Genomic DNA, 56,144 nt, shown 5'->3' with positions numbered 1-56,144 from the left:
TGCTGTTCGCGTTCTTGGCCGTCCAGATGCGCCGGCTCGTCATCGCGCGCCGCCCCGCCCTGGGCCGGGCCGCCAAAGCCGCCGCCTCGATCGCCGCCGCGGCCGCCGTCTTCGGCGTGGCCTGCTTCCTCTGGGTGATCACCGGCGACCTGTTCGACGCCTTCCGCGAGCGCGCGCCCCTGCCCGACCCGCTGGAGACCGCCGGCCCCGCCTTCTTCGGTCTCGGCATCGTCACCCTGCTGGCCCTGCTCGCCGCCGCGCGCCGCCTCCCGTGGTGGAGCCCCGCGCTGTTCCTGGCCGGCTTCCTGGCCATCCCCGTCGACCTCGACCTGCTTCCCTTCGCCGCCGCCGCGATTCTCATCGCCTTCGCGCCGCTCGCCCGCCTCGGCGGCACCCGGCCGCCTGAGAGCCAGCCCGAGCCCAGCCGGGCCGCACGCCGATAGGGCACGGCCGCGGGAGCGCCGGCCGGGGTGACGGCACGCCGAGTCACGGCGTGGGTGCGGAGACCTGTCGAGACTCGCCCAGCTCGAACCCAGCACGAGCCGTCGGCCAGGGCGGAGTGGAGATCGTTCACCCACCCGTCATGCCGGCCGAGGGTGAGATCGTTAACACGAGATCAAGGGCGTCGCCGCGGCGGAAGCGGAAACGACATCGATACACGTAGGACACGATCATCTACGACCGCCGAGGCTGTCAAGCATTGGTTTTTCCATGTCATGACCCATGGGAAACAATGTCACGAACGTGTAACGTCGGCGTAGCGGCCCCTTGACAGAGGGTGCGCGGACCGCGCATGTTTGCGTTCACATTTCGTCCGCCCTGGATGGTCGCGCCCTTCGCGACCCGGGCGCATCCTCACCCGTGCAAGGACGGTCCGGCATGAACGCACATCACAGTCGTCATCGGACGGCGTCGTGGTGAGACCGCGGGCCCTCCCCGGCCGTCGAGCGCTGACTGGCCGCCCCACCCGCCGGGCCGGCGCGTGAACCGCCGGCCCGTCATGTCCGATGTGGCCGCCCGTGCCGGCGTGTCGCACCAGACGGTGTCGCGTGTGCTCAACGGCCATCCGCACGTCTCGCCCACGACCCGCACCCGGGTGCTGGCCGCCATCGCGGAGCTGGGCTATCGCCGCAACCTGTCGGCGCGGGTGCTCGCCACCGGCCGGTCCAACGTGGTCGGGGTGGTCGCGCAGAACACGACGCTGTACGGGCCGTCGAGCATGGTGCAGGCTATAGGCGAGGCAGCGCTCGGCGCGGACCTTTCCCTCACCGTCGGGCACATCGCCGGCTACGACGCCACCGCGGCGTCGCGGCGGATCGTGGAGCGACTGGTGCAGCAGGGTGCGGCTGGTCTGGTCTTCATCGCCCCGGTGGACGCGGCCGCCGAGGCGATGCGGCTCGTCCCGCCCGGGATACCCATCGTGACCGTCGACGGCCTGCCCGAGTGGCAGGTCACGAACGTCTCGGTCGACCAGCACGCGGGCGGCTTGCTCGCCACCCGTCATCTGCTCGCCCACGGGCACCGCACGGTCTGGCACGTCGCCGGCCCGGAGCAGTGGCACGGCAGCCGCGCCCGCGAGGCCGGGTGGCGCGCCGCCCTGGCCGAGGCGGGGGTGCAGGCACCGCCGATGTTGCGGGCCGGATGGTCGGCGGCGTCGGGCTACCAGTGCGGGCGGATGCTGGCCCGGATCCCGGACTGCACCGCCATCTTCGCCGCCAACGACCACGTGGCGCTCGGCCTGATGCGGGCGCTCGCCGAGCACGGCCGCCGCGTGCCCGACGACGTGAGCCTGGTCGGCTTCGACGACGTGCCCGAGGCCGCGTACTTCCACCCGGCGCTGACCACGATCCGCCAGGAGTTCGCCGATGTGGGCCGGCAGGCGCTGCGGCTGCTGCTGGACCAGCTCGTCGCGGGCACCCGCACGGCCGCGTCGGCGCTGGTGGAGCCGATCCTCGTCGACCGCGACACGGTGGCGGCGCCGCGGCGCCACCAAGACGCGCCACAGCGACAGGAAGCGCCACAGCCCCGAGAAGCGCCACAGCCACAAGAAGCGCCACAGCGACAAAAAGTGCCACAGCCACAAGAAGCGCTGCCACGAGACAGGAGTTCCTGATGGCACCACCGTCCGAGATGGCCCGCCCGTCCGAGGCTCTGGTGATCGGCGTCGACTTCGGCACCCTGTCCGGCCGCGCCGTCGTGGTGCGGGTCAGCGACGGCGCCGAGCTCGGGTCGGCTGTCCACCCGTACACCCATGGGGTGGTCGACCGGCATCTGCCGGGCCGAAGCGACCGGTCGCTGCCCCCGGACTGGGCCTTGCAGGTGCCCGGCGACTACGTCGACGTGCTGAAGACCGCCGTGCCCGCGGCGCTGCGGGCCGCCGGTGCCGATCCGGCGAACGTCATCGGGCTGGCCACCGACTTCACCGCGTGCACCGTGCTGCCCACGACCGAGGACGGCACGCCGCTGAGCGAGTTGCCCGAGTTCGCCGGCCGCCCGCACGCGTACGTCAAGCTCTGGAAGCACCACGCCGCTCAGCCGCAGGCCGACCGCGTCACCGAGCTGGCCTCGAAACGGGGCGAGCCGTGGCTGCGCCGCTTCGGCGGGCTGATCAGCTCGGAGTGGGAGTTCGCGAAGGCGCTCCAGGTGCTGGAGGAGGACCCCGAGATCTGGGCGGCCACGCGCCACTGGGTGGAGGCCGCCGACTGGATCGTGTGGCGGATGACCGGGCGCTATGTGCGCAACGCCTGCACGGCCGGCTACAAGGGCCAGTTCGTCGACGGCTCGTATCCGTCCGAGGCGTACTTCCGCGAGCTCAACCCCGAGTTCGCCGACTTCACCACCACCCGCCTGGACGCGCCGATCGGCCAGCTCGGCGACGCGGTCGGGACGCTCACCGAGGAGGCGGCGGCCTGGACCGGGCTGCACACCGGCGTCGTCGTGGCGGTCGGCAACGTGGACGCCCACGTCTCGGCGCCCGCCGCTCAGGCGGTCGCGCCCGGTCAGCTCGTCGCGATCATGGGGACGTCGACGTGCCACGTGATGAGCTCGGACGAGCTGCGCGAGGTGCCCGGCATGTGCGGGGTCGTCGACGGCGGCATCGTGCCCGGCCTCTGGGGTTACGAGGCGGGCCAGTCGGGTGTCGGTGACATCTTCGGCTGGTATGTCGAGAACTGCGTCCCGGCGTCCTACAAGGAACGCGGCGAGGACCTGCACCAGGTGCTCAGCGAGCTCTGCGCGGACCAGCCGGTCGGGGCGCACGGCCTGATCGCGCTCGACTGGCACTCGGGCAACCGGTCGCCGCTGGTCGATCACGAACTGTCCGGAGTGATCATCGGCCAGACCCTGGCCACCCGCCCGGAGGACGGCTACCGCGCGCTGATGGAGGCCACCGCCTTCGGCACCCGGCTGATCATCGAGACGTTCCGCGACTCCGGCGTGCCGGTCGAGGAGCTGATCGTCACCGGCGGTCTCCAGAAGAACCCCGTTCTCATGCAGATCTACGCCGACGTCACCCGGATGCCGCTCGCGGTGCTCGACTCCGAGCAGGGCCCGGCGCTCGGCTCGGCACTGCACGCCGCGGTGGCCGCCGGGGCGTACCCGGACATCCGCGCCGCCGCCGCGTCGATGGGCCGCGTGGTGCGCGGCGCCTGGACGCCGAACGAGGCGAACGCCGACCGCTACGACGCGCTCTACGCCGAATATCTGACGCTGGTCGACTATTTCGGCCGGCACGGCAACGACGTCATGCGCCGCCTGCGCAAGATCCGGCGGGAGGCCCTGCGATGAGCCTGGCCCATGACGTCCTGGAGGCCAACCGGCGCATACCCGAGGCCGGCCTGGCGACGCTGACGTGGGGCAACGTGAGCGGGGTCGACCGCGCGGCGGGCGTCTACGTGATCAAGCCGTCCGGCGTGCCGTACCCGGACCTGACCGAGGAGTCGATGGTCACCGTCTCGCTCGAGACGGGTGAGGTGGTCGGCGGCCGCCTGAAGCCCTCGGTGGACAGCGAGACGCACCGCCTGCTCTATCAAGCGTTCCCGTCGATCGGCGGCATCACGCACACCCATTCGGCGGACGCGGTCGCCTTCGCCCAGGCGCGCCGGGTCATCCCGGTGCTGGGCACCACGCACGCCGACACGTTCAACGGCCCGGTGCCCGTGACGCGCGATCTCTCCCCTGCCGAGTGCGAGCGCGACTACGAGCGCAACACCGGCAGAGCGATCGTCGAGGCGATCGGCGACGACCCGGAGGCGGTGCCGGCCGCGCTCGCGGCGAGCCACGGCCCGTTCACGTGGGGCGCCACCGCGATGGCGTCGCTCGAGACAGCGATCATCTGCGAGGCGGTCGCCGGCATCGCGCTGCGCACGCTCGGGCTCAACCCGGCCGCGGCCCCGCCCGAGCACCTGGTCCGCCGCCACTACAGCCGCAAGCACGGCCCGGACGCCTACTACGGCAACTTCTCGGAGATGAGATGAGCATGAACCCATTCGAGGGCCGCGAGATCTGGTTCCTCACCGGCAGCCAGGGTCTCTACGGCGAGGACACCCTCGCCCAGGTGGCGTCCCAGTCGCAGCAGGTGGTCGCCCAGCTCGACGACTCGGCCGCGGTGCCGCTGCCGATCGTGTGGCGACCCGTGCTCACCGACTCCGCCGGGATCAAGGCGACGATGGTCGCCGCGAACGCCGACGACAAGTGCGCCGGTGTCATCGCCTGGATGCACACCTTCTCGCCGGCCAAGATGTGGATCAGCGGGCTGGACACGCTGCGCAAGCCGCTGCTGCACCTGCACACCCAGGCCCACCTGTCGCTGCCGTGGGCCACCATCGACATGGACTTCATGAACCTGAACCAGGCCGCGCACGGCGACCGCGAGTTCGGCTATGTGCAGACCCGGCTCGGCGTGCCGCGGACGACCGTGGCCGGCCACGCCTCCGACCCGCGCACCGGGCAGCGGATCGGCTCGTGGGCGCGGGCGGCGATCGGCGTCGCCACCATGCGCTCGCTGCGGCTGGCCCGCTTCGGCGACAACATGCGGGACGTGGCGGTGACCGAGGGCGACAAGGTCGAGGCCGAGCGGCACTTCGGGGCCTCGGTCAACACGTACGGGGTGAACGACCTGGTCGCCGTCGTCGACGCGGTCCCGGAGTCCGCCGTCGACGCGCTCGTCGCGGAGTACGCCGACCTGTACGACGTCGCCCCCGAGCTGGCGAAGGACGGCGAGCGGCACGACTCCCTGCGGTACGCGGCCCGGATCGAGGCCGGCCTGCGGCAGTTCCTCACCAGCGGCGGCTTCGGGGCGTTCACGACCAACTTCGAGGATCTCGGCGGGCTGCGCCAGCTCCCCGGCCTCGCGGTCCAGCGGCTCATGGCCGACGGCTACGGCTTCGGCGGCGAGGGCGACTGGAAGACGTCACTGCTGCTCGCCACCTTGAAGGCGGCCGGGCACGGTCTTCCCGGCGGCACGTCCTTCATGGAGGACTACACGTATCACCTCGGCCCCGGCCCGCAGCGCATCCTCGGCGCCCACATGCTCGAGGTCTGCCCGTCGATCGCCGCGGGCCGCCCGCGCGCCGAGATCCACCCGCTGGGCATCGGCAACCGCGAGGACCCCGTACGCCTGAAGTTCTCCGCCGCCCCGGGTCCCGGCATCGTCACCGGCATCTGTGATCTCGGTGACCGCTTCCGTCTGGTCGCCAACACGATCACGGTGGTGCCGCCGGACGAGGACCTGGCGGCGCTGCCGGTCGCGAGCGCCGTCTGGGAGCCGCACCCCGACCTGCCCACGTCGGCCGAGTGCTGGCTGACGGCGGGCGGGCCGCACCACACGGTGCTCAGCACGGCGCTCGACGCCGCCACGGTCGACCAGTTCGCCGAATTGACCCGCACGGAATTGGTGCTTATCGACGAAACCGCCACGGCCGCGCACATTCGCAAGGAGCTCCGCTGGAATGCCGCATATCAGCTGCTCGCAGGCGGGCTGAGGTAAGACGATATCCTGCCCCGGGTGAGCGTGAAGCGCGGACGGCCGCCCGGGATGATGGACGTGGCTCGGCTGGCGGGGGTGTCCCATCAGACGGTCTCACGGGTGCTCAACGAGCACAAGAACGTGAGCGAACAGACCCGCCTCAAGGTGCAGGCCGCGATAGCCGAGCTCGGCTACCGGCCCGACCGGGCCGCGCGTGCCCTGGTCACCGGCACCTCCAAGGTGATCGGCGTGGTCACGCAGAACACGGCGCTCTACGGCCCCGCGATGATGCTCACCGCGTTCGAGGAGGCCGCCCTGGCGACCGGCTTCGCGGTCAACGTCAGCAGCGTGCGCAACCTCGACGAGCGCTCGATCGCCGACGCCGTCGAGCGCCACCTCGACCAGCGGGTCGCCGGGCTGGTGGTGATCGCCCCCGTGGCGAGCGCCGGCCCGGCCCTCGCCCAGCTCCCCGAGCATGTGCCGCTGGTCACCATCGACGGCGACCCGGAACGCACCAGCACCCTCGTCACGGTCGACCAGGTGGCCGGCGCGCGGGCGGCGACCGAGCATCTGCTCGCCGCCGGGCACGAGACGGTCTGGCACATCTCGGGCCCGTCCGACTGGTTCGACGCCGCCGGCCGGGTGAGCGGCTGGGAGTCGGCGCTGCGCGACGCCGGCAAGGAGATCCCGCCGCTGCTGACCGGCGACTGGAGCGCCGAGTCCGGCTACCGCAACGGGCAGCTGCTGGCCCGGCTGCCGGAGGCGACCGCGATCTTCACGGCGAACGATCACATCGCCCTGGGCCTGCTGCGCGCGCTCAGCGAGCACGGCCGCCGGGTGCCGGACGACGTGAGCATCGTCGGCTTCGACGACGTGCCCGAGGCCGCCTTCTACACCCCGCCCCTGACCACCGTGCGGCCCGACTTCGACGCCGCCGCCCGGGCGAGCCTCGAACTGCTGCTCGCCCAGATCGAGGAGCGCGGCGCCGACGTCGCCGCCCGGCGGACCATCGCGCCGTCGCTGGTGGCCCGGGAGAGCGTCGCTCCCCCGGGAGGCCGGGTCCGCGTACCCTCTTGAGGGTGCCGCTGCTGTTGGTCCTCGACGGGAACAGTCTCCTGCACCGGGCCTACCACGCCGGCGCCGGTGACGGCTGGGTGGACGCCGACGGGCGCCCCATCTGGGCCCTGCGCGGCTTCTTCGGCTATCTCGCCCGGGCCGCGGCCCACTTGCGGCCCGACGCGCTCGTCGTGGGCTTCGACTGCCCCTCGTCCTCGGCGCGCCGGGTCACCTACCCGGCGTACAAGGCGCACCGCCCCGACAAGGCGCCCGACCTGACCGCGCAGCTGCTGGAGGCGCCCTCCCTGCTGCGGGACGCCGGCGTCTGCACCGTCGTCCACGAGTCCTGGGAGGCCGACGACGTGCTGGCCAGCGCCGCGGCCGCGGCGCGCGACTCCGGCTGGCGCTCCGTGCTGATGACCAGCGACCGCGACGCCTTCGCCCTGCTCGACGAGCACACGTCGGTGCTGCGGGTCCGCAACGGCGGCTTCGACGAGGCCGTCCTGGTCGAGGCGGCCGGCCTGGCGGACCTCTACGGCGTGCACCCGTGGCAATACCGGGACTTCGCCGCGCTGCGCGGTGATCCTTCCGACAATCTCCATGGCGTACGCCGCTTCGGCGCCACCACCGCGGCCAAGCTGCTGTCCGCGTTCGGCACCATCGAGGCCGCTTGGGAAGCGGGCGCCGCCCTGATCCGCGACGCCGTCGGCGCCCACGCCGCGCAGCACTTCACCGACCCCTCCGCCCGCGAGATCGTCGAGCGCAACCGGGCCCTGATGAGCATGCGCCACGACCTGCCGATCCCGCCGCTGACCTCGGCACGCCTGCCGCTGAGCATGGCCGTGATGCGCAAGGCCCTGCGCGCCCGGGGCATCAACCTCGGCCCCTCCCTGTGGGCTCTGACCGGCGGCGCCCCGCCCGTGGTCGAGGCCGGCGCCGACCCCATTCCCGAGGTGCGCCCGTGGGTCTTCCGGGGCGGCCTCTCGGCACGGCGCGACCCCACGCCCGGCCAGCTCGCCCTCTTCTGAGCGGCCGCTCATACACCCGGCTCTTAACTTGATCTTCAGTGTGACGTCTTGTTGCCAACTCTTTGCAACAGCATCCTCGCGCCAATATGCTTCCGTCGCTGGGAACAATCTGAGAGGAGGCCCGTCATGGACACGACGGCGATGCACATCGCCAACGGCATCGTGAACGGACCGGTGTCGGCGATCTTCGCGGTCTTCGCGGTGGTGGCGCTGGCCTTCTGCGTCCGGCAGGCACGGGCCGATCTCGACGACCGGCTGGCCCCGATGGCCGGCCTGGTCGCCGCGTTCATCTTCGCCGTGCAGATGCTGAACTTCCAGGTGCTGCCGGGTGTCTCGGGTCACCTGCTCGGCGGCACCCTGGCCGTCATCCTGGTCGGGCCGTGGGTCGGCGCGCTCTGCGTCTCGACGGTGCTGATCGTGCAGTGCCTGCTCTTCGCCGACGGCGGCCTCACCGCCCTCGGCCTCAACATCACGAACATGGCCCTGCTCGGCACGGCCGCGGGCTACGTGCTCGTCGTCGCCCTGCTGCGCTTGCTGCCGAAGACCCCGGCCGGCCTCGGCACCACGGCCCTGATCGCCTCGATCATCTCCGTCGTCGTGGCCTCGCAGGGCTTCGTTCTCGAATACGCGCTCGGCGGCACCACCGAGCTGTCGCTGCCGTGGATCTCCGGCACCATGGCCGGCGTCCACGTGCTGATCGGCATCGGTGAGGGCGTCATCGCGGCGACGACGGTCGCGACCGTGGCCCGGGTCCGGCCCGATCTGGTGTACGCGCTGCGGCGCTTCCGCAAGCCGGTGAACGTCGAGGTGGGAGCGGCGGCATGAGCAAGCGACTCGGATGGTTCCTCGCCGGCGGCCTGCTCGTCGCCCTGCTGCTCGCCGGCGTGGTCAGCAGCTTCGCCTCCGGCAGCCCCGACGGCCTCGACTACACCGCCCGCGAGGGCTGCACGTTCAACGCCGACGGCGAGATCACCGGCGGTACGTGCATGGCTCAGCAGGAGGGCGACCACCAGCTCGCCGACAGCCCGCTGGCCGACTACGGCATCAAGGGCATCGACAACGAATACCTGTCCACGGGCCTCTCCGGCGTCCTCGGCGTGCTGATCACCTTTGCCATCGGGGGCGGGGTCTTCTGGCTGGTGCGCCGCCGTGGCCAGTCCGCGGCCACCGCGACCGACACCGATCAGGGCCGCTGATGGGCGCCGGCCACGCCCACCCGCTGCACCTTCAGCGGGAGAGCCCCGTCCACCGCCTGGCCCCCGAGGTCAAGATCGTCGCGGTGCTGCTCTTCACGATCATCGTGGTGATCACCCCGCGGACGGAGTTCTGGGCGTTCGGCGGCTACCTCGTGCTGCTCGCCGCCGTGGCGATCGCGGCCCGCGTGCCCGCGACGTGGCTCGCGAAGCGGGCCACCATCGAGCTGCCGTTCGTGCTGCTCGCCGTGACCCTGCCCTTCTTCGGCCACGGCGAGCGGGTCACCTGGCTGGGCCTGTCGCTGTCGGTCGACGGCCTGCACGGCGCCTGGAACATCTTCGCCAAGGGCACCCTAGGCGTCCTGGCCTCCCTGCTGCTGGCCGCGACCACCACCATGCGCGACCTGATCCTCGGCCTCGACCGGCTGCGCTGCCCCACGGTTTTCACCCAGATCGCCACCTTCATGCTGCGCTACCTCGACGTGCTCGCCGACGACGCCCGCCGCATGCGCGTCGCCCGCCTGGCCCGCGGCTACGACCCGCGCTTCCTCTGGCAGGTCAAGGCCTTCGCGGTCAGCGTCGGCGCGCTCTTCCTCCGGGCCTACGAGCGGGGCGAGCGCGTCTACCTGGCGATGGTCGCCCGCGGCTACCAGGGCCGCCTCCCCCGCCGCGCCGACGACCGTGCTCCCACCGCGCAGTGGGTCGCCGCGGCCTCCCTGCCGGTCGCCACCGCCGGAATAGCCCTCGCCGCCGCTCTGGGATGATCACCATGATGGAAACGACAGAGACGGCCCTGCGCGTGGCGGGCGTGCACTTCGCCTACCCGGACGGCCACGTCGCCCTGCGCGGCGTCGACCTCACGATCCCGGCCGGCGAGCGGGTGGCGCTGCTAGGCCCGAACGGCGCCGGCAAGACCACCCTGGTCCTGCACCTCAACGGCATCCTGCACGGCGGCGCCGGCACCATCGAGGTCGCCGGCGCCCGCGTCGACCCCGCCGACCGCGCCGGCCTCGCCGAGATCCGCCGCCGCGTCGGCATCGTCTTCCAGGACCCGGACGACCAGCTCTTCATGCCCACGGTCGCCGAGGACGTGGCCTTCGGTCCGCAGAACCTGGGCGTACGCGGCGCCGAGCTGGACGCCCGCGTCGACGAGGCCCTCGCCGCCGTCGGCATGTCGGAGCACCGCGACCAGGTGCCCCATCACCTCTCCTTCGGCCAGCGCCGCCGCGTCGCCGTCGCCACCGTGCTGGCCATGCGCCCGGAGATCCTGGTCCTCGACGAGCCCTCCTCCAACCTCGACCCGGCAAGCCGCCGCGAGCTGGCCGAGATCCTGGAGCCGCTGCCCGTCACGGTGCTCATGGTCACCCACGATCTGCCGTACGCCCTCCAGCTCTGCCCCCGCTCGGTGATCCTGGACGCCGGCCGCATCGTCGCCGACGCCCCCACGCGCGACCTCCTCGCCGACGAGGACCTGCTGCGCGCCCACCGCCTCGAACTGCCCTTCGGCTTCGACCCCGTGGCGGCCGCCGCGCGCATGGGGGCCTGAGCGGCGGTCAGCCCGCCGAGCCGGCGCCCTCGTACAGGGCGAGGTAGGTGGTCTCGAGCTCGGCGGCGTGGCTCCCGAGTCCGGCCGGGTCGGCGGTGTCGTGCCCGACGCCCCACGAGGCCGGGATCTCGTAGCGCCCCAGCTGGAGGTTGTTGGCCGAGGCGATGCCCTGGGTGATCTCGGCCGCCCTGCCGCGGTCGATGAAGGTGTCGTTCGCCGAGGTGACCACGGCGACGCTGCGCAGCTTGGGGTTCGCCGGGTCGTCGCGGTAGTTGCGCGCGATCCGCAGGTATTGCGACAGAGCCGCGTACGAGAAGCCCTGGCCGTTGAAGTGATCGGGCAGCAGCCGGTTGCCGTAGAGCACCATCAGCGGCTTCACCTGCCACGCCGGCGCCTGCTCGGCGGCGGGCTGGTAGAACGGCGACAGCGCGAGCAGATGCGCCACCGCGTCGGGGCGGTACTCGGCGAGCCAGGTGGCCAGCACGCCCCCGCCCGAGACGCCGACCACGCCGACGTCGGTACCCAGGCCCGACGTCACGGTCAGCGCCTGCTCGGCGTAGTCGGCCAGCTCGTCGGCGTGCAGTCCGGCGTGGGCCTTCGTGTCGCTGACGCCGTGCCGGGGCGCGCGCGGCACGTACACGTTGTAGCCCTTGTCGTAGTAGAACTGCGCCAGCGCGTCGAACTGCGCCGGGCAGTCGGTGTATCCGTGCAGCATCAGAACGGCCTTCGCCGTGCGCTCAGGGTGCAGCAGGGCCTTGGTCCGGCAGCGGGCCGTGACGTCGGTGTCCGCCGTGTCGGCACTGACGGCTGCCTTGGCGCTCGCCTGTGCCTGGGCGAAGGGCAGCGTGGCCTCCGTGGCGTGTGTCAGGCGCGAGCTGTGCAGCGGCCACAGGTAGATCGTCGCGATCGCGGCGACGAGCAGGATCAGAACAGCGCCGAGCAGCCGCCGGGCGATCTTCATGGAGTTGTCCTGGAGGGGTCGGGAACGTTTCGCACCCCTAGGACGTGGGCCGCGCTCCAGAGTTCAGATCTTCACTGTGCTGTTGTCAAACCGGTGGTCCGAACGCTCACCGAAGCCTCGGCCACCGACACGTGCGCCCTCGACCATAGACCCGGCGCCGCCCCGTCCCGGAGTTATCCACAATGCGGCAACGCCCGGAGTTATCCACAGGGGAGGCGGTTGGCACACCGGCCGGGTCCGGCGCGGCCTATGTTCTGCGCCATCCGATCGACAGGAGGCCGTCCATGACCGACAAGAGGCGACGCCCGGCATTAAGCGGAAAGAGCCCCGTCCGCGCCCAGCGCGAGGATCACGAGGCCGCCGCGGTGGTCCGTGGCGGTGAGACGCTGATCGTCCAGGCGCTGCAACGAGGCGACCCCGGCGCCGAACTCGCCCGCCAGGCGCGGGCCGACCGGCGGGCCCGACCAGTCGACCGTCCACGCGAAGAGCCGGAAGTCGTACGAGGCGGCGACCACCACCGTGGCCTCCGGCGAGCCGAGCAGCGCCACCGTCCGCACCGGCTCCGGGGCGCGGAGGGTGACGCCGAGCTCGACCTCGTAGGCCGCCGGGCCGACACGGATCAGGCGGATGGCCTGGTGGGCCGCGGTGACCACGATCCGGTCGCCGAGCGCGTCGACCGCGCGCACCGGCAGCTCGTGCTCGACGATCACGGTGCGGTCGCCGAGCGGCCCGGCCGTGACCGTGCGGCCGTCCGCGATGACCATGCCGTCGCGGAAGGCGACCGCCGGGGACGACGGGTCTCCCGCCTCCTGCCGCGACTGGCCACCGGAGAAGAGGTCCAGCAGGTACGGCCGGTCGCCGAACGACGACGTGGCGATCGCGGGGCCGCCCACCGCCAGCGAGCGCGGCCGGATCGCCGGGTCGGCGTGCCGCCAGAGGGTGCGGTCGGAGGTGTCGACGGCGGCGAGGGTGCCGTCGTAGCTGCCGGCGATCACGTATCGGCCGTCCGGCGACCAGGTGATCGCCCGCAACGGCGCCGTGCCCGGGCGAAGCGTGCGGATGGGGTCGAGCTGCGCGGTCCGCAACTCGATCGCGCCGTCGCGCCGCGCCAGGGCGAGCGTGGCCCCGTCGGGCGCCCAGGCGCAGGCCTCGACCGCGGGCGCCTGCCGCGCGGCAAGCGGGTTCGGGTCGCCGGCCAGATCACGCACGGAGACCATGCCGCTGGCGCCGACCGAGGCCACCAGGCTCGCGGGGCTCACATCAAGATGCAGGCAGTCATCTACCTCGCCGAGGTACGTCTCGCCGAACGCCTGCCAGACCGCGGCCCGGCCGTCGCCGAGCCGGCAGAGCAGATGTTGCCCGTCGGGCATCCAGTGCACGGCGACGACGGGCGCGGGATGACCGCTGAGGACCTTCATGAGCGCCGGCGGGCGATCGTCGACCACCCGCCAGACCGCGGCGGTGCCGTCGGCGGAGCCGGTGGCGAGCAGGTCGGCCGCCGCCGGGTTGAAGGCGATGCCGAGCACGGCGGACCGATGGGCAAATTCGGTCAACCTCGTCGGTCTGGCCGGGTCGCTCGTGTCCTGGACGAGGACGCTGCCACCGTGCGTGCCGCTGGCGAGCCGCCGACCGTCGGCGCGGAACGCGACACAGCTGACCGGCGCGGCCTGTGCCGCGGCGCTCCCTGTTGTCACCCGACCCATGCTGGACACGAAGCAGCAGCGAGTCAATACGGCAATCGGTCAGGAGACGGGCTGAAGCCGCACCAAATCCACTCTTCGGTACGACTGGCCGGAGGCCGCCGGAAGCGCACCCACCGCCTCCTCGATCGCGGCGCGCAGCCGGGCCTCCTCACCCCGCCGGTCGCGGTGCCAGGCGGTTCCCCAGATCCGGTACAGCCGCCAGCCGAGCCCGGCGAGGATCTCGGCGCTGAGCCGGTCGCGGTCGCGCGCCGCCGGCACCGCCGCGTACCGCGGGCCGTCGCACTGGATGCCGAGCGCGTAGACCTCACCGTCGTGCGCCGGGTGCCGCACGCCGACGTCGACGCGGTAGCCGTCGGCGCCCACCGACGCCCGCGCACGGTAGCCCCAGGACCGCACGGTCTCCACGATCGCGGTGACCATCGGGTCGACCGTGGACGTGCGCGGCGCCGGCGCCAGGCCGCGCTCCGCGTACTCCAGATAGGCGGCCAGATGGCGTACGCCCTCGTTGGCCGACGCCGGGATGTCCCGCGCCCGGATCGACGAGACGATCTCCACGCGCCGCCGCGCCCGGGTGATCGCCACGTTCAGCCGCCGCCAGCCGTTGCGCTGGTTGAGCGCGCCGAAGTTGGTGCTGATCTTCCCGTCCTCGTCGTGGGCATAGCCGATGGAAAAGATCATGACGTCGCGTTCGTCGCCCTGCACCGACTCGAGGCTCTTGACGAAGAGGCCGTTGAGGCGGTCGCCGTCGAGGAAGCGCTCCAGGCCGGGATGCTTGGCGACGGCGCGTTCGAGGGCGGCCTCGATCGCCTCGGCCTGGGCGACCGAGAAGGTGACCACGCCGAGCGACTCGTCCGGCCGGGTGGTGAGGCTGTGCACGATCCGCTCGGCGACCCGCTCGGCCTCGACCGGGTTGTCCCGGGTGGTGCCGCGGCGATAGACGCCGCCCGCCGGGATCAGCTCGACGCCGGCGTCCGGGTCGGACTCGTTCGCGCCGGGAAAGGTGATCAACCGGCCCTGGTAGAAGGTGTGGTTCGCGAAGGCGATCAGCGCCTCGTGCCGGCTGCGGTAGTGCCACGCGAGCCCGAGCGTGCGGAAGGCGCCGCAGGCCTTGGCGAGCTCGAGCACCGACTGGAAGTCGTTGACGTCGGTCGTGGTGTCGTCCGCCGGTTCCTCGTCACGGTCGGGCTCCGCCGAGACGGAGAAGAACGACGTCGGCGGCAGCTGCTTGTCGTCGCCCGCCGCGATCATCGCCGACGCGCGGTAGACGCAGTTCACCGCGTCGCCGGGCGTGATCTGGGAGGCCTCGTCGAAGATGACCACGTCGAAGCTCAGGTCGGACGGGAGAAACTGGCTGACGGCGAGCGGCGACATGAGGAAGCAAGGCTTCACGGCGAGCACGGTGTCCCGCGCGCGCCCGATCAGCTCCCGCACGGCGAGGTGCCGGGTCTCCTTCATGCCCTCGCGGCGCAGCAGCGCCACGTCGTCCGGCCTGCGGGCGGCGGCCTTCCGCTCCCGCAGGGAGCCGGCGATCGTCGCGGGCGCGCCGCCGGCGAGCGCCGCGTCCATCCGGCGGAACTCCTCGACCAGGCGGTCACGCTCGGCCGAGCCACCGGGGTGCAGCCGGCGGTCGGAACGGATCACCGCGTCGGCCCACGCGGACAGCAGCGCCCGGTCGAGGAGCGCGCGGATCTCACCGGGTGGCACGCCCTGTTCGGCGCAGTGGTCCACGGCGGCGCCGAGCCCGTGCGAGGCGAGCACGCGACGGGCGGCGAGGTGCCCGAACCACTCCTGCTGACCGGTCCGGTCCTGGATCAAATCGTCGAGGAACGTGCTCGTGTACGCGTCGAGCGCGGCACCGATCTCCTCGTGGCGCTCGGGGGCGAACGCGGCGATGATCGCGTCCCGCGCGTGCTCCCAGGCGCCGGCCCGCTCGGCCAGATCACCCGCGGGCGCACAGTCGCCCAGGGCCGCCGCCTGCTCGGCGGTCAACGGCCGGTCGGCGCCCGTGGCGAGCCGGCGCGCTGCCGACGCCCAGCCGATCGCCTCGTCCAGTGCCTCGCCCAGGCCGGTGAGCGCCGGGTCCTCGTCCGCGCGGGCGGCGAGCTGGTCCTCGGTCTCGACGACGGCCCGGCGCAGCCGCGACAGCCGGAGCGCCTCGGCGAGGTCGACGTCCCGGCCGCAGGCCCGGCTGTAGGCGCGCAGGGCCGACGCCACGGCCTTCAGCGGCTCCACGCGGGCCCGCAGCGCGGCGATCTCCTCGCGGATCGTCTCAGCCTCCTGACCGCGTCCTCGGCGGCCGTGCCCGGCGATGCGGGCCAGCCCGGGAGACGGCTTGCACACCTGGTCGGCGATCTGCTGGACGGCTTCCGGGGGCGAGAGCCGCAGCACCTCCCCCGCGACCTGCAACGCCTCGTGGATGGCGTTGAAGTCGGTGGCCTGCCGGCGCCAGTAGCGGCCCAGCAGCGGCGCGTACTGCCGCTCGGCCGCGGCCTGCTCGCGCAGGGCGACCTTCCACGCCACGGCCGTGCCCAGGTGGGCGACCGCCTCGGCGGGCGCCATCGACGGCTGCGCAAAGGCGGCCACCGCCTCCCAGTCCCGGCGGTACGCCTTGAACAGCTTGCGAAGGCCGCGATGCACGTTCGTGAGCCGGTCGGCGAGTTGCTCCACGGGCTGGTCGATGATCGATTCGTGGAAGTAGCGCCGGGCCTGCGCCTCCGCGGCGGCCACCGCCTCGGCGGCCCGGCGCAGCGCGGTCGAGGCCGCGGACACGGTGGCGAGCACCCCGGCGCCGAACCAGAACGGCTCGGGCCGGTGGGGCCGGGCGGCCAGCTCGGCGATCGAGGCGAGCCGGGACAGGTCGGCGAAGGTGGTCACCGGGGGCAGGCCGAGCCGCGACGCGACCGGGCCGGCTTCGTGCAGCGCCTCGTCGAGAAGGTTCGCCTCCTCGGTGTGGCGGTGGGCCGCCTCCTCGGCGGCGTCCGCGGTGAGGGTTCGCGGCTCGAGCCCGGGCGGCACGACGTCGGGCAGCTCGTGCCACTCCACGCCGGCGGCTGAGCGGACGGCGGTGCGGGCCTGCCGCACAGCGGCGAGGTCGCGGCTCCGGCGCTCGGCGGCCCGGCCGACGGGCTCCAGGGTGGTGGCGGAGAGCCATTCGCCCGGCACGCCGGCGGGGCGGTGCGCGGCGTGGGTGACCACGGCCGCGAGCTTCCCCGCCTGCGAGGGCTTCGTGACGCCGAAGGCCTCGGCCACGGCCTGGTTGCGGGCGGCGACGTCGGCCAGGGCACGCAGCGCCGTGCGGGCGCGGCGGAGGCGGTCGTCGAGGGGTTCCTGCTCGGTCACGTCCCGCCAGAGGAAGCCATCGGCGGTGGGGCGCCAGCAGCGGGCGAGCTCGTCGGCCGCCTCGCCCGCGCGTTCGAGCGACTCGGGCGTCAGCGAGTTGACCGAGATGTCGGGCAGCGGCACCTCCACGGTGTCCAGGGTGCCGAGCACGTCGTAGAGGCTGCGGCCGAGCGGCCGGCGGATCTCGTTCATGGCGGTCGCGTAGCCGGTCAGGCGTTCCCGCCGCTCGCGCAGCTGGTCGCGGTCGACGGCACGGCCGGCGTCCGGCACGGGCAGGTCGTCGAGCGCCGCGGCGAGGTCCCGGGCCACCTCCTTGCGGGTCGCCTTGTGGCTGTGCAGTTCGAGCAGGTAGCCGCCCAGGCCGGCGCCGGCGAGCCGGTTGCGGACCACTTCGAGCGCGGCGGCCTTCTCCGAGACGAAGAGGACCTTCTTCCCCGCGTACAGCAGGCATCCGATCATGTTGGCGATCGTCTGGGACTTGCCGGTGCCGGGCGGGCCGTCGAGGACGAAGCTGCGGCCCTCGACCGCCGCGGCGACGCAGGCGCGCTGGGAGGCGTCCGCGTCGAGCACGAGCGGCATGTCCTCGGGTGGCGCCACGCGGTCGATGTCGGCGGGCGCGATCGGCTCGAACCCGGTCCCCGCGTCGCGGCCGACGAGCGCGCGGACGAGCGGGTGGGCCGCGACGCGCTCCTCGTTGTCCAGCAGGTCGCGGTACATCGCCTCCTTGTGGAAGGAGCAGGTGGTGAGCACAACCGTCTCGTCGGCGTGCCAGTCGCGCCCGGCCACGGTCTCGCGCAGGCGGGTGAGGTACGCGGCGACGTCCAGCTCCGCGATGTCCGCGACGGCCGGCAGCTCCACGCCGAGCCGCCGCAGGCGTACCGACAGAGCGGGGTTGACCACGGGGTCGTCGCCGGTGACCCGGAGCTTCGGCACGTCGCCGGGGCCGAGCGACGTCAGCTCGACCGGGAGCAGCAGGATCGGGCTGGTGAACGGGGTGTCCTCCTCGTCACGCCAGCGCAGCATGCCGGCGGCGAGATGCAGCACCGGCACGCCGCGGTCGAGGAAGTCCTGGCGCGACTTGCGCAGCAGGCGGCGGAGCTGGCCGCCGAGCGCCGACGCGGTGAGCTCGGTGCGGAACAGGCCGCCGGCCTCGGGCTTCGCGCCGAAGGCCAGGAAGCCGTACTCGCGGCCGTCCCGGATGGCACGGACGATGTCGTCGGCGGGCGGCCCTTGGACGTCCACCATGCCGGTCTCGGACCGCTTGAAGTTGAGCAGCCGGTTTCCGGCGTCGAGGTTGACCAGACCGTCACGCCAGGCGCGCAGTGCCGCCCGCTCCGCAGACAACTCGGACATGCATCACATTTCACCAACTGGCGCTCACGTTCGCCGGAGAATCACCAGTACTGGTCCTCATCCGTCTTCCGGTAGTCGTTGATCTCGGCGAGCCGGCCCTCGTCGGCCAGGCGCACCCACGCCGGGTTGCCCAGCAGGACCCGGCCCAGGGCGATCAGGTCGTACTCGCCGCGGCGGCGCCGCTCGATCAGCTCGGTCATGCGGCCCGAGCCGACGAAATCGCGGGTCAGGCCGACGGAGCCGACGGTGATCGAGGGCAGGCCGGTGAGCCGCTTGGCCCAGCCGGCCAGGTTGAGCGGGCTGCCCTCGAACGCCGGCTCCCAGAAGCGGCGCTGCGAGGCGTGCAGCACGTCGGCGCCGGCGCTCGCGAAGGAGGTGAGAATCTCGCCCAGCTCGTCCGGCGTCTCGGCGATCCGGGCCGCGTAGTCGCGCTCCTTGAACTGGGAGAACCGGACGATCAGCGGCATCGAGGAGGGAATCTCCGCACGGACCGCCCGGATCACCTCGGCCGGGAACGCCGCCCGGTCGGTGCCGTAGCGATCGGTCCGGCGGTTCGTGAACGGCCACAGGAACTCGTCGAGCAGATAACCGTGGGCCGCGTGGATCTCGACCGCGTCGAAACCCGCGCTCACCGCGGCGCGGGCGGCTCGGGCGTACGCGTCGAGAAGCACCGGGAAATCGCGGCCGGCCATGGCATGGGTCGCGGGGCGGCCCGGCTCGGGCACCGCCGACGGCGTCCAGGCGAGCACGCCGTCGACGGGCTCGCGTTGGCTGCCGAGATGCCAGAGCTGCGCCGCGATCTTGCCGCCGGCCGCGTGCACCTCGTCCGTGACGCGCCGCCAGCCGGCCTCGTGCATGCGCGGCACGTCCGTCTCGTGCCCCGCCGACGGGTGATCGATCAGCACACCCTCGGTGATGATCAACCCGACGCCGTTCTCGGCGCGCCGCCGGTAGTAGGCGGCGGTCCGCTCGGTGGGCTGTCCGCAGGGCGACTGCGCGCGCGTCATCGGCGCCATCACGAACTGACTGGTCAACGGTAGGCCGGCCAGCGAGACCGGCTCGATCAGAGCGCTTGTGGTCATCATGCAGCCACGGTAAAACTTGACACCCATGTGAGGGTCAAGAGGAGATTTCGAGATGCGTATCGGCGACCTCTCCGCGGCGACCGGCGCCAGTCCGCGCTCCCTGCGCTACTACGAGGACCAGGGGCTGCTGACCAGCTCACGAAGCGGCGGCGGCCAGCGGCACTACCCCGAGACGGCGGTCGAGCGGGTCCGGCTGATCCAGTCGCTGCTCTCGGCCGGGCTCAACAGCGCCACCATCCAGGACGTGCTGCCGTGCATCAACAACGAGGCCATCCGTACGCCGTGGCTGGCGGAACGCCTCACCGCCGAGCTCGAACGGGTCGAGGCCCAGATCGAGGACCTGCACCGGACCCGCGCCATCCTCGCCGGGCTCGTGGAGCAGTACCGCGTCGGTTAGGGATCCGGCGTGGTGACGCTCGCGCGGCCGGGGCTCGCGCGGGCTGGGGCTCGCGCGGCGTGACGGTCACGCGACCCGACGGTCGAGGGCCCGACGGTCACCCGGCTGGCGGGCGCGCGGCGGTCACGCGGCGGGCGCGCGGCGGTCACGCGGCGGGCGCGCGGCGGTCACGCGGCGGGCGCGCGGCGGAAGATGTCGTACCCCCGTGCCATGCTCGGGGCGTGCAGGTGGACTTCGAGAGTGAGCTGTGGATCTGGGACGCGCGCAAGGACGAGAGCTGGACGTTCGTCACCCTGCCGGTTGACGCGTCCGACGAGATCCGCGATCTGACCGAGGGCATACGGCGGGGGTTCGGATCGCTGCGGGTGCGTGCCTCCGTGGGCAGCAGCACGTGGACGACCTCGATCTTTCCGGACAGTCAGAAGGGAGCCTTTGTCCTGCCGATCAAGCGGGCGATCCGCAAGGCGCAGAAGCTGGAGCCGGGCGACACGGCCGCGGTCACGGTCGAGCTGCTGGACCTCTGACACGCGCGACGCACGATCCCGGCGCATCGGTGGGCGCCGGGATCGGTGAGTGGGTTGCCGGGGTGCGCCGCGCCAGGCTACCGGCCACGACCCGGGCTGGGGTGTCGGTCAGAAGCGTCGGTCAGAACCAGCGGCGACGGCGGTAGTGGCCGTGGTGGCGGTAGTGGCCGTGATGACGGTAGTGGCCGTGGTAGCCGTAGGGGCCGGCCTGGCGGTAGTGGCCGTGGTGACCGTAGCCGCCGGGGTAGACGCCCGGGTGGCCATACGCGCCCGGCTGGCCGTATGCGCCCGGCTGGCCGTATGCGCCCGGGTGACCGTATGCGCCCGGGTGACCGTATGCGCCCGGGTGACCGTATGCGCCGGGGTGGCCGTGGTGGCCCTGGCTGCGGGCGATTCGGTGGTTCACCTCGCGCAGCATGCCGTCGACGACCGCGTTGTGGCCGCCTCCGTGGGCGCGCTTCTGGAGTTTCGACGCGACCATCGAAAGGACGAACCGTTTGAATCCACCGCTCATGAGTGTCAAGCCTCCCTGCCTGGTGACCATCAACGGTACGTGGCGCTGTCGAGCACCAACTGTGACTTCGCTGTCGGTTTCCTGAGACAGGGCGGTGCCCTCGGCGCGATTCGAACGCGCACTACCGACGTTCTCGACGTCGTGCCTCTGCCGTTGGGCTACGAGGGCGGATTGGTGGAGGCGGAGGGGTGGGGGCGATCCCGAAAAAGAGGGCGGCTGGTAGGCGGGCGTGGGAGGGACGGCCGGCGGGTGTGGTGTGGTGTGGTGGCCCGCCGGCCGTCCGTTACAGCGCGGCGAAGGCTGCCCACGTCGGGGGTCTGGGGCTCACCCGGAGGGGCATGTGGGCCTCCGCGGGGGTGCGGTCACCCTTGCGCTGGTTGCAGCCGCCGCAGGCGGCGACCGTGTTGGTCCAGGAGTTGGCGCCGCCGCGCGAGCGGGGCAGGACGTGGTCGATGGTGGAAGCGGCTCGGCCGCAGTAGGCGCAGCGGCGGCCGTCGCGGGTCAGGACGCCGGCGCGGGACCAGGCCGGGCCGCGGCTGTGCCGCCAGCGGGTGACGACGTACGACACCAGGCGCACAACGGTGGGCACGGGCCAGACGCCGATCACCGCGTCGGGTCGGGACTCGTGGACCTCGGCCACCTGCCGCACCAGCATGCGGACGGCGTGCCGCAGGCTGACCCGGTGCAGCGGGCCCAGATCCGCGTTTATCACCAGCACGTCGTTCACGTCGATTCTCCGAATCTGCCAAAGGGAACCGTCGCCCGTCCGGGGGTTGAACCCGGTCTTCCGGATCGAGAGTCCGGCGGTCTCCCTGCCTCAGCCTCACGGGCGCCACTATGTAATTGTCCGGAGCCCCCGAGTCGAACGGGGTGTCTCACGCTCCCAAGGCGCGCGGGTTGCCGTCTCCCCCGCTCCGGAAAAACAAAAGAAAGCCCTGCCCCGAACGGGTAGGAATCAGACCTGCACCGCTGGGGTGATCCCTACATTAGGGACCACCCGCACCGCTCTCAATCGAATAACCAGCCGCGCCGGACCAAGGGGCCCGGCGCGGCGCGGCAAACGACGAAGGCGGAGACGGAGAAGGAAGGCAGACGGCAAGGCGGGCAGACGGCAAGGCGGGCAGACGGCAAGGCGGGTGGGCGGAGAAGGAAGACGGACGGCAAGGCGGGGGCGGAGAAGGAAGGCAGACGGCAAGGCGGGGGCGAAAAGGGAGGCAAGCGGCAAGGCGGGGCGGAGGGGGGACGGGAATGGCACGGAGGAGAGAAACGGAGGGGGAAAGAGCCTCAGCCTTTCACGGCGCCGGCGGTCATGCCGGCGACTATGCGCTTGTTGAAGAACAGGAACATGATGAGGGGTGGGATGGTGATCAGGAGGATGTCCATGAACAGCAGGTTGTACTGGGTCGAATAGGCCGACGAGAAGTTGTAGAGGGTGAGCTGCACGGTGGCGTTCTGGTCGCCCGGCAGGAAGTACAGCGGGTTCACGAAGTCGTTGAAAATGGTCACCGACTGCACGACCACCACCGTGATGATGACCGAGCGCAACAGCGGCAGGATCACCCGGAAGAACAGCCTGAGCGGGCCCGCGCCGTCGATGACCGCGGCCTCGTCGAGCTCGCGGGGGATCGTGGCGATGAAGGCGCGGAAGAGCAGCACGCAGAACGACAGCCCGAACGCCACCTCCACCAGGATCAGGCCGGGCATCGTGCGGAAGAGCCCGAACTTCTCCAGCACCCAGATCGTCGGCACGACGGCCGGCGGGATGATCAGGCCGGAGAGGACCAGGAAGTTGATCAGGCCGGTCCAGCGGGTGCGGCGGCGCTGGAGGACGAACGCCACCATCGCCGACAGCACCACCAGGATCGAGACGCTGGCGACCGTCAGGATCGTGCTGTTGATGAAGGCGATGATCAGCATGTAGTCGCGGGCCTGCACCACGTCCAGGAAGTTCTGCACGAACTGGAACTGGGTCGGCCACGAGAAGTCCAGCCGCGACGCCTGCTGCCGGGACTTCACCGCGGTCAGCAGGATGAACGCGAACGGCACCAGGAACACCACGACCGACAGCAGGATCGCGACGACGCTCAGCACCAGGTTCTTCCGCGGGCGGCGCGACACGGGGCTGGGAGTGGAGGAGGCCACCGCGGTCACAGGTCCACCTCCTTCTTGTTCAGGTACCGCGACAGCGGGAAGATGATCGCCGTGACCAGCAGGAACAGCACCACGTTGCCGGCCGTCGACAGTCCGTAGAAGCCCGCCTGGTACTGCTTGTAGATCACCGACGCGATCACGTCCGAGGTGAAGCCGGGACCGCCGCGGGTCATCGCCCAGATCAGGTCGAACGAGCGCAGGCCGCCGATCAGCGACAGCAGGATCACCGTGAACGTCGCCGGCCGGGCCAGCGGCAGGATGATCCGCCAGAAGTTCTGCCACGACGAGGCGCCGTCGACGCGGGCCGCCTCGAAGTACTCCTGCGGGATCGACACGATGCCGGCGATGTAGATCAGGGTCGCCAGCCCGACGCCTTTCCAGACGTCGACCAGGGCCACCGACAGCAGCGCGTACGACGGGTCGGTCAGCCAGCCTGGGCCGTCGATGCCGATCAGCGCCAGCGACTCGTTGATCAGGCCCTGTTCCGGGTCCATCAGGATCGTGAACGTCAGGCCCACGCCGATCGTGCTGACCAGCACCGGGAAGAACACCACCGAGCGCAGGTAGCCGCGCCCGATGATCTGGGACGTCAGCAGGATGGCCAGCAGCAGGCCGAGCACCACTTTCAGCCCGGACGTCACCACCGCGTAGACGATCGTGTGGGTGAGGCCGGAGACGAGCGCCGGCTCCTGGAAGAACGTGACGTAGTTGTCGAACCCGATGAACTTCGAGTCGAACAGCGTCCAGCGGGTCATGCTGAAGTAGAACGACGTCACCGTCGGCACGATGAACAGGACGGCGTAGACCACCGCCGCCGGCAGGTAGAACCAGTGCGGGTACGGGCTCTTGGCGCGCTTGCCGGCCGGCCCGGCCGCGCGGCTGCGCGACCGGGCGGACGACTTCTCGATGAGCGTGGTCAACGGGACCTACCAGCCCTCGAGACCGAGCTGCTGCGCCTGCTTCTTGACGTCCTCGTCGTAGAGCTTGGCGCCGGCGTCGGCCTTGCGGATGCCCGAGCCGACCTCGACGCAGATCTGCTCGAGCGCCGGGCCCTTCACCGGCGACAGGAACTCGAGCGCCAGGCTGGACCCGCCCTGCTGGTCGATGTATGCCTGCATGTCCTTGACCGCCTGCGGCACGGTGTCCGGGACCTTGCAGCCCTTGACCGCGAACGGCCCGGTCGGCTGCGACGCCGCGGCCTGCGAGGCGCAGCCGTCGGCGCTGGCGACGAAGTCGAGGAACTTCTTCGCCGCCTCGGCCTTGTCACCGGTGGTGCTCGACGGCATGTAGACCGCCGACGGGCTCCACACCGTCAGGCCGTTCTTGGCCGCGTCGGAGCCGGGGATGGCGAACAGGCCGATCTTGTTCTCGGTGCCGGGGTTGTCGGCGATGAGCTGGCTCAGCATGGCCGACAGGATCGGGTACTGCGCGCCCTCGCCCTTGGCCAGCTTGTTCAGGCCGTCGGTCAGCTTCGCCGAGGCGAAGTCCTTGTTGATGTAGCCCTCGTCGTGCACCTGCTGAAGGTGCTGGAAGCCGGCCAGGGCGGCCGGCGACGTCGCGTACTTGGCCTGGTTCTTCGTGTACTTGTCGGCCCAGCCCGGCTCGGCCGCCTCGACGTTGTGGTAGTCGCCGAGGATGAACAGCTGCGAGGTCCACGTCTCGCCGTACGTCTGGATCACCGGATCGACCCCGGACGCCTTGATCTTGGCGTTGTTCGCCATGAAGTCGTCCCAGGTCTTCGGCACCTGGAGGCCGAGCTTGGCGTAGACGTCCTTGTTGTAGAGGATCGCGCCGGCCATGAAGTTGCCGAACGGCGCCCCGTACACCTTGCTGTCGGCCGTGACCGTCTTGGCGAAGTTCTCGTCGAGCCGGTCGGTGAAGCCGTCCACCGCGGTCAGGTTCTTCGCCGGGGCGAGCGCCTGGAAGAGCGAACCGGTGTTGTATTGGAACACGTCGGTCATGTCGCCCGTGGAGAGCCGGGTCTTGACGATGTTGTCGCCCTCGGTGCCCTGCGGCCGGGTCTCCACCTTGATCGTGATGTCCGGGTTCTTCGCGGTGAAGTCCTTCGCCAGCCCCTCCGCGATCTTGACCGTCTCGGGCTGGTTGTCGGTCAGGAACGACAGGGTGACCTTGCCGCCACCCTCGTCGTCGCTGCTGCCGAGGCTTCCCGCGCTGCACGCGCCGAGCGCCATCGCCGTCGCGGCGAGCACGGAGATCGCTATCGTGCGTCGTTTCATAGACGTGACTCCTTCAGGATGCGGTGGTGAGGAGGGTGTTCAGGCGGGCGGCGAGCTCGGACCCGCCGGGGATGAAGCCGTGCGCGGTCGCGGCGTCGACGAACTCGGCGGCGGGCGCGTCGAGGAAAGGCGCGAGCCGGTCGGCCAGCACGGCCTCGTCGTCGGCCACGCCGGCCTCGCGCGCGGCGGCCAGGACCTTCTCCCAGCTGGGCTCGTGGTCCATCAGCTGCCGGATGGTCAGGTCCGCGGGGGTGGCGCTCTGCTGGGCGTACGGGTCGGCAGCCGTCCACGAGTGCCGCCCGTGGCCGACCTCGACCGAGTGGTCGTCGCCCGGCACGAGCACGACCGCGCGGGCCCCGACCGGGATCACCACGTCGAGGCGGACCGTCCCGTCCCCGCGTTCCCACGAGACGGACGCTTCCCCGTACGGCGTGAGGTGGCGCGCCGAGGCGCGGGTCAGGCGCGGGCCGAGCACCGGCCGGACCTCGATGCGCCGATAGCCGGGAGCGGCCGGCGCGAGGCCCGCGACGCGCCGGTGCAGCCAGTCGGCGACAGCGCCGAGCGCGTAGTGGTTGAACGAGGTCATCTCGCCCGGGTTGATCGAGCCGTCCGGCAGCATGCTGTCCCACCGCTCCCAGACCGTGGTCGCGCCCATGGTCACCGGATAGAGCCACGAGGGGCATCCGGTCTGGAGCAGCAGGCGGTACGCGAGGCCGGCCTCGCCCGCGTCGGCGAGCGCGTCGGTCATCAGCGGCGTGCCGACGAACCCGGTGCTGATCCGGAACCCGGACCTGCGTACCAGGTCGGCAAGCCTCTCCCCCGCCCGGCGGCGCTGGTCCTCGCCGGGCAGCAGCGCCCACTGCAGGGCGAGCGCGTAGGCCGTCGGCGCGTCGCTGAGCACCCGCCCGCCCGCGGTCACGTATTCGCGGGCGAACGCCGCGCGCACCTGCTCGGCGAGCTCGCCGTAGGAGCGGGCCGCCTCCTCGTCGCCCACCACGGCCGCGGCCTTCGCGACCAGCGACGCCGAGTGGGCCAGGTGGGCGGTGGCCACCACGTCCGGGTCGGCCTTGGCCCGGAACGGGTCCTCGGGCGGCGCGGCCGGGTCGAGCCAGTCGCCGAACTGGAAGCCGCCGCTCCAGAGCAGGTCCGGGCCGGCGAGCCCGGCGATCCGGTCGACCCAGGCGCGCATGCTCGGCAGCTGCCGGGCCAGCAGCCCCGCGTCGCCGGTGCGCTGGTAGAGCACCCACGGCACCACGGTCGCCGCGTCGCCCCACGCCGCGGCGGCCGGTCCGGGCCGGCGGATCACGTCGGGCACCACGTGCGGCACCGAGCCGTCCTTCTGCTGCTCGGCGGCGAGGTCGGCGAGCCAGTTGCCGAGGAAACCGGCGGTGTCGTAGAGGAATGTCGCGGTCGGCGAGAAGACCTGGATGTCGCCGGTCCAGCCGAGCCGCTCGTCGCGCTGCGGGCAGTCGGTCGGCACGTCGACGAAGTTGCCGCGCATGCCCCAGACCACGTTCTCGTGGAAGCGGTCGAGCAGCTCGTGCGACGACGAGAACCAGCCGGTGCGGCGCAGGTCCGAGCCGACCACGACCGCCTCGAGGTCCTCGGCGCGCAGCCCGTCGACGCCGGTCACCTCCGCGTAGCGGAACCCGTGGAAGGTGAGGCTCGGCTCCAGCGTGGCCTCCTCCGGGCCGGCCAGGAGGTACGTGTCGGTGGCGCGCGCCGTGCGCAGCGGCCGCACCCCCAGCTCGCCGTTCTCGAGCACCTCCGCGTGCCGGACGACGACCTCGTCGCCGCTCGCGCCGCCGCGCACCCGCAGCCGCACCCAGCCGACCAGGTTCTGCCCGAAGTCGACGAGCGTCTTGCCGGACGGCGACGCGCTCACCGAGACGGCGGGCACGACCTGCGTGATCCGTACGGGCGGGCCGTCGGGCGCGACGAGCAGCGACAGATCGGCGTCGATCACGTCGACCGGCGTCTCCGGGCCCGGCTCCCGGCGCAGGTCGACGGTCTGCCCGTCGTACAGGTCGTCGGCGAGCACCGCGCTCTGCCGAGCGGTCCATGAGCCGTCGGTGGCGAGCACGTGGGTCGCGCCGTCCGCCGTGACGACCTCGAGCTGGGCCAGGAGGGCGAGGCGGTCCCCGTACAACCCGTGTTTGCCCTGGAAGCCCAGGCGGCCACGGAACCATCCGTTGCCCAGGAGCACCTCGACGTGGTTGGCGCCCGTGGTGATCAGCTCGGTGACGTCGTGGGTCTGGTAGCGCAGGCGGTGCTGGTACGCCGTCCAGCCGGGGGCCAGTTGCTCGTCGCCGACCCGCTTGCCGTTGAGGCTCGCGATGTAGAGGCCGTGCGCGGTGACGTACAGGCGCGCACGCACCACCTCGGCGGGCACCTCGACGACGCCGGTCAGCACCGGGGCCGGGTCGCCCCACGCGCCGATCTCGCGCGGGCTGACGAAGCGGGCTGTCCAGTCGCCGGCGCTCAGCAGGCCGGCCTCGACCGTGCTGGGGTCGCTCCAGTCGCTCCACGAGGCGTCGTCGCCGGCGCGTACCCGTACGGACGCGATCTCGCGGGCCGTGAGCGGCGCACCCGGCCAGGGCACCAGGATCTGCTCGCCGGAGGCGGCCTCGAAGGTCTCGGCGGACCGGTCGCGGACGATCTCGATCGCGTAGCGGGTCTGCGTGTAGCCGGCGGGCGCGTGCGGCACCTGCCAGGAGAGCCGTGGAGTGGCCGTGCCGATGCCGGTCACGGGGCCGGGGTGGTGTTCGAAGCGGAGGGCGGTGGGTGCGGCGATGTCCGGCATTTCTCTCCTGCGCAGAGGGCGATGGAACGATGAAACGATTCAAGAACGAGCGGCGGTATGTCGGAACCAATGTTTCGGACTGATGGCGAAACCGTTTCGCTTGGCCTCGATCCTGCGATCCGCCGCTGGCCGGGGCATAGCCCGTGGTGAACCGGTGGTAGCACGAAATTCACCTGGGGCCTACGGTGAGGCATGACCGACGAACCCCCCGTCGAGAACACCCGGACGCTGCTGCACTTCATCGACGGGTCGGTGGCGTACGCGGGGCACTACCTGCACGAAGACGTCCATCCCGTGCACACGCACGCCTTCGTGGAGATCGCGGTGGTGACCGGCGGCGAGGGCACCCACCACAGCCTCGCGGGCCGCCAGGAGCTGCGCGTCGGCGACGTGGTGCTGCTGCGGCCCGGCGTCTGGCACGGCTACGAGGACTGTGTGCGGCTCGACCTGTACAACTGCTGCTTCTCCACCGAGCTGATGCAGCGCGAGCTGGCCTGGACCCGGCAGGACCCGCAGCTCGGCCACCTGCTGTGGACAGGGCCGTACGCGGGCCAGCGGCGCGGCATCCTCTACGCCCACCTCGGCGCGGACGCGCTCGCCGCCTGCCTCGAACACCTCGACGGCCTGCAGAAGCTCCGCTCCCAGCCGGCCGGGCCCTACCGGGGCGACATGGTCGGCCGGCTGGTGCTCTTCCTCAGCACGCTCGCGCGCGAGGTCGCCGACTCCGACGACGCGGCCGGCGACGCGGCCGCGATCCACCCGGCGGTGCTCGACGCGATGCGGATGATGGAGGACCGCCCGGCACACCAGTGGACGCTCACCGAGCTCGCCGCCGAGCTGCACCTCGCGCCCGGCTATCTCGTGCGCCTCTTCAAGTCGGCGACCGGGCTGCCGCCGATGGCCTATCTCTCCCGCCACCGTGTGGAGCTGGCCGCCGCCCGGCTCCTCCACACCGACCAGCCCATCAACAAGATCGGCGAATCGGTCGGCTGGCCCGACCAGAACTACTTCGCGCGGCGCTTCAAGTCGCACTACGGGCTGAGCGCGTCGACCTACCGGGCGCGCTTCACCCGTACCGTCAAGCGCTGAAGAGCCGGTCGAGCTGCGCGTCGAGGGCAGCGAGCGCCTGCTCGGGGGTGTATTGGCCGCCGAGCAGGTAGAGGCCCAGGCCCTCCATCAGGGCGAGAAGCGCGGCCGCATCGCCGCTCTTCCCGCCCGGCAGCAGGCTCTCGATGAAGCCCACCATCTGCTGGGTCTCGGAGCGCAGCGCCGTTTGCGGGCGGACGGCCGTGTACGCGAGGAAGGCCAGCGCCACCCGGCCGTCCTCGCGGCTCGGCTCATCGAGCGGCAGCAGCGCCACGACCATCGCCCGCAGCAGGTCCCGCGGCGCCGGGTCGTCGCCGAGCCGGGCCATCGCGGCCTCGACCCGCCGCCGGCTGCGCTCCTGCACCACCGAGAGCGCGAAGGTCATCATCTCGTCCTTGGTGCGGAAGTAGTGCTGCACCATGCCGGCGCTCACGTCGGCGGCCGCCGCCACGTGCCGCAGGCTCACCGCCTCGAGCCCCTGCTCGGCGGCGACCCGCATCAGCGCGTCGGCGATGAGCCGGCGGCGCTCGGCGTGGTCGACCTTCTTGGGCATGTCAGCGATGCTTTCACGCGCTCACGCCGGATCCTTGATCCGGGTCGCGGCCCTCACGAACGCGTCCGGGTCGTCCACATAGATGCGGACCTGGTCCTGGTCCCTGCGGACGATGTCGACGCTCGTCTGACCGGCCATGACGACGTGCATCGCGCCGTCCTCCACCTGCACCGACTTGTTCGACGGCAGCGACCGGTACCGCTTGCGCACCGCCATCACGTCCGCCCACGGGATCGTGAAGTCGACCCTGTTCGCCAGCCGCACCCGGATCCCGTCCTCGCCGACGACGTGCGGATGCCCCTTGAGCCCCCGGCCGAAGCCGATCATCCAGAGCAGCCCCCACACCCCGAGCGCCAGCACGATCCACCGCGCCGGCGCCCACGGCACCACCCGGCTCACGATCAGGTCGAAGATCGGGATCTCGACCGCCGACAGCCCGATGAAGATCCCGAGAATCGGCTTCACCACCCCGTGCGAGCTGAACGCCCGCTCGCCCGCGCGCAGCGGCTCGGGCCGGCCCAGCAGATTGCGCCACATCGCGGCCTCCATCGCGGCCGCCCGCCGAAGCACCGACATGATCATCCCCTCGTCACGGTCCCGGCGCGGCCGTCGACGGTGACGATCTCCCCGGTACGAATCCTCTCGGTCGCCCCCGGCACGCAGATGACGGCCGGAATGCCGTACTCCCGGGCCACCGTCGGCCCGTGCGCCATGACAGCGCCGGTCTCGGTGACCAGCGCCGCCGCCGTCAGGAACAGCGGGGTCCAGCCCGGATCGGTCGTCGCGGTCACCAGCACCTCACCCGGTTCGACGTGCGCCGTCGCGGGATCCCGCACGATCCGCGCCGGCCCGGTCACCCGCCCCGCCGACGCGGCCACACCCCGCAGATCGGCGCCGGGGCCGACCGGCAGCGTCGCCTCCACGTCCGTGCCGTCCGACAGCAGCGCCACGGGCACCACCCGGCGGCGCATCTCCCGACGGTGCACCGCCTTGCGGGCCTCGATCACACGCTTGTCCGGTACGGGCCCGCGCGCGGCCTCGTCGAGCGTCAGGAACATGACGTCCGCCGGGTTGTCGAAGAGCTCCGCCCCGATCCGCAGCAGCTCGCGCCGCATCTGCTGGAGCCGGTAGAGCCCCGCGAACTTGCCCGACTCGCGCAGGCCCGCCAGCTCGCGCGCGCGGCCCAGCAGAAACCCGGCGAGGCGGCTCTTGCGGCGCACGTTCCGCAAGGCGGCCTCGGCAGCCTCGGCGGCCCGCGCGAACCGGCGATCGGGCGCCTGCTCCGGATCCGTCACCCGCAGGTAGTTGCGGATCGCGGCGAACACCGGCGCCGGATCCTCGGCCCACCGCGGCACCCCGATGTCGACCTCGGCGGCGCCGCGGTGGCCGTACCGCTGAAGGAAGCCCGCCAGGCCGATGTCCGGCAGCGTGCCGCTCCGGAAGCGCTCGGCCAGCTCCCGCGGCTCGGTGCCGAGCAGCAGGTCGCGGTGCTCCCCCACGCCCTGGGCGAGGCGCCACAACGCGAGGTCCATCTCGATGGTGACGTTGTGCGGCATGCCGCCGAGCACCGTCCGGATCTCCTCCGGATCGGCTTTGCCCCTGAGCAGGTATTCGGGCACGGCGGAGGCGAGCATGCCCGCCGCGATCGGCCAGACCAGATCGCCCGGCGAGTCGCCGGCGTCCCACTCGTCCAACGCCGGCGGCTCCGCGACACGAATCCGCTCCACGGCGGCGGCCAGCCGCTGTCGGGCGGCCGCCGGACGGGCCAGCGCCCTGGTCACCCCGGCGACCCCTGCCGCCGCCGTGGCGACCTGGTGCTTCGTGCGCTTCTTCGCAGGCGTTGCCGTCGGGGCGAACCGCGGATCGTCCATCACGTGGCGGATCGCTGCCTGCGCCCGGGGACCGAAGTCGACGGCCAGCAGCTTGACCAGGCGCTTGCGAGCCTTCGGATCGCGGACCAGATCGGTCATGTCCCCGTAGAGCCGCCCGCCGATGTCGGTGATCTCCACCTGGAGGCCGAGCGGCCGCAGCATGGCCGCGACCAGCGCCTTCAGCGTCGACATGCCCATCGGGGTGACCGGCTGAAGCATGCCCTGCACATGCCCGAACTCCAGGTAGACGCGCAGGTCCGCGGTCTGCGGCGGCAGCGGGAAGAGGGTGGTGATCGGGCGGGACTGGAGCAGCCAGAGGTCGCCCGCCCTGTCGACGGCCCACTCGATGTCCTGAGGGGCGGCGAAGTGCGCTTGGACGCGCTCGCCGGCGGCCCGCAGCGCGTCTCGCGTCTCCGGGGTCAGGCCGGCGAGCGGGGGCGCGCTCGGACGGTCGCTGAGGACGTAGTGCTCGACCGGGCCGGTGCCGTCGACAACGGTGGCGCTGGGTGCTGCTTCGACGGTCATCTCGGTGCGGCGGCCGGTGAGGGGGTTGGCCGTGAACAGGACGCCGGCGAGGTGGGTGTCGACCATGCGCTGGACGATCACCGCGATCGGGGGTGGGTGCTCTGTCGCCGGAGCGCCAACCCGCCGGTCCCGCCCTCCCAGGGGGAGCCCCCGTCGGTCAGTATGGCGAGAATTTGAGGATCTTGCGGAGACGGCTGTGGATAACCCGGCGCTGTGGACAAAGGACGGGTCGCCGTCCGGCGGCCCCTCAACCGCGGGATCGGCAGAAGCCGGCGCGACGCCGCGGCCGCCGGGACCAGCGTCGGCTGCGGTGCGATCGGGAGCGGCGCCACTGGGGCCAACGCCGGCGCGATCGGAAGCGGCGCCACTGGGGGCAACGCCGGCGCGATCGGGAGCGGCGCCACTGGGACCAACGCCGGCGCGATCAGAAGCGGCGCCACCAAGGGCAAGCCCGGCGCGATCAGGAACATCGGCAACAGGCGGCCCAACGCCGGCGCGATCGGGAGCGGTGCCACCAGCAGCGAGGCCGGCGCGATAGGTGGCGGCGCGGGCGCCTTCGGCGGATCGGCGGCACGTGTCGATGGCGGCCAGCACCGCGTCGACGCCTTCGACGTCGAGAACGGTCTCGTACTGGCCGGCGAAGCTCGCGTCGGAGCCGTCCTCGTCGGGTGCGCTCGACCGGACGGCGACCCGGCCGCCGCCGAGAGCCTCGTAAGCCGCGGCGACATCGGCGCGCGGCACGTCGGACGCCTCGGTGGTCACGCAGAAGCCGGGCGGGACCCGCTCCCCCAGGCTGAGCAGCTCGCCCAGGGCCGCGGCCTTGCCGCCGACCGTGGCGCGCAGCGCGGCCGAGCACTCGTCGAGCCCGATGACCAGCACGGTCGGCACCTCCAGCGGTTGGCAATGCAGCTGTATTGCATCCACCGTAGCCGTTTTCCAATACAACTGCAATGTCAAGGCTTGGTGTCAACGTGTGGTTCACCGCGGCGAAACATTGACTCGGTGCAGGATGCATTTGTACGTTGTGTGCCTCGGTGAATGTGGTGCCGGCCACGGCATCGACGTGCGCTCCGGTGGTGGCGGATCCCTTCGCTTCCGCCACCTCCGGGAACGCCGTGGCCCGACGGCGAGAGCCACCGAGCACGGGAGAGCCGCCGAGCAGCGGCCACGCACAACCACAGAGCGCGCGTGGGCATCCGCACAACACCCGGGTGGAGCAATTTGCGGAGAAACCGGAACCTCGCCGACGTCCGGATCGTCTGATCCGGCATGACTCGTCTCCGCACCACCTTCCTCGCCGCCGCCGCTCCCCTCGCCCTGCTGTGCGCCTGCGCGCAGCCGGACGGCGCCGGCGCCGCGACCGGCAGCGAGAGTCCCGTTGCCAGCGCGCCCACCCAGGGCGAGGGCGCGAACTACTTGGTCGTTCGCACGGAGTCGTCCGGTGGCTTCGTGCCGCCCGACCGCACGGTCGGCGGGCTTCCGGCGGTCAGCGTCTACGCCGACGGCCGGGTCATCACCGACGGGCCCGTTCCCGCGATCTATCCGGGGCCGGCCCTGCCCAACGTGCAGGTCACCCAGATCAGCCCGGAGCAGGTGCAGCAGCTCACCCAGCAGGGTCTCGACGCCGGCGTGCGCAACGGCACCGATTTCGGGCGGCCCAATGTGGCCGACGCGCCGACCACCCGGGTCACCGTGCGCGGGCCGGAGGGCACCCACACCGTCGCGGTCGAGGCGCTCCGCGAGAGCCAGGCCAACGATCCCATGCTCACCAAGCCGCAGCGGGAGGCCCGGAGCAAGCTCGCGTCGTACGTGGACAAGCTCACCGGCATCACCGGCACGACCGTCGCGTACGAGCCGAAGGAGCTCGCCGTCCTCGCCCGGCCGTACACCGAGCAGGGCAACGCCGAGCCGAAGAGCCCGGAGGTCGCCTGGCCCGGGCCCGCGCTGCCCGGCCGCTACCTCAACGAGGCGTTCAAGATCGGCTGCTTGACCGTCACCGGGGACCAGATGGACACGGTGCTCGCCGCGGCGCGCGAGGCCAACGCGATGACCCCGTGGACCGACGGCGGCAAGAAGTACGCCATCACCTTCCGTCCGCTGCTGCCCGACGAGTCGGGCTGCCAGACCTTCGCCATCACCAAGGGGAGCCGATGACGCCGATCGGTGAGCCGATCGAACCCGATCGCGACGAGCGGGAAGAGCAAGGGCCGGGACAGACGACGCCTGTCCCGGCCCGCTCGGCCTGCCGGCCTGGGCTTACTGCACGCCGAGGAGATCCACGACGAAGATGAGGGTCTCGTTCGGCTTGATCACACCGCCCGCGCCGCGCGAGCCGTAGCCCAGGTGCGGCGGGATGGTGAGCTTGCGGCGGCCGCCGACCTTCATGCCGACCACGCCCTGGTCCCAGCCGCCGATGACCTGGCCGCCGCCGAGCGGGAACTCGAACGGCTCGCCACGGTTGTACGACGCGTCGAACTCCCGGCCGGTCGAGTGCGCCACACCCACGTAGTGGACGCTCACGTACTGGCCGGGCTTCGCCTCGGGGCCGTCACCGACGGTGAGGTCCTCGATGACGAGGTCGGCGGGCGGCGCGCCCTCGATCGGGCCGACGTCGGGCTTGTCCATGGGTTCTCCTTCTTGTTCGCGAACCCTGCCACTCAATCACAGGTGCCCGAACGCACCGGCAGTGACGTGCTGAACGACTCACGCCTCATCTGCGTACTCCAGGGACGTGAGGATTCTCCGTCTCGCGGCGTGCGCAGTCGCCGCGGCACTCGTCTGGCCGGCCGCGCCGGCGTCCGCGCACGGCGCGCCCACCACCCCGATCAGCCGCACCGCCGCCTGCGCGAGGGGCGGCGAGGACACCGGCACCGCGGCCTGCGTGGCGGCGCGGAAGGCCAACGGCGGCGGCTTCGGCTCGTTCGACAACCTGCGGATCGCGGACGTGGGCGGGCGCGACCGCGAGGTGGTGCCGGACGGCGAGTTGTGCAGCGGCGGGCTCGACGCCTTCAAGGGCCTGGACCTGCCCCGGGACGACTACCCGGCCACTAAGGTCACCGCGGGTACGACGTTGAGCGTGCGGTACCGGGCGACGATCCCCCACGCCGGACAGTTCCGGATTTTTCTCACGAAGACCGGCTTCGATCCCACCAAGCGGCTCACCTGGGCCGACCTGGGTACCAGGCCCCTGGCCACGATCACCGACCCCCCGCTCGACGACGGTGCCTACGAGATGCGGGTGACGCTCCCGGAGGCACGGACCGGGCGGCACATCCTCTACGTCGTCTGGGAGACGTCGAGCACCCCGGACACGTACTACTCCTGTTCCGACCTGGCATTTGCGGAGCCGGCGAAGCAGGCACCGGCGGTCAGGACAACGACGACACCAAGGCCCGCCCCCAAAGCGATAAAGGCGACCAAAACGACACCGCCGACCACGCCGCCGACTACCGTGAACGAGACGAAAGCGGCGAAGCCGCCGGCGGCCACTCCCGTCGCCGACACCAGCAAAATCACGCTGGGTCATCAGATCATCATCGGTGCGCTCGTCCTCGGCTTCGGGGCGGTGGCGTACGCCGTGGTCGCCGGCATCGTCCGCAAGCGGCGCGAAAACCGTTGAACCACCACGAGAGCCGCCTCGTACTGATGGTCGTCGACACAGCCAGAGGAAGGCCGAGCATGAGTCGAGTTGGCTACGGAGAGGCGTCACACGGTCCCGCGGATCCCGACGCGGAGTGTTCCGACCTGTACGCCTTCGTCAGCCCGGACGCGCCGGAGACCGTGACGATCATCGCGAACTACGGGTTCCTCAACCTGGAGTTCGGCGACGACGTCCTCTACGAGATCCACATCGACTACAACGGCGACGCCCGGCCCGATCTCACGTACCAGTTCCGGTTCCGCACCGAGCTGCGCGACGGCAAGGTGTTCCACTACAACACCGGCCCGATCGAGTCCCTCACGAGCGAGAACTGGAACCGGCGGCAGTTCTACTCGGTGACCAGGGTCGACGCGTACGGCAAGAGCACCGTCCTCGCCACCGGCCTGCCCTGCCCGCCGCGTAACCTGGGCGACGCGACGACCCCCGGGTACGACGCCCTGGCCACCGCCGCGATCGCCGAGCTGCCGGACGGCGAGCGCGTCTTCGCCGGCCAGCGCGCCGACGCGTTCTTCGTCGACCCGGCAGCCGTGTTCGAGCTGGACGGCGCCGGCCACGCGCTCGCGACCGGCCCGGCGACCGTGAACAGCATCGCCATCCAGCTGCCCCACCCGGGCCGGATGATCGGCGTGTGGACGACCGCGAGCCGCCGCGAGCTGCACAGCAACGGCGACGACGTGCTGGTCGGCCCGATGGTGCAGGTCGCCCGGCGCGCCAACCCGCTGTTCGCCGAGCTCTTCGTGCCGGCCGCCGACCGTGCCCGGTGGAACGGCATGCCGCCGTCGGAGGACAAGCGCTTCGCCGACCTGGTCGAGCACCCCGCCCTGGCCAGGCAGCTGCCCACGCTGCACCCCGGTCGCTTCGGGCGGCTCGAGGAGCTGCTCGCCCGGCGCGCCGACCTGGTCGCGATGCTGCTCACCGGCGTGCCGGACGGGCTGGTCGACGGCTTCCGCACGTTCACCGGTGACGTGCAGGCCGACATGCTGCGGCTCGACACCACGGTGCCGCCGTCCGCCGAGGAGAACCCGTTCGGCCTGCTCGGCGGCGACTTCGCCGGCTTCCCGAACGGACGGCGCATCGGCGACGACGTCACCTCGGTCGTGCTGCGCGCCATCGCCGGCGCGACCTTTCCCATGGTCGACGAGACGTACGAGCCGGACGACGCGGCCACCCGAGCGAGCGCCGAGGCCCGGCCGCGCGCGCACGGCGTGATCTTCCCCTACCTCGGCGCGCCGGAGGTTTTGCCGTGACGCCGTCCGGGCAGCAATTAATCGTGCTCAACATCGGTGCCGGTATCGGCGCGCTCGTCATCTACACCCCGGACTGCATGCACGGCCACGACATCGAGGTCAGCCCGGTGGAGGACCCGGCGCTGCGCACGCAGGCCACGGTCCGGGCCCGGTACGTGCGGGGCGGCGTCCGCTACAGCGTCGTCGTCGACTGCCTGCGGCCGGGTCGCTACACGGTCTGGCGCGACCCGGTGACCCCACTCGCGGAGATCGATGTGCCGGGCGACCGGGTCGCCGAGTTCACCTGGCCGGTGACCGCGCTCGCCGCGTGACCTGTTCCGCGGCCGCGGGGGCGGTTTAGGGTGGACGCCATGGTGGGCGCACGACAACCCCGTCCGGTCACCCCGGGCGTGGACAAGCCGGTCCACGTCGCGCTGTCGACGACCGACGTCGACGAGGCGCGGTCGTTCTGCCGCAAGCTGTTCTACGGCCCGCTCCAGGTCAGCCCGACCGGCGACCTGTCCCGGTTCGCGTTCAGCGGCGACGTGGTGATGCTCGGCCCGATCACGGTCGGCGAGATCAGCTACGGCGCCGACATCCACGTCAGCATCGCCGACCTCGAGACGGCGTACCACGTGCTCGCCCCGCTGACCGGCACGCTGCGCTCGCGCCACCGGGGCACGGTGGTGCTGGCCGACCCGACGCGGGCCGCGGTCTTCCGGCCGGTCGGCGACATCGACCTCGACTGGCCGGGCACCTGCCGGCTGCTCAGCGTCAAGGTGGAGCGGGCGGCGCTGGAGCGCGAGCTCGACGCGGCCCTCGACCAGCAGATCGTGTCGCCGCTGCTGCTCGGCGCGAGCTTCGACCTGATCGACGGCCCGGGGCGCACGTGGGCGTCGCTGGTGCGGCTGCTCCTCGCCGAGCTGCGCCACCCGGACGGGCTGGCCGTGCAGCCCCGCATGGCGGCGCGCTGGCGTGACCTGCTGGTCAGCGGCCTGGCGATGACGGTCGAGCATCCGTACGGCGAGGAGCCCGCCGGCATGACGGGGCCCAACCGTCCCCGCACGGTGAAGCGCACGCTCGACGCGATGCACGCCGAGCCCTGGCGGCAGTACACGGCCAACGACCTGGCGGCGATCGCGGGCGTGGGCGTGCGGGTGCTCCAGGAGGCTTTTCGGCAGCACGTGGGCATGTCCCCGCTCACCTACCTGCGCCGGCTGCGGCTCGACGGGGTGCACGCCGAGCTGTCCCGCTCCGACCCGTGGCAGGTGAACGTGTCCGAGGTGGCGTACCGCTGGGGCTTCACCCACCTCGGACGGTTCGCGGGCGCCTACAAGGCCCGGTACGGCGTACCGCCGTCACAGACCCTGCGGGAACGGCGCTGACTAGAGCTCGACCGTCTGGCCCTTGCCGATGACGACGACGCCGTTGTCGGAGACCGTGTAGAGCTTGCGGTCGCGGTCGAGGTCGACGCCGATCTGGGCGCCCTCGGGGATCACCACGTTCTTGTCGATGATCGCGTTGCGGATGATCGCGCGGCGGCCCACCGACACGCCCTCCATCAGCACCGCGCCCTCGACGTGCGCCCACGAGTTGACCCGGACGTTCGGCGAGATCACCGACCGCTCCACCAGGGAGCCGGACACGACCACCCCGGGCGAGATCATCGACTCGATCGCGCGGCCCTGGCGGTCGTCGTAGCCGTGCACGAACTTCGCCGGCGGCCACGACCCGTAGTTCGTGAAGATCGGCCACTCGTGGTTGTAGAGGTTGAAGATCGGCAGCGTGGCGATCAGGTCCATGTGGGCGTCGTAGAACGAGTCGAGCGTCCCCACGTCGCGCCAGTAGCCGCGGTCACGGTCGGTGCTGCCGGGCACCTCGTTCTCGCGGAAGTCGTAGACGTTGGCCTCGCCGCGCTCCACGAGCATGGGGATGATGTTGCCGCCCATGTCGTGCTTGCTGTCGGGGTCCTTCGCGTCCTTGGTGACCGCCTCGCAGAGCGCCTGGGTGGTGAAGACGTAGTTGCCCATCGACGCGTAGATCTCGTCGGGCGCGTCGGGCAGCCCGTCGACCTCGCGGGGCTTCTCGCGGAAGGCCCGGATGCGCTTGCCGTCCTCGGCCACGTCGATGACGCCGAACTGGTCGGACAGCGACTTGGGCTGGCGGATGCCGGCGACGGTGACCGCGGCGCCCGAGGCGATGTGGTCGTTGACCATCTGCTTCGGGTCCATGCGGTAGATGTGGTCGGCGCCGAAGACGATGACGTAGTCGGGCTTCTCGTCGTTGATCAGGTTGAGGCTCTGGTAGATCGCGTCGGCGGAGCCGGCGAACCAGCGCGGGCCCAGGCGCTGTTGGGCGGGCACCGGCGTGACGTAGTTGCCGAGCAGCGTCGACATGCGCCACGTCTTGGAGATGTGGCGGTCGAGCGAGTGCGACTTGTACTGCGTCAGGACGACGATCTTGAGATAGCCGCCGTTCGCGAGGTTCGACAGCACGAAGTCGATCATCCGGTAGATCCCGCCGAACGGGACGCCGGGCTTGGCCCGGTCCGCCGTCAGGGGCATCAGGCGCTTGCCCTCACCACCGGCCAGAACGATTGCAAGGACCTTGACAGCCATGGAAGGACGCTAACTTTCCGCCAGCCCGAACGCCAGCCGAAGAGGGCAACTCGCCGTGATCGTCCCGGCGGGACGGCCAGGATACCTGATCTTGAGCGTTCCGGGGTAGGGAGTACTAGGCTGCGGGGGTGCTTCGAGTCGACCTGATCTCGCGTGAATATCCGCCGGAGGTGTACGGCGGAGCCGGCGTGCACCTGGAATATCTGACCCGGGATCTGCGGGCCCTCGCCGACGTGCGGGTGCACTGCTTCGGCGCCCCGCGCACCGAGCCGGGCGTGACCGCCTACCCCGAGCCCGCCGAGCTCGCCGGCGCCAACGCGGCGCTGCGGACCATGGGGGTCGACCTCGAGATCGCCGCCGGCACCGAGGGCACCGACCTCGTGCACAGCCACACCTGGTATGCGAATTTCGCCGGCCACACCAGCAAGCTGCTGCACGGCGTGCCGCACGTGGTCACCACGCACAGCCTGGAGCCGCTGCGCCCGTGGAAGGCCGAGCAGCTCGGCGGCGGCTACGCGCTGTCGTCGTTCTGCGAGCGGGTCGGCATCGAGAACGCCGACGCGATCATCGCGGTCTCCGGCGGCATGCGGCGCGACGTCCTCACCGCGTACCCCTCGGTCGACCCCGACAAGGTGCACGTCGTCTACAACGGCATCGACACCGCGATCTACCAGCCCGACACCGGCACCGACGTGATCGAGCGGCTCGGCATCGACCTGAGCCGCCCCAGCGTGGTCTTCGTCGGCCGCATCACCCGGCAGAAGGGCCTGCCGTACCTGCTGCGTGCCTGCCGCAGCCTGCCGCCCGAGACCCAGATCGTGCTGCTCGCCGGCGCCCCCGACACCAAGGAGATCGCCGTCGAGGTCGAGGCGCTGGCGAGCGAGCTGCGCGCCGCCCGCGACGAGAAGGGCGTCATCTGGGTGCAGGAGATGCTGCCCAAGCACGAGGTGGTGCAGGTGCTCACGCACGGCACGGTCTTCGTCTGCCCCTCGATCTACGAGCCGATGGGCATCGTCAACCTCGAGGCGATGGCCTGCGAGACCGCGGTGGTGGCCACCGCCACCGGCGGCATCCCCGAGGTGGTCCGCGACGGCGAGACCGGCATCCTGGTGCCGATCGAGCAGGTCGAGGACGGCACGGGCACGCCGATCGACCCCGAGCAGTTCGTCGCCGACCTCGCGACCGCGATGACTCAGCTGATCGAGGACCCCGAGCGGGCCCGGCAGATGGGCCTCGCCGGCCGGCGGCGCGCGGTGGAGCACTTCAGCTGGTCGCACATCGCCGAGGAGACCCTCAAGGTCTACCGCTCAGTTCTTCGATGACGGCCCGGGCGGCCGCCCGGCCGCTGAGCCAGGCGGTCTGCACGCGGGGCCGCCCGAAGGCGTCGCCGCAGAGGTAGACGTTCTTGTGCCGCGCGTAGCCGTCCCGTCCGGTGCGCGGCTGCGCGTACGGCCAGCGGAACAACTCGGCCGTGGGCTCGTCGGCGATGCCGAGCAGGTCGCCGACGGCCCGGGCGAGCGCCGCCTCACCCCCGTACGGATGCTCCCGGTAGTAATGCGGCGTCGAGTGGGCCACCAGGACCGGGGCGAGGTCGCCGCGACGGTCGCCGTCGTCGCAGACCGTGGCCAGCACCGGGTGGTCGTTGACGAAGGCGCCGTGGAAGTCGGGCCAGGCCCGCCGCGGGTAGGTGAGGACGGCCGTCAGCACGGGTGACCAGGACTGCTCCCGCGCCTCGGGCAGGTCGGCGATGCGCAGCGCCTCGGGTCCCGGCATCGCGAGCACCACCGCGTCCGCCTCGGGCAGCTCGGTCACCTCCGCGCCGAGCGTGACGTCGAGCCCGTCCGCGAGGTCCTTGGCGAGGCTGCGCAGGCCACCGGGCGCCGACCAGCGCATCGGCGCCTCGCCGCGCTGGCCGCGGAACGTGTCCGTCCACGGATGAGCGAGCCCGGCGATGCGCCACGACTGGAGGCGGCCCTGGAAGGAGGGGTCGTCGGCGGTGACGTACGCGGCGCCGACGTCGACCGGGCGGTCACCACGCCGTTCACTCGCCAGGCGTCCGCCCACCACGTTGGCACGTTCCAGGACGCGCGTGGGCACACCCGCTCCGACCAGCTCACGAGCACACGCCAGCCCGGCTATGCCGGCTCCCACCACCACGACCGTCACACCCGAGAACTCTACGTGCGGCACACTGGTCCCCATGCTCCGCGTCCGCCGCCCACCCGTACGACTGACCCTGATCCTCACCGCGGTCGTCATCGCGACCTCGGTCCTGGGCCTGGGACTGCTGAGAGCGGCGACTTATTCCGCGCCCGCCGCCTACTCCGCGCCCGTCTTTCCCACACCCTCCGGCACTGCCGCCGCCTCCAGCGCGGGCCTGTGCGGGACGGTGCCGACGAGGGCCACTCGGGAGCTGCGCGGCATGTGGCTCACCACCGTCATCAACATCGACTTCCCGAGCCGGCCGGGGCTGCCCGAGGCGCAGGTCAAAGCGGAGTACCAGGGCTGGCTCGACCTCGCCGTGGCCCAGCGGCACAACGCGATCTTCGTGCACGTGCGGCCGTCGGGCGACGCGTTCTGGCCCTCGGCGTACGCGCCCTGGTCCGAGTGGCTCACCGGCAAGCGCGACGGGAAGTCACCGGGCTGGGACCCGATGGCGTACATGGTCGACGAGGCCCACAAGCGCAACCTCGAGTTCCACGCGTGGTTCAACCCGTACCGAGGCACCCAGCCGGCGCCGTCCGGGCCCGGCGCCGACTTCCGCAAGCTCGCCCCCAACCACCCGCTGATCCAGCACAGCGAGTGGGCCCTGGCCTACCCCCAGGGCAAGGCCGCGCGGCTCTACTTCGACCCGGGCATTCCCGAGGCGCGCAAGTTCGTCGAGGACTCGATGCTCGAGGCGGTCGAGAAGTACGACGTGGACGGCGTGCACTTCGACGACTTCTTCTACCCCTACCCGGTGGCGGGCCAGGACTTCCCCGACGGCGCGAGCTACGCCAAGTACGGCGGCGGCAAGTCCCGGGCCGACTGGCGGCGCGAGAACGTCAACACGCTGGTCCGCGAGATGGACGCGCGGATCAAGGAGCTCAAGCCCTGGGTGAAGTTCGGCATCAGCCCGTTCGGCATCTGGCGCAACAGCGCCAGCGACCCGGCCGGCTCCGACTCCAAGGGCCTCGAGGCGTACGACGCCATCTACGCCGACACGCGCAAGTGGGTGCGCGAGGGCTGGCTCGACTACATCGTGCCGCAGCTCTACTGGTACGCCGGCTTCGGCAAGGCCGACTACGCCAAGCTGCTCCCGTGGTGGTCGGCGCTGGTCAAGGGCACCGGCGTGCAGCTCTACGTGGGGCAGGCCGACTACCGCGTCGGCGAGGAGGGCCGATGGAGCGACCCGGCCGAGCTCGACCGGCAGCTCGCCCTCAACGAGAGGTACGGCGTGCAGGGCCAGGTGCACTACAGCGCCAAGCAGGTCCGGGCCGACCGGCTCGGCGCGGTGACGCGTTACCGCGACAAGCACTACGCGGCGCCCGCCCTCGTCCCGGTGATGAAGCAGCTCCCGGCCGCTCCCCCGCCCGCGCCGCGGCTGATCGCCGGCACGCGCGGCGACGACGGTGCCGTGCGCTTCGAGGCGTCGAGCTCGGCCACCGGCTGGGCCCTCTACCGGGTGGACGGCAAGACGGCCGACCTGGTCGCCACCGGCCGCGGCGGCACCGAGGTCACCGACCCCGCGCCGCCGCCCGGAGCGGCCACCTACTGCCTGTCGGCGCTGGACAGGTCGGGCAACGAGGGCCCGGCCAGCGCGCCGATCGCCGTCTCGGCGTAGTCCCACAGCCGGTCCGCGGCGGCCGGGTCGACCGACCAGGCGGCCACGCCCATCAGCGGCTCCGGCCCGCCCGCGACCACCTCGGCGATCTGGTTGTCCTCGTCGAGGTAGGCCCCGGAGACGCCCGCGAGCAGCGGCGAGGCGGCGAGCAGCACCTCGCCGGCGGCGCCCTGTTCCGGGGTCTTGAAGCCGTCGGCGTGGATCAGGTTGCCGTCGTCGTCCATGGCGCCCATCGCCCGCATGGTCGCCGCGTCGATGTGCCGCTGGAGCCGTGTGTGGACGCGGCCCGGGGTCATCGCGTTCGCCGTGATGCCGCGCCGGCTCAGCGCCACCGCGAGCAGCACCTCGGCCGCCTTCGACTGGCTGTACGCCACCCACGGGTCGTACGGGCGCCGCTCGAAGTGCGGATCGTCGAAGTCCACGCCGGCGCGCAGCTGCGCGCCGGAGCTGACCAGCACGATCCGGGCGTCCGCGGTGAAGTGCCCGGCGAGCCCTCGGATCAGCGCGAAGTGCCCGAGGAAGTTCGTCGCGAGCTGCAATTCCCACCCGTTGGCGGCGGTACGGCGCTCCGGCACGGCCATGATGCCCGCGTTGGCGATGAGCGCGTCGATCTGGCCGGTCCAGTTCCGCACGTACGCGGACACGGACTCCAGATCGGCGAGGTCGAGCTCGCGGCGCGACGGCGTGACCACCTCGGCGCCCGCGTCCCGCAGGGCCTTCGCCGCCGCCTCGCCGAGCCCCGACGTGCCGCCGGTGATCAGGACGCGCTTGCCGGTCAGGTCGACGCCGGCGAGCACCTCGGCGGCCGTGCCGGCGGCGCTGAACGGGATCGTGATGTCTGTCATGCTCCCAGTCTCGGCCCGGGCGGCTGGACGATGAATAGTTCAGAGTCCAGGATAGTTTCGTGAGCATCCAAACCGCGGACCCTCTCGAGGACGTGCTCGCCCTCGTCGGCACCACGAGTCACCTCTCTGTCGGCCTGGCCGCCGGCGGTCCCTGGGCGCTCGCCTTCGACCCGCCGCCCGCCGTGAAGTTCAACGCCGTACGGCGGGGAGCATGCTTCTTGATGGTCGACGGCGAGCAGATCCCGCTGGCCGCCGGCGACTGCTTCCTGCTCACCCGCCCGCGGGCGTTCGTCCTCGCCAGCTCCCCGGACCTCCCGCCCGAGCCGGCCCACCCGGTCTTCGCCGCCGCCGTCGACGGCGTCGCCCGCGTCGGCACCGCCGACGAGGTCTTCATCCTGGGCGGCCGCTTCGGCTTCGGCGAACGCGCCGAGGACCTGCTGCTCGACGCCCTGCCACCCGTCGTGCACGTGCCCGGCGCCTCCCCCGCCGCCGCCACCGTCCGCTGGGCCCTCGACCAGATCGACGCCGAACTGCGCGACCACCCGCCCGCCGCCGGCCTGGTCGCCGACCACCTGGCCCAGGTGATGCTGATCCACCTGCTCCGCCTGCACCTGCGCGACCACACCCCCACCGGCTGGCTGGCCGGCCTCGCCGACCCCGTGGTCGCCCCCGCCCTGCGCGCCCTGCACGCCCGCCCCGCTCACCAGTGGACCGTCGCCGAACTCGCGGCCGTCTCGGCGGTCTCCCGCTCCACCCTGGCCGCCCGCTTCAAACGGACCGTCGGCCAGGGCCCCCTCGACTACCTGACCCACTGGCGCATCGAACTCGCCTCCGCCCGGCTGCGCCGCTCCGACGGCACCCTGGCCGCCATCGCCCACCAGGTCGGGTACGGCTCGGAGAGCGCCCTGAGCACCGCCTTCAAACGTGTGACCGGCCAGACGCCCCGCGCCTACCGGAGCCGCTACTAGTGCGGGCGCTCCTCTACCTGGACGTCGACGGCGTCCTGCTACCGTTCGGCCCGCGCGCCCTCTCCCCCGCCGACCCGGCGAACCCGCTGCTGGGCCGGCTGAACCCCGCCGACGGTCCGGCGCTGCTCGCGCTGTCGTGCCGGCTCGTCTGGGCCACCACCTGGCTCGCCGAGGCCAACGACGTGATCGCCCCGCGCCTCGGCCTGCCCACGCTGCCGGTCCTCGACCCGCCGGCCGCGTCCCGCCCGCCCCTGCACGGCCTGCACTGCAAGACGGCCCCGATCACCGCCCACGCCGCCGGCCGCCCGTTCATCTGGCTCGACGACGAGATCACCGAGACCGACCGCTGGTGGATCGAGAACCAGCATCCCGGCCGCGCCCTGCCGCACCGCGTCGACCCCCGCACCGGCCTGACACCGGCCGACTTCGCGGCCGTCCACTCCTGGCTCAGGGCGTGAGGTGCCGCGTGTCGCCGAGAGCCACGACCTGGCGGTTGTGGAAGTAGTCGTCCTCCCGCAGCGTCGTGATGCTGCCCGAGGGCGCGCGCAGATTGACGTAGCCCAGCGACTCCACCGGCATCTTGATCCACGCCGCGACGACGAAGGTCAGCGCGAACCCGTGGGTGACCACGACGACGTGCTCGCCGGGCTGCCGCAGGATGTCGTCCATCGCCGCGTAGACGCGCTCCGCGAAGGCCGCCTTGGTCTCCGCTCCGTCGACGCCCTCGTGGTGGTTCATGCGGTCGCCCACCGCCGGCGGCGGCACGAACCTCGCGTCGAGCCACGCCTGCGGCCGACCCTCGGCGACGCCGTACGACTTCTCCCGCAGCCGCCGATCGAAGGCCGGCGCGGCGCCCAGCACCCGGCCGGCCTCGGCGGCGGTCTCCCGTGCCCGCCGCAGATCGGAGGAGAAGAGCGCGGCCCGCGAGCCGGCGGGGACGACCTCACGCAGAGCTCCCGCGATGGCGGTGGCGGCCCGCCGGCCCGCGGGCGTCAGCGGCGAGTCGTGCCAGCCGCCGACGACGTTCTCCAGGTGGTGGGCGGCCTCGGGATGGGCGACGACATAAACGGTGCGCACAGCCGCACACCATAGGCGGTGCCATGCCAGGTCGCGGCTTCACGGCCGAGCGCTACGACGAGGCCCTGCGCCGCGTCGACGCCCGCACTTGCACGACCGGCGAGGTCGCGGAACGGGCGGCCCTGACCGGCCTGGTGGCCGCGCTCGGGGCCGGCGGCGTCGACCGACCCGCGCGCGGCTCTCCCTCCGGCGCGAAGGTCTCGGCCAGCGACGGGTCGCCGAACAGCGTGATCACCACGATGCCGTCCTCGGCGACCGTCAGGACGGCCACGCCGTACGGCTCGCCGCGGAACCACGCCACCGCGGCGGGCTGGCCGTTGGCCTCGGCCGGCGCCATCCGCCACTCCCCCGGCACGCCCATCGACGGTGTGGCGAAGGCCAGGCACGCCTCCCGGCCGGTGTACGAGACGGGCGCGCCGACCGGGTCGATGGCCGCGTCCGCGCGCAGCACCTCGCGGAACGCGCCCGGGTCGGACGCCTCCCACGCCGCCATGTAGGCGGCCAGCAGCTCGCGAGCCCGCGGCGACGAGGCGTCCAGCACGTCGTCGCGGGCCGGGGCCACCTCGGCGAGCCGGGCCCTGGCGCGTTGCAGGGCGCTCTTCACGGCCGGCACCGACATGCCCAGCACGTCGCCGGTCTCGGCCGCCGACAGGGTCAGCACCTCGCGCAACAGCAGGACGGCACGCTGCCTGGGCGCGAGGTGCCGCAGCCCGGCCACGAACGCGAGCCGTACGCTCTCCCGCTCGGTCACCACGTCGAGCGGGTCGGCGGGGAACGGCTCGAACCGCGGCGGCAGCGCGCGCCGTTCCCGGTCCTCGATGACGTTCAGGCTGACGTTCGTGGCGATCCGGTAGAGCCACGTCCGCACCGACGACCGCCGCTCGAAGCTGCCCCACCCCCGCAGCGCGCGCACGTACGTCTCCTGCACGACGTCCTCCGCCTCGTGAAAGGCCCCGAGCATCCGGTACGCGTGGGCGAGCAACCCGCGGCGCTCCGCCTCGAACGCCTCGGTCAGAGCCCCAGCTTCGGGCGCACCCATGCGGCCAGCCTCCCGATCGCCTCGTCGGCCACCGGTGCGCGCCCGGCGGCCATCTGGAACGTGTGCTGCTGTCCCTCGAAGACGTCGAGCCGGGCACCGGTCAGCTTCGCCAGCCGTTCGCTGTCACCCCGGCCGCTCTCGTCGCCGCCGCACTGCACGTAGACCGGCGGCAGCCCGGACAGGTCGGCGTGGAAGGCGTTGACCTCCGGCGCCAGGCCGCTCATCCCGTCGGGCAGGTACTGCTCGATGAGCGCGCGCACCATCGGGCGGGTGAAGAACGGGTCGGTGCCGGCGCTCACCTCGTACGAGATCGAGGTCTGCTCAGGGTCCATGTCGATCCACGGCGACAGCAGCGCCAGCGCGGCCACGCGCGGCTCGCGCAGGGCGACCTGCACGGCCAGGCCACCGCCGGACGAGTCGCCGGCCAGTGCCACCCTCCGGGAATGGTCCAGGGCCCAGCGGTACGCCGTGAGCGCGTCCTCGATCTGCGCCGGGAACCGGAACTCGGGGGTGTGCCGGTACGTGGCGAGCAGGACCCGCACGCCGGCCGCCTTCGCGAGGTGCCCGTACATCTTGCGATGGGTGTAGAGCGACCCGCCCACGAAGCCGCCACCGTGCAGCGCGACGATCACCGCGCCGTCGGCGGCGCCGTGCGGGACGAGCCACATCGCCGGCACACCGGCCGCCGACACCTCCAGATAGTCCACGCCGCGCGGCTCGGCGGTCACATCGCCCCACTGGTCGTCCTGCCCCATGTCGCCGGCGGCCCAGCGGGCGTACATCTCTCGTATCGCGTCCATGTGAGTGCAGACAGCGGAGGCGCCCGAAAGGAATCGGTGCGTCACGGGGAACAGGGTTTTCCGGCGGTGACCGGGCCGATGGCGAAGGTGGGGCCGGCCGGGGTGAGCGTGCCGTAGAGGCAGGCGGAGCCGGTGGACGCCGCGAACGACGGGGACGCGACGACGATCTGCGTGAGGCCGGCCGAGCGCAGCGCCGCGCCGAGGTCGGGCCGTTCGCTGCCGGCCGCTTCGAGCAGCGAGAACTGGATGCGCAGCGCGTGGACGCACGCCTCGGCGCCGGGGACGGCTGCCTCCGGCACCACGCCGCGCCGGGCGGTCGGGGGGTTCTGCTGGGCCAGCGCCCGGCGTGCGCGCTCCCGCGCGTCGTTCAGGTCGAAGGAGGCGGACGGGTCCACCGTGGGGCGTGGCAGGGCGCCCCGCGCGCAGGTCGCCTCATCACGCCGCGGCGGGGGCAGCGGCATTGCGGACGCGGGCATCGCGGACCGCGGGACGGCGCCGGCGGATGGAGCCCGCATCTCTCCGGTGACGGTGACGGTGACGGCGCTCGCCGGCGTGGAGCCGGGCCGGCCGGTTCCCGGGGCGGCGCATCCGGCCAGCGCCATCATCATCGCCGCTGCCGCCGCCCAGCGGCTCGCCTGCATCTGCACCCGCGCCATGCCGCCTCGCCCGTCAGCACCCGTGTGCCCCATCTGCGCGACCGTAGCCGACATCGACAGAATCCGCTGTCATGGCGGGCGCACCGCGCGCCTCGGGTGGCGGCGGACGGTGGACAGAACGTTCGTTCTGCCTGTCGGCACGCCGGAGCAGAGGCGCCCCAGAGGTGGACAGAACGTTCGTTCTGCCTCCCCGCACACCGGAGCAGAGGCGCGCCCAGAGGTGGACAGAACGTTCGTTCTGCGAAATGCGGCGGCGGACGCGTCAGCCACACGGTCGGGTGACTGTGTTTCGAGTGGGCGCCGCGGCGTTCGAAGATGGCGTGGGTGGGCCGGCGACTCCGGAGGGAAACGTGCTGTCCGAAAGAACCCTGGCTGCCGAGATCTCGGCTGTGGCGACGCTCGCGGCGGGGCCCGAGGAGCGTGCTCGGGCGCTGCTGGAGCCGGTGCGCAGGCTGATGGCGTTCGACGCGGCGGCGGTCACGCTGTTCGATCCGGTGGGGCGGCGGCAGGTGACGCTGGCTCGGGAGGGCTATCCCGAGAAGATGCGGCAGTACATGCGCGGGGTCGAGTTCGCGGTGGATCTGGAGACCGTGGGGCTGCGGCGCAACGCGCTGCCGGTGCGGGTGGAGGATGTGCCCGTACCGCCGGAGACCGTGCCGGTGTGGCGCGACTATCTGCTGCCGGCGGGGTTCGGGGACGGGTTCGGGGTGGGTCTGTTCACCTCGGACGGGCGGTTCCTCGGGTCGCTGATCGCGAACAGCGAGTCGGCCCCGCTGTCGGACGAGAACCGCATGGTGCTGCACCGGCTGGTGCCGCTGATCGCGCACGCGGTCGACCCGCTGCGCACGGTGTCGGCGTTGGCGGAGGTGGTGGCCGACGCTGTGGCGGGGCGGGTGCTCACGCGTGCGGGAGAGACGCTGGAGTTGGCCGGCCTGCCGGGCCACCGGCTGCTGACCCCGGACTCGCCGACGACGCGGGCGGCCCTCGCCGTGCTTGCGGAGGGGCAGGTGAGCGGGTCGTTCCTGTGCCCGGACGGTGACCGGGTGGTCCGGGTGACCGCGCTCGCGTGCCCGCCGCAACCGCCGGGGCACCTGCGCGCCGTACTGCTGATCTCGCCGCCGCCGGGCACCGGCCTCACCCGGCGTGAGTTGCAGGTGCTGGGGCTGCTGATCGAGGGGTACACGAACGCGGGCATCGCCGAGGCGCTCTACGTGACCGTGCGGACGGCCGTCACGCACATCGAGCACGTCATGGCCAAGCTGGGCGTCACGTCCCGCACGGTCGCGGCGACCCGGGCGCTGCGGGCCGGGCTCTACATTCCGGCATCGGTATTTCTTCCGATACGCAAGGCCGGGGCGGTCCCGCAGGCTGGCGTTCATGGGAATGCTGGTCACGAGCGTCCGCAAGGGTGACGCCACTGTCCGGATCACTGTCATGGGCGAGCTGGACGCCGCCACGGCTCCTCGCCTGCGGGCCGAGGCCGCCAAGGCGATCACCGGCGGGGTGCGCACGGCCGAGCTCGACCTCGCGGGGGTGACGTTCCTGGGCGTGCCCGGCGTCCGCGAGATCATGAGCCTGCGGGAGAGCACTCAGGTGGTGCTGGTTCACAAGAGCAACGTGGTCGACTGGGTGATCCGCTGCGTCTGCCCGGAGCTGGTCGTCACTCTGTGAGGGCGAGGCGCACCCGCTTGGCGTGCGCGGCGGCTCGGCGACGCGTCGGGGCGCGATTCCGTTTACGTGCGTGAGGAAGCACTCTCTGTTCACCGGGAATCTTCCGGTACGGCGCCGAGGGGTCGTAACGTGGCGCGGTGACATCTGTGAAGCAGGAGCGGGTCGACAAGGTCGTCCGACGGGTCAGCGGCGCCGAGCGCACCTTCGCGGCGCGGCACACCGCGTACGCCGCGCCCATCCGCGCCTCTCTCGGCAAGCTGCGCGACGAGCTCGAGCGCGCCCACGACAAGTGCGACCTGGCCGGCGAGCGCGAGTGGGCCACCTACATGGCCTCGCTCGACCAGGGCCTCGCCGAGCTCGACGTCGAGGTCGGCCGCGCCGCCGAGGGCCGCGACACGCGCAGCGTCGAGCAGGTGCTCGCCCATCACACGTCCGCCCTCGCCGAGGCCGGCTGGCGCCTCCAGTTCAGCCTCGGCAAGAGCTAGATGTGGCCGTACGGGACTCAGATCCTCTACCGCTACGGCCGTGACGGGCGCGCGGGCTTCGTCCGCACCGGCCGGGTGATCGCCGACGACGGCGACGGCCTGGCGCTCTGGATCGGCCCCGGCTCACCCCAGATCGAGTCCGTCCCGGTCGACGGGCGTCCCCTGCGCGACCGGCCCGTCCGCGAGCGCTTCGAGGTCGAACGCGTCCGCGAGCGCACCACCTGGCGCGGCCCCGGCATCGTGCAGTTCGCCCCGGCGCGCGGCGACTGGTCGGTCTGGTGGTTCTTCACCGGCGAGGGCGACTTCGAGGGCTGGTACGTCAACCTCGAGTCGCCGCGCGTGCGGTGGGCGGGCGGGGTCGACAGCAGCGACCGCGCCCTCGACGTGGTGATCACCCCGGATCGCGTGGCGCGCTGGAAGGACGAGGACGAGTTCGCCGAGCTGACCGGCCGCCCGGGGCGCTGGCCGGCGTCGCAGGCCGCCGGGATCCACCGCACGGGCGAGGAGCTGATCGCGCGCGCGGCCGCCGGCGAGCCGCCGTTCGACGGGCGCTTCACCTCGTACCGCCCCGACCCCGCCTGGCAGCCGGTGAGCCTGCCGGGCGACTGGGACCGGCCGCACCTCGCCGGTCCCTGAGCCGGCCCGCTCGGTCAGACGGTGCGCAGGGCCTCGGTGGGTGAGAGCCGCGCCGCTCGCAGCGCCGGGTAGAGGCCGGCGCATCCCCCGATCACCACGGCCGTGGCGAGGCCGGCCCCGACGGCGGTCGCCGGCACCAGGACCGGCCAGCCTCGGGCGGTGGCCATCGCGGAGGTGACCGCGGCGCCCAGCAGCACCCCGGCCGCGCCGCCGGCCGCGCCGAGCACCAGGGACTCCAGCAGGAACTGGGCCGCGACGTGGTGCCGGGTGGCGCCCAGGGCGCGGCGCAGGCCGATCTCGGTGCGCCGCTCGAGCACCGAGACGACCAGCACGTTGGCGATGCCGATGCCGCCCACGAGCAGCGCGACCGCGCCGAGGCCGAGCAGCAGGACGGTGGTGCCGCTGGCGACGGCGAGCCGGGCGGTGAGCGCCTCCGACGGCCGGCTCACCGCGGCCTCCTCGGGATGAGCGGGGTTGGCGGCCCGCCCGATGAGCCCGGCCACCTCGTCGGTGCGGTCGGTCCGTGCCCGTACGAAGATCCTCGTGGGGTTGCCCTGATAGCCGAAGTCGGCGGTCGCCGCCGGGGCGCCGATCAGCGCGGCCGCGTCCAGCTCGGGCGCCAGCTCCATCGGCGCCATCAGGCCCACCACCGCGTACCATCGCTCGCCCAGATAGACGCGCGGACGGTCGGCGACGTCCCGGATGCCCAAGACCGTGGCCGCGTAGTGGCCGAGCACCACCGCCGGGTAGCGGGCCAGCGCCGCGTCGAGGAACCGTCCGTGCGTCATGGTGCCGTCCAACGTGGACAACAGGGCGGGATCGGCGACCCGGACGGACAGGCCGCCGGTCCGGCCGCTGGGGATCCGGTCGGTGCGATAGACGCGGACGTCGAGGGTCGCGGTCGCCGCCGCGGAGAGGACCCCGTCGGTACGGGCCACCGCGGCACCCGCCGTGACCGGCAACTCGGCCTCGGCGCCGCGCAGCGTCTTGCCGTTGGCCACCGTGAGCAGGTTGGTGCCGAGCCGGTCGATGCGCGACAGCACGTCGGCGTGGCTGGACCGGGTCACCCCGAGCACCGCCACCATCGCGGCGACGCCGATCGCCACCCCCAGGATGGACAGCGCCGCCCGGCCGGGCCGGGAGCGCAGGCCGACGGTGCCGACCGGCACCAGGTCCGCGGCGCGCAGGCGGGACCTCACGACGGCCTCCCGGTGTCCCGGACGACCACGCCGTCGCGCAGCTCGACGCGCCGCCGCATGGCCGCGGCGACCCGTTCGTCGTGCGTGATCACCACGATGGTGACCCCGCCGGCGTTGAGCTCGCGCAGCAGCGCCACGACGCCCTCGCCGCTCGCCGAGTCCAGGTTGCCGGTGGGCTCGTCGGCCAGCACCACGGCCGGCCGGCCGGCCAGCGCGCGGGCGATCGCCACCCGCTGCCGCTCGCCGCCGGAGAGATGGGCGGCGCGGAAGTCCGCGCGCCCGCTCAGCCCGACGCGTTCCAGGGCGGCGCGGGCGGCCACCCGGCGCTGCTCGGCCGGCACCCCGCGATAGAGCAGCCCGGTCGCCACGTTCTCCAGCGCGCTCAGCCGTTCCATCAGGACGAACTGCTGAAAGACCACGCCGAGGCGGTACGCGCGCACGGCGGACAGACGGCGGTCGCCCAGCTTCTCCACCGGCTCACCGGCGATGCGCACCGACCCGCCGGTGGGCCGGTCCAGGCCGGCGGCGACGTGGAGCAGCGTGGTCTTGCCGGAGCCGGACGGTCCCGCGACCGCGACCAGGTCCCCGGCGTCGACGGTGAAGGTGACGCCGCGCAGCGACTCCACCGGCGGCGTGCCGGGATAGACCTTACGGACGTCGGCGAGCTCGAGCACCGCGGTCATGACGCCGGCACCTCCACGGTCTGGCCGGCGGTCAGTCCCCGGACGATCTCGACCTGGCCGCTGCCGTCGTCGAAGGCGCCCGGCTCGACCGGCACCGGCACACCGCCGGCGAGCCGGACCTGGTAGCCGCCGCCCGGCCGGGCGAGCAGGGCCGCGACGGGCACGAGCAGCACGCCGGGCCGGCTGTCGGTGACGATGTCGACCGTCACCGGCGCCTGGTCGAGCCCGTAGCCGCGGGGCAGGCGGACGGCGACGGTGACGGCCACCGTGGCGGGGCCCTCGGAGGGTGCCGCGGCCACATCGCCCACCGAGGTGACCCGCCCGGGCACCGGGCCGCCGCCGGGGAGCGAGACCTCGACCCGGTCGCCGGCCCGCACGGCGCCCCGGTCGGCGGTCTCGAGCTGGGCGACGACGGCCGGGGTGGTGGAGGTGCCGGTGAGCACGGTCGCGTCGGGCCCGGCCGTCGCGCCGGGGCGCACCGGCGATCCGGTGACCCGCAGCGGGGTGGGCAGGAAGACGACCTGGGCCTGGGTGAGCCGTCCGGTGCGGCGGTACGCGGGCCGGCCCCACGATCTCTCCCACCGCCGGATCGCCGCGGCCGTCGCGGCGCCGAAGTGCCGGTCCACGGTGATCCGCCGATCGGGATCGAAGCCCATCGCGACCAGGTTCTGCTCGAGCTGGCGGACGTCGGGGCCGTCGCTCATCCCGTACCGGAAGTCGCGATAGGCCGGCACGGCGCCCAGCAGCAGGCGCACCGGCACGTCGGCCACCCGGTAGAGGATGCCGCCGCGGCCGACGCGCTCGCCGGGCCCCGGCACCGCGGTGAGCACGCCGGGCGCGCCGCGATGACCGACGGCGTACGAGCCGGCGTACCCGAGCATGCCTCCGATCTGGAGGCGCCGGCTCAGCGTGCCGCGCACCACCTCGGCGGTGCCGGTGGCCACCTCGGCCACCGGGGCCTCCGGCTCGTCACGGGACGCGTACGCCACCCCGGCGGCGAGCGGTGCGACGGCCACGATCGCGAGCGCGGCGCCGGTCACCCGCCTCACTTCTTCACCTCGTTGCCACCGGTGATCCGGACGTCGCCGTCCCAGACGGTCCGGCAGGCCTCCGACACGTGGTTGATCTTGTCGCCGGGCACGCCGTTCGCCAACGGGGTGCCGCCGAGATCGAACTCGCCCTGGGCGTTCGGGTCGGGGAAGCCGGGCAGACCGTTGCGCCGGGCGCACTCGGCGAACTCGGCGAGCTTGCGCAGGTCGTCGGCGGAGAACTGCTGACGCGGGCGGAAGGCGTTCGCCGGATACCGGTCCTCGATCGCCTTGCACGCCTCGATGATCGCGGGACGGGTGCGCAGGTCGTCCTTCCAGTTGTAGCCGTCCTGCGGCGGGAACTGCAGATAGCCCTCGGGGGTGAGGTCCGCGTCGGGCATCCGGGTCAGGCCCTTGTCGCGCAGGCACTGCACCCATTCCTGGCCCAGAGCCAGCAGCTCCTGCCGGCCGGCGGAGGCCGACGGCGAAGGGCTTGCGGGGTCGCCCGAGTCGCATCCGGACAGGACGGCCCCGAGCAGTACGGTGATCAGCACAGTGGACGTCGTTTTTGTCATGGCTCCACGGTGGCCCCGGCGAGGGCCCATCTCGTCCGCCCGCGGTCGGTCCTTCCGCGCCCCGGTCGTACCACGGATGTAGCACCTGAGTCGGACGCCGCGAGCGCCCGCGCTTCCTACGATGAGGGCGTGCCCCGGTTCGTGCCGCGCCGCTTTCTCGTCGACGCCGCCCTGGCGCTGGCGCTCCTCGCGCTGACCCTGGGGCCCGGCGCGGGGACCGGGCTGCTCGTCGACGGCAAGCCCGGGCTCGGCCTCCTGGAGCGCCTCGGCGTGCCGGTCGACGCCCCGTGGTGGCTGTTCGCCGGCCTGGTTCTCGCCGGCGTGCTGCTCCGGCAGCAACGGCCCGTCGCGGCGCTGGTGCTCGCCACCGCCGGCACCGCCGGCCATCTGGTCCTCCAGACGAAGCTCCAGCTGCTCGACCTGGCGCTGCCCCTGGTGCTCTACACGGTGGCGACGGTCGCCCGCCGCCGGCGGACGGCTCTCGCGCTGCTCGGCGTCACGATGCTCCTGACCTACGCGGCGATGCTGACCGGTCGCGCGGACGTGCAGCGGCGGGAGGCGAAGCTGTCCGGCAAGCAGGCGGCGCCGGTGGCCGGCCACCGGTTCTCGGCCGACGCGCTGGCCGACGCCGGCCAGGCGGTGCTCGAGATGTGGCTGTTGCTGGCGGTCGCGGTCGCCGCCGGCGACGGCATGCGCAGCCGGCGCGCCCACCTGGCGGCCGTCGAGCAGCGGACCGCCGACCTGGCCCGCGAGGAGCGCCAGCGGGCGGCGCTCGCCGTCGCGGCCGAGCGCGCCCGGATCACCCGCGAGCTGCACGACGTCGTGGCCCACGGCATGTCCGTGATGGTGGTGCAGGCGCAGGGCGCGGCGGCAGCCCTCGACCGCCATCCGGACCGCACGGCCACCGCGCTGCGGCACGTGATCGAGACCGGGCGCTCGTCGCTCGCCGAGATGCGCCGGTTGCTCGCCGCGGGGCGCGGCGACACGGCCGGCGACCCGGAGCTCGCGCCGCTGCCCGGCATCGGCGCGGTGCCGGCGCTGGTCGACCGGTCACGCTCCGCGGGCATGCGGGTCGAACTGCACGTCGAGGGCGTTCCGGCGGCCGTGCCGGCCACGGTCGACCTGTCGGCGTACCGCATCGTGCAGGAGGCTCTGACCAACACGCTCAAGCACGGCGGCCCGGGCGCCGGTGCGCGGGTGCGGCTCGCGTTCGGCGCCGAACGGCTGCTCGTCGAGGTCGCCGACGACGGCCGTGGCCCGGCCG

At 72.5% G+C, this 56,144-nt stretch carries 53 protein-coding genes and 2 tRNA genes (2 of these 55 only partly in view); 28 read left to right on the top strand and 27 right to left on the bottom strand.

Going from position 1 to position 56,144, the window contains the following annotated elements; translation table 11 throughout:
• The 11 genes from Ade02nite_RS18400 to Ade02nite_RS18350 form a co-directional block, all read left to right on the top strand.
• On the top strand, positions 1-443 hold the 3' portion of the coding sequence (locus tag Ade02nite_RS18400; RefSeq protein WP_239168859.1) for a hypothetical protein. 136 nt of this gene lie to the left of the window's left edge; 443 of the gene's 579 nt are visible here — the last part of the coding sequence; its start codon lies beyond the left edge, outside the window; it ends in the stop codon at positions 441-443.
• Positions 444-1,000: 557 nt separating this feature from the next.
• Positions 1,001-2,113, top strand: a complete 1,113-nt coding sequence (locus tag Ade02nite_RS18395; RefSeq protein WP_203764521.1) for a LacI family DNA-binding transcriptional regulator — start codon at positions 1,001-1,003, stop codon at positions 2,111-2,113.
• Positions 2,113-3,786: a ribulokinase gene (gene araB / locus Ade02nite_RS18390; protein ID WP_239168858.1), complete on the top strand. Its 1,674-nt coding sequence runs from the start codon at positions 2,113-2,115 to the stop codon at positions 3,784-3,786. The genes Ade02nite_RS18395 and araB overlap by 1 nt, the downstream gene beginning before the upstream one ends.
• The gene (gene araD, locus Ade02nite_RS18385) at positions 3,783-4,475 is read left to right on the top strand and encodes an L-ribulose-5-phosphate 4-epimerase AraD (protein WP_203764518.1); all 693 of its coding nucleotides are present in this window, start codon (positions 3,783-3,785) and stop codon (positions 4,473-4,475) included. The genes araB and araD overlap by 4 nt, the downstream gene beginning before the upstream one ends.
• A gap of 2 nt (positions 4,476-4,477) precedes the next feature.
• Positions 4,478-5,986 carry an L-arabinose isomerase gene (araA, locus tag Ade02nite_RS18380; RefSeq protein ID WP_379036371.1) on the top strand — a complete coding sequence of 503 codons (1,509 nt, stop codon included), beginning with the start codon at positions 4,478-4,480 and terminating at the stop codon, positions 5,984-5,986.
• Positions 5,987-6,034: 48 nt separating this feature from the next.
• The gene (locus tag Ade02nite_RS18375) at positions 6,035-7,042 is read left to right on the top strand and encodes a LacI family DNA-binding transcriptional regulator (protein WP_203764577.1); all 1,008 of its coding nucleotides are present in this window, start codon (positions 6,035-6,037) and stop codon (positions 7,040-7,042) included.
• A gap of 2 nt (positions 7,043-7,044) precedes the next feature.
• Entirely contained in the window at positions 7,045-8,049 is a 1,005-nt protein-coding gene (locus Ade02nite_RS18370) for a 5'-3' exonuclease (RefSeq protein ID WP_239168857.1), read from the top strand.
• Between the two features lie 126 nt (positions 8,050-8,175).
• Positions 8,176-8,874: an energy-coupling factor ABC transporter permease gene (locus tag Ade02nite_RS18365; RefSeq protein WP_203764510.1), complete on the top strand. Its 699-nt coding sequence runs from the start codon at positions 8,176-8,178 to the stop codon at positions 8,872-8,874.
• Positions 8,871-9,245 carry a PDGLE domain-containing protein gene (locus Ade02nite_RS18360; protein WP_203764509.1) on the top strand — a complete coding sequence of 125 codons (375 nt, stop codon included), beginning with the start codon at positions 8,871-8,873 and terminating at the stop codon, positions 9,243-9,245. Before Ade02nite_RS18365 ends, Ade02nite_RS18360 begins: the two co-directional genes overlap by 4 nt.
• On the top strand, positions 9,245-10,006 hold the full coding sequence (gene cbiQ / locus Ade02nite_RS18355) for a cobalt ECF transporter T component CbiQ (protein WP_203764508.1): 762 nt from the start codon (positions 9,245-9,247) through the stop codon (positions 10,004-10,006). The genes Ade02nite_RS18360 and cbiQ overlap by 1 nt, the downstream gene beginning before the upstream one ends.
• A 5-nt stretch (positions 10,007-10,011) precedes the next feature.
• The gene (locus Ade02nite_RS18350; protein ID WP_344301405.1) at positions 10,012-10,788 is read left to right on the top strand and encodes an energy-coupling factor ABC transporter ATP-binding protein; all 777 of its coding nucleotides are present in this window, start codon (positions 10,012-10,014) and stop codon (positions 10,786-10,788) included.
• A 7-nt stretch (positions 10,789-10,795) separates the two neighbouring features.
• Here Ade02nite_RS18350 and Ade02nite_RS18345 read toward each other — a convergent pair whose 3' ends face one another.
• From Ade02nite_RS18345 to Ade02nite_RS18330, 4 genes are all read right to left on the bottom strand, one after another.
• A complete protein-coding gene (locus Ade02nite_RS18345; RefSeq protein ID WP_203764503.1) occupies positions 10,796-11,749 on the bottom strand; it encodes an alpha/beta fold hydrolase in 954 nt (317 codons plus the stop codon).
• 311 nt (positions 11,750-12,060) lie between these two features.
• Positions 12,061-13,443 (bottom strand): WD40 repeat domain-containing protein, encoded by a 1,383-nt coding sequence (locus Ade02nite_RS18340; RefSeq protein WP_203764493.1) that lies wholly within the window; start codon positions 13,441-13,443, stop codon positions 12,061-12,063.
• 48 nt (positions 13,444-13,491) lie between these two features.
• Entirely contained in the window at positions 13,492-18,144 is a 4,653-nt protein-coding gene (locus Ade02nite_RS18335) for a PDDEXK-like endonuclease domain-containing protein (protein WP_203764490.1), read from the bottom strand.
• 41 nt (positions 18,145-18,185) lie between these two features.
• A complete protein-coding gene (locus tag Ade02nite_RS18330) occupies positions 18,186-19,229 on the bottom strand; it encodes an oxidoreductase (protein WP_239168856.1) in 1,044 nt (347 codons plus the stop codon).
• 52 nt (positions 19,230-19,281) lie between these two features.
• Between Ade02nite_RS18330 and Ade02nite_RS18325 the strand changes: the two genes are divergently transcribed.
• On the top strand, positions 19,282-19,626 hold the full coding sequence (locus Ade02nite_RS18325) for a MerR family transcriptional regulator (protein ID WP_203764488.1): 345 nt from the start codon (positions 19,282-19,284) through the stop codon (positions 19,624-19,626).
• Positions 19,627-19,847: 221 nt separating this feature from the next.
• Positions 19,848-20,150, top strand: coding sequence for a DUF1905 domain-containing protein (locus tag Ade02nite_RS18320; RefSeq protein ID WP_203764484.1), 303 nt, complete (start codon positions 19,848-19,850; stop codon positions 20,148-20,150).
• Positions 20,151-20,271: 121 nt separating this feature from the next.
• On the opposite strand, the gene Ade02nite_RS49345 is transcribed toward Ade02nite_RS18320, so the two are convergent.
• The 8 genes from Ade02nite_RS49345 to Ade02nite_RS18280 form a co-directional block, all read right to left on the bottom strand.
• The gene (locus tag Ade02nite_RS49345; RefSeq protein WP_239168855.1) at positions 20,272-20,664 is read right to left on the bottom strand and encodes a hypothetical protein; all 393 of its coding nucleotides are present in this window, start codon (positions 20,662-20,664) and stop codon (positions 20,272-20,274) included.
• Between the two features lie 95 nt (positions 20,665-20,759).
• Positions 20,760-20,832, bottom strand: a tRNA-Leu gene (locus Ade02nite_RS18310).
• Positions 20,833-20,947: 115 nt separating this feature from the next.
• Positions 20,948-21,391, bottom strand: a complete 444-nt coding sequence (locus Ade02nite_RS18305; protein ID WP_203764481.1) for an HNH endonuclease — start codon at positions 21,389-21,391, stop codon at positions 20,948-20,950.
• A 31-nt stretch (positions 21,392-21,422) separates the two neighbouring features.
• Positions 21,423-21,496, bottom strand: a tRNA-Glu gene (locus Ade02nite_RS18300).
• A 452-nt stretch (positions 21,497-21,948) separates the two neighbouring features.
• Positions 21,949-22,815, bottom strand: coding sequence for a carbohydrate ABC transporter permease (locus Ade02nite_RS18295; RefSeq protein ID WP_239168854.1), 867 nt, complete (start codon positions 22,813-22,815; stop codon positions 21,949-21,951).
• Entirely contained in the window at positions 22,812-23,735 is a 924-nt protein-coding gene (locus Ade02nite_RS18290) for a carbohydrate ABC transporter permease (protein WP_203764478.1), read from the bottom strand. The genes Ade02nite_RS18295 and Ade02nite_RS18290 overlap by 4 nt, the downstream gene beginning before the upstream one ends.
• 6 nt (positions 23,736-23,741) lie before the next feature.
• A complete protein-coding gene (locus Ade02nite_RS18285; protein ID WP_203764475.1) occupies positions 23,742-25,052 on the bottom strand; it encodes an ABC transporter substrate-binding protein in 1,311 nt (436 codons plus the stop codon).
• 13 nt (positions 25,053-25,065) lie between these two features.
• Positions 25,066-27,855, bottom strand: coding sequence for a glycoside hydrolase family 78 protein (locus Ade02nite_RS18280; protein ID WP_203764470.1), 2,790 nt, complete (start codon positions 27,853-27,855; stop codon positions 25,066-25,068).
• Positions 27,856-28,047: 192 nt separating this feature from the next.
• On the opposite strand from Ade02nite_RS18280, the gene Ade02nite_RS18275 reads away from it, so the two are divergent.
• Entirely contained in the window at positions 28,048-28,944 is an 897-nt protein-coding gene (locus Ade02nite_RS18275; RefSeq protein WP_203764467.1) for a helix-turn-helix transcriptional regulator, read from the top strand.
• Here Ade02nite_RS18275 and Ade02nite_RS18270 read toward each other — a convergent pair.
• Genes Ade02nite_RS18270 through Ade02nite_RS18260 form a run of 3 tightly spaced genes read right to left on the bottom strand, consistent with a single transcriptional unit; the run spans position 28,934 to position 32,769 of the window.
• Positions 28,934-29,494, bottom strand: coding sequence for a TetR/AcrR family transcriptional regulator (locus Ade02nite_RS18270; RefSeq protein WP_203764464.1), 561 nt, complete (start codon positions 29,492-29,494; stop codon positions 28,934-28,936). The two genes, Ade02nite_RS18275 and Ade02nite_RS18270, sit on opposite strands and share 11 nt — an antisense overlap.
• A 21-nt stretch (positions 29,495-29,515) precedes the next feature.
• Entirely contained in the window at positions 29,516-30,070 is a 555-nt protein-coding gene (locus Ade02nite_RS18265; RefSeq protein WP_203764461.1) for a hypothetical protein, read from the bottom strand.
• 2 nt (positions 30,071-30,072) lie between these two features.
• Positions 30,073-32,769: a PEP/pyruvate-binding domain-containing protein gene (locus Ade02nite_RS18260; protein ID WP_239168853.1), complete on the bottom strand. Its 2,697-nt coding sequence runs from the start codon at positions 32,767-32,769 to the stop codon at positions 30,073-30,075.
• A 390-nt stretch (positions 32,770-33,159) separates the two neighbouring features.
• Between Ade02nite_RS18260 and Ade02nite_RS18250 the strand changes: the two genes are divergently transcribed.
• On the top strand, positions 33,160-34,044 hold the full coding sequence (locus tag Ade02nite_RS18250; RefSeq protein ID WP_203764458.1) for a hypothetical protein: 885 nt from the start codon (positions 33,160-33,162) through the stop codon (positions 34,042-34,044).
• 102 nt (positions 34,045-34,146) lie between these two features.
• Here Ade02nite_RS18250 and Ade02nite_RS18245 read toward each other — a convergent pair whose 3' ends face one another.
• Positions 34,147-34,515, bottom strand: coding sequence for an FKBP-type peptidyl-prolyl cis-trans isomerase (locus tag Ade02nite_RS18245; RefSeq protein WP_203764454.1), 369 nt, complete (start codon positions 34,513-34,515; stop codon positions 34,147-34,149).
• Between the two features lie 106 nt (positions 34,516-34,621).
• Here Ade02nite_RS18245 and Ade02nite_RS18240 point away from each other — a divergent pair, with 106 nt between their 5' ends.
• The 4 genes from Ade02nite_RS18240 to Ade02nite_RS18225 are packed head-to-tail and all read left to right on the top strand — an operon-like array spanning position 34,622 to position 38,162.
• Positions 34,622-35,509: a lytic polysaccharide monooxygenase gene (locus tag Ade02nite_RS18240; protein WP_203764441.1), complete on the top strand. Its 888-nt coding sequence runs from the start codon at positions 34,622-34,624 to the stop codon at positions 35,507-35,509.
• Positions 35,510-35,568: 59 nt separating this feature from the next.
• Positions 35,569-36,798 carry a DUF4331 domain-containing protein gene (locus Ade02nite_RS18235; RefSeq protein WP_203764439.1) on the top strand — a complete coding sequence of 410 codons (1,230 nt, stop codon included), beginning with the start codon at positions 35,569-35,571 and terminating at the stop codon, positions 36,796-36,798.
• Positions 36,795-37,109, top strand: a complete 315-nt coding sequence (locus Ade02nite_RS18230; protein WP_203764437.1) for a phospholipase — start codon at positions 36,795-36,797, stop codon at positions 37,107-37,109. The genes Ade02nite_RS18235 and Ade02nite_RS18230 overlap by 4 nt, the downstream gene beginning before the upstream one ends.
• Before the next feature lie 39 nt (positions 37,110-37,148).
• Positions 37,149-38,162: an AraC family transcriptional regulator gene (locus tag Ade02nite_RS18225; RefSeq protein ID WP_203764435.1), complete on the top strand. Its 1,014-nt coding sequence runs from the start codon at positions 37,149-37,151 to the stop codon at positions 38,160-38,162.
• Here the strand turns inward: Ade02nite_RS18225 and glgC are convergent, their stop codons facing one another.
• Positions 38,163-39,395: a glucose-1-phosphate adenylyltransferase gene (gene glgC, locus Ade02nite_RS18220; RefSeq protein WP_203764433.1), complete on the bottom strand. Its 1,233-nt coding sequence runs from the start codon at positions 39,393-39,395 to the stop codon at positions 38,163-38,165.
• A gap of 128 nt (positions 39,396-39,523) precedes the next feature.
• On the opposite strand from glgC, the gene glgA reads away from it, so the two are divergent.
• Positions 39,524-40,717 carry a glycogen synthase gene (glgA, locus tag Ade02nite_RS18215; protein WP_203764430.1) on the top strand — a complete coding sequence of 398 codons (1,194 nt, stop codon included), beginning with the start codon at positions 39,524-39,526 and terminating at the stop codon, positions 40,715-40,717.
• Here the strand turns inward: glgA and Ade02nite_RS18210 are convergent.
• A complete protein-coding gene (locus Ade02nite_RS18210) occupies positions 40,689-41,561 on the bottom strand; it encodes an NAD(P)/FAD-dependent oxidoreductase (protein ID WP_239168852.1) in 873 nt (290 codons plus the stop codon). The two genes, glgA and Ade02nite_RS18210, sit on opposite strands and share 29 nt — an antisense overlap.
• A 34-nt stretch (positions 41,562-41,595) precedes the next feature.
• Here Ade02nite_RS18210 and Ade02nite_RS18205 point away from each other — a divergent pair, with 34 nt between their 5' ends.
• Positions 41,596-43,218, top strand: coding sequence for a glycoside hydrolase family 10-like protein (locus Ade02nite_RS18205; RefSeq protein ID WP_203764402.1), 1,623 nt, complete (start codon positions 41,596-41,598; stop codon positions 43,216-43,218).
• Here the strand turns inward: Ade02nite_RS18205 and Ade02nite_RS18200 are convergent.
• Entirely contained in the window at positions 43,146-44,063 is a 918-nt protein-coding gene (locus Ade02nite_RS18200) for an SDR family NAD(P)-dependent oxidoreductase (RefSeq protein ID WP_203764400.1), read from the bottom strand. The genes Ade02nite_RS18205 and Ade02nite_RS18200 overlap by 73 nt on opposite strands.
• A 65-nt stretch (positions 44,064-44,128) precedes the next feature.
• Here Ade02nite_RS18200 and Ade02nite_RS18195 point away from each other — a divergent pair, with 65 nt between their 5' ends.
• Together Ade02nite_RS18195 and Ade02nite_RS18190 are read left to right on the top strand one after the other, a co-directional pair.
• The gene (locus Ade02nite_RS18195; RefSeq protein WP_438870989.1) at positions 44,129-45,031 is read left to right on the top strand and encodes an AraC family transcriptional regulator; all 903 of its coding nucleotides are present in this window, start codon (positions 44,129-44,131) and stop codon (positions 45,029-45,031) included.
• On the top strand, positions 45,031-45,489 hold the full coding sequence (locus tag Ade02nite_RS18190) for an HAD domain-containing protein (protein WP_203764386.1): 459 nt from the start codon (positions 45,031-45,033) through the stop codon (positions 45,487-45,489). The genes Ade02nite_RS18195 and Ade02nite_RS18190 overlap by 1 nt, the downstream gene beginning before the upstream one ends.
• Here the strand turns inward: Ade02nite_RS18190 and Ade02nite_RS18185 are convergent.
• Genes Ade02nite_RS18185 through Ade02nite_RS18170 form a run of 4 tightly spaced genes read right to left on the bottom strand, consistent with a single transcriptional unit; the run spans position 45,479 to position 48,636 of the window.
• A complete protein-coding gene (locus Ade02nite_RS18185; RefSeq protein ID WP_203764379.1) occupies positions 45,479-46,108 on the bottom strand; it encodes a histidine phosphatase family protein in 630 nt (209 codons plus the stop codon). The two genes, Ade02nite_RS18190 and Ade02nite_RS18185, sit on opposite strands and share 11 nt — an antisense overlap.
• A gap of 52 nt (positions 46,109-46,160) precedes the next feature.
• On the bottom strand, positions 46,161-47,147 hold the full coding sequence (locus tag Ade02nite_RS18180) for a sigma-70 family RNA polymerase sigma factor (RefSeq protein ID WP_203764377.1): 987 nt from the start codon (positions 47,145-47,147) through the stop codon (positions 46,161-46,163).
• Positions 47,120-47,947, bottom strand: a complete 828-nt coding sequence (locus Ade02nite_RS18175) for an alpha/beta hydrolase (protein ID WP_203764374.1) — start codon at positions 47,945-47,947, stop codon at positions 47,120-47,122. The genes Ade02nite_RS18180 and Ade02nite_RS18175 overlap by 28 nt, the downstream gene beginning before the upstream one ends.
• Positions 47,948-47,988: 41 nt before the next feature.
• On the bottom strand, positions 47,989-48,636 hold the full coding sequence (locus tag Ade02nite_RS18170) for a hypothetical protein (RefSeq protein ID WP_203764372.1): 648 nt from the start codon (positions 48,634-48,636) through the stop codon (positions 47,989-47,991).
• Between the two features lie 317 nt (positions 48,637-48,953).
• On the opposite strand from Ade02nite_RS18170, the gene Ade02nite_RS18165 reads away from it, so the two are divergent.
• The 4 genes from Ade02nite_RS18165 to Ade02nite_RS18150 all read left to right on the top strand — a co-directional run bounded on the left by Ade02nite_RS18165 (position 48,954) and on the right by Ade02nite_RS18150 (position 51,395).
• Positions 48,954-50,015: a helix-turn-helix transcriptional regulator gene (locus tag Ade02nite_RS18165; RefSeq protein WP_203764370.1), complete on the top strand. Its 1,062-nt coding sequence runs from the start codon at positions 48,954-48,956 to the stop codon at positions 50,013-50,015.
• A complete protein-coding gene (locus Ade02nite_RS18160; protein WP_203764367.1) occupies positions 49,981-50,274 on the top strand; it encodes an STAS domain-containing protein in 294 nt (97 codons plus the stop codon). Before Ade02nite_RS18165 ends, Ade02nite_RS18160 begins: the two co-directional genes overlap by 35 nt.
• A gap of 137 nt (positions 50,275-50,411) precedes the next feature.
• A complete protein-coding gene (locus tag Ade02nite_RS18155) occupies positions 50,412-50,759 on the top strand; it encodes a hypothetical protein (protein ID WP_203764365.1) in 348 nt (115 codons plus the stop codon).
• Positions 50,760-51,395: a ribonuclease FAU-1 family protein gene (locus tag Ade02nite_RS18150; protein WP_203764362.1), complete on the top strand. Its 636-nt coding sequence runs from the start codon at positions 50,760-50,762 to the stop codon at positions 51,393-51,395. It begins immediately after the preceding gene.
• Positions 51,396-51,409: 14 nt separating this feature from the next.
• Here Ade02nite_RS18150 and Ade02nite_RS18145 read toward each other — a convergent pair whose 3' ends face one another.
• Genes Ade02nite_RS18145 through Ade02nite_RS18130 form a run of 4 tightly spaced genes read right to left on the bottom strand, consistent with a single transcriptional unit; the run spans position 51,410 to position 54,880 of the window.
• Positions 51,410-52,594, bottom strand: a complete 1,185-nt coding sequence (locus Ade02nite_RS18145; RefSeq protein WP_203764359.1) for an ABC transporter permease — start codon at positions 52,592-52,594, stop codon at positions 51,410-51,412.
• Positions 52,591-53,277, bottom strand: a complete 687-nt coding sequence (locus Ade02nite_RS18140) for an ABC transporter ATP-binding protein (protein WP_203764356.1) — start codon at positions 53,275-53,277, stop codon at positions 52,591-52,593. The genes Ade02nite_RS18145 and Ade02nite_RS18140 overlap by 4 nt, the downstream gene beginning before the upstream one ends.
• Positions 53,274-54,326, bottom strand: coding sequence for a peptidoglycan-binding protein (locus Ade02nite_RS18135; RefSeq protein ID WP_203764353.1), 1,053 nt, complete (start codon positions 54,324-54,326; stop codon positions 53,274-53,276). The genes Ade02nite_RS18140 and Ade02nite_RS18135 overlap by 4 nt, the downstream gene beginning before the upstream one ends.
• Positions 54,323-54,880 (bottom strand): hypothetical protein, encoded by a 558-nt coding sequence (locus tag Ade02nite_RS18130; RefSeq protein WP_203764344.1) that lies wholly within the window; start codon positions 54,878-54,880, stop codon positions 54,323-54,325. The genes Ade02nite_RS18135 and Ade02nite_RS18130 overlap by 4 nt, the downstream gene beginning before the upstream one ends.
• A gap of 129 nt (positions 54,881-55,009) precedes the next feature.
• Between Ade02nite_RS18130 and Ade02nite_RS18125 the strand changes: the two genes are divergently transcribed.
• Positions 55,010-56,144: the 5' portion of a sensor histidine kinase gene (locus Ade02nite_RS18125; protein ID WP_203764342.1), read on the top strand. The gene runs 158 nt beyond the window's last position; 1,135 of the gene's 1,293 nt are visible here — the first part of the coding sequence; its start codon is at positions 55,010-55,012; its stop codon lies off the right edge, out of view.

This window comes from Paractinoplanes deccanensis (assembly GCF_016862115.1).
Taxonomy (GTDB): Bacteria; Actinomycetota; Actinomycetes; order Mycobacteriales; family Micromonosporaceae; genus Actinoplanes; species Actinoplanes deccanensis.
Note: the sequence above shows the minus strand (reverse complement) of the source record. Positions and strands in the feature narration are given on the sequence as shown.

Coding starts and splice junctions, on each gene's coding strand:
- Ade02nite_RS18395 (WP_203764521.1), top strand. CDS start 1,001: ATGTCCGATGTGGCCGCCCGTGCCGGCGTGTCGCACCAGACGGTGTCG.
- araB (WP_239168858.1), top strand. CDS start 2,113: ATGGCACCACCGTCCGAGATGGCCCGCCCGTCCGAGGCTCTGGTGATC.
- araD (WP_203764518.1), top strand. CDS start 3,783: ATGAGCCTGGCCCATGACGTCCTGGAGGCCAACCGGCGCATACCCGAG.
- araA (WP_379036371.1), top strand. CDS start 4,478: ATGAACCCATTCGAGGGCCGCGAGATCTGGTTCCTCACCGGCAGCCAG.
- Ade02nite_RS18375 (WP_203764577.1), top strand. CDS start 6,035: ATGATGGACGTGGCTCGGCTGGCGGGGGTGTCCCATCAGACGGTCTCA.
- Ade02nite_RS18365 (WP_203764510.1), top strand. CDS start 8,176: ATGGACACGACGGCGATGCACATCGCCAACGGCATCGTGAACGGACCG.
- Ade02nite_RS18360 (WP_203764509.1), top strand. CDS start 8,871: ATGAGCAAGCGACTCGGATGGTTCCTCGCCGGCGGCCTGCTCGTCGCC.
- cbiQ (WP_203764508.1), top strand. CDS start 9,245: ATGGGCGCCGGCCACGCCCACCCGCTGCACCTTCAGCGGGAGAGCCCC.
- Ade02nite_RS18350 (WP_344301405.1), top strand. CDS start 10,012: ATGATGGAAACGACAGAGACGGCCCTGCGCGTGGCGGGCGTGCACTTC.
- Ade02nite_RS18345 (WP_203764503.1), bottom strand. CDS start 11,749: ATGAAGATCGCCCGGCGGCTGCTCGGCGCTGTTCTGATCCTGCTCGTC.
- Ade02nite_RS18335 (WP_203764490.1), bottom strand. CDS start 18,144: ATGTCCGAGTTGTCTGCGGAGCGGGCGGCACTGCGCGCCTGGCGTGAC.
- Ade02nite_RS18330 (WP_239168856.1), bottom strand. CDS start 19,229: ATGATGACCACAAGCGCTCTGATCGAGCCGGTCTCGCTGGCCGGCCTA.
- Ade02nite_RS18325 (WP_203764488.1), top strand. CDS start 19,282: ATGCGTATCGGCGACCTCTCCGCGGCGACCGGCGCCAGTCCGCGCTCC.
- Ade02nite_RS49345 (WP_239168855.1), bottom strand. CDS start 20,664: ATGAGCGGTGGATTCAAACGGTTCGTCCTTTCGATGGTCGCGTCGAAA.
- Ade02nite_RS18285 (WP_203764475.1), bottom strand. CDS start 25,052: ATGAAACGACGCACGATAGCGATCTCCGTGCTCGCCGCGACGGCGATG.
- Ade02nite_RS18280 (WP_203764470.1), bottom strand. CDS start 27,855: ATGCCGGACATCGCCGCACCCACCGCCCTCCGCTTCGAACACCACCCC.
- Ade02nite_RS18275 (WP_203764467.1), top strand. CDS start 28,048: ATGACCGACGAACCCCCCGTCGAGAACACCCGGACGCTGCTGCACTTC.
- Ade02nite_RS18270 (WP_203764464.1), bottom strand. CDS start 29,494: ATGCCCAAGAAGGTCGACCACGCCGAGCGCCGCCGGCTCATCGCCGAC.
- Ade02nite_RS18265 (WP_203764461.1), bottom strand. CDS start 30,070: ATGTCGGTGCTTCGGCGGGCGGCCGCGATGGAGGCCGCGATGTGGCGC.
- Ade02nite_RS18250 (WP_203764458.1), top strand. CDS start 33,160: ATGACTCGTCTCCGCACCACCTTCCTCGCCGCCGCCGCTCCCCTCGCC.
- Ade02nite_RS18245 (WP_203764454.1), bottom strand. CDS start 34,515: ATGGACAAGCCCGACGTCGGCCCGATCGAGGGCGCGCCGCCCGCCGAC.
- Ade02nite_RS18235 (WP_203764439.1), top strand. CDS start 35,569: ATGAGTCGAGTTGGCTACGGAGAGGCGTCACACGGTCCCGCGGATCCC.
- Ade02nite_RS18225 (WP_203764435.1), top strand. CDS start 37,149: ATGGTGGGCGCACGACAACCCCGTCCGGTCACCCCGGGCGTGGACAAG.
- glgC (WP_203764433.1), bottom strand. CDS start 39,395: ATGGCTGTCAAGGTCCTTGCAATCGTTCTGGCCGGTGGTGAGGGCAAG.
- Ade02nite_RS18205 (WP_203764402.1), top strand. CDS start 41,596: ATGCTCCGCGTCCGCCGCCCACCCGTACGACTGACCCTGATCCTCACC.
- Ade02nite_RS18200 (WP_203764400.1), bottom strand. CDS start 44,063: ATGACAGACATCACGATCCCGTTCAGCGCCGCCGGCACGGCCGCCGAG.
- Ade02nite_RS18180 (WP_203764377.1), bottom strand. CDS start 47,147: ATGGGTGCGCCCGAAGCTGGGGCTCTGACCGAGGCGTTCGAGGCGGAG.
- Ade02nite_RS18175 (WP_203764374.1), bottom strand. CDS start 47,947: ATGGACGCGATACGAGAGATGTACGCCCGCTGGGCCGCCGGCGACATG.
- Ade02nite_RS18170 (WP_203764372.1), bottom strand. CDS start 48,636: ATGGGGCACACGGGTGCTGACGGGCGAGGCGGCATGGCGCGGGTGCAG.
- Ade02nite_RS18160 (WP_203764367.1), top strand. CDS start 49,981: ATGGGAATGCTGGTCACGAGCGTCCGCAAGGGTGACGCCACTGTCCGG.
- Ade02nite_RS18150 (WP_203764362.1), top strand. CDS start 50,760: ATGTGGCCGTACGGGACTCAGATCCTCTACCGCTACGGCCGTGACGGG.
- Ade02nite_RS18140 (WP_203764356.1), bottom strand. CDS start 53,277: ATGACCGCGGTGCTCGAGCTCGCCGACGTCCGTAAGGTCTATCCCGGC.
- Ade02nite_RS18130 (WP_203764344.1), bottom strand. CDS start 54,880: ATGACAAAAACGACGTCCACTGTGCTGATCACCGTACTGCTCGGGGCC.